The sequence below is a fragment of the Corynebacterium sp. UBA4397 genome (genome assembly GCF_002390965.1).
GTDB classification, from domain to species: Bacteria; Actinomycetota; Actinomycetes; order Mycobacteriales; family Mycobacteriaceae; genus Corynebacterium; species Corynebacterium flavescens.
In genome coordinates, this window is the sequence record NZ_DGRD01000032.1 from 1 (window position 1) to 57,671 (window position 57,671).

Here is a 57,671-nt window from a genome sequence, read left to right on the forward strand (position 1 = left end):
GGGCCGGTGGACTTATACCGCTTTGAGCGCTTCGCATCGGTTAAGCAGCGCACGATGCTGGCAGCAGAGCACCCCACCTGCGCGTGGCCGGGCTGTACCACCCCGGCGGAAAGAGGACAGTTCCACCATCTCACCCCGTGGAAGCACGGCGGGGAGACTAACGTTGCCAACCTGGTGACCTTGTGTAACTACCACAATGGCATCAATGACGACGATCCGAATGCGCCGCCGCGCCGCGGGCGCCTTACCCGCCAAGGCGGGACAATAGTCTGGCAGCCCCCGCATACTAGCCGTTAGGACAACCGTCCCAACGGCTACTTTCCGCACCCTATCGCAGGTAGGGCACGGCGTCGGCTTCGATTACGGGGGACTCGCTTCTGATCTGCCACTCCCACCCTGCGCTCTACAAACGGAAGATTCCCCAAAGTGCCTACTTATGCGCAGGCTGCAGTTCATTCCACCGCAAATCCAACCTGGGATCGAATAAAGTTGGAGAAAGTTTTAAACAAATGGGCAAAGTGGGAATCACTTCCCTGTATTAGAAGCATGATTTGGAATGCGGAAACCCTCGACCGGATACTTCGAGAGTTTCGAAGGCTTGGTAGTGACAGCACCGCCATCGAATGAAAACGTGCAGGAAATGGTGCTCATGGTGACGTTTTCGAATCTATTGCTGCTTTCGCGAACATGCCTGAGGGAGGCATCCTTATCCTCGGCGTCGAGGAAAGAGCTGATTTCCAGGTTTTAGGAGTCCCGGATCCTGCGAAGTTGGAAAGTGGGATTGCCGATAAGGTGAGGCAGTCGATTAAACCACTGTCTTAGTAGTAGAGATCGTGCCCTTGGCTCCCGAGCAAAAGCCCGCGCGATTCAAGAACAAGGCATATCTCCGGCAGGCCGATGACTCCCCATGAATGACAATGGCCTCCGGATGATTGACATTGCAGCACTCCACGCCAGTGAGCAACTTTCTGCATAATGTTCGACATAGAACCGCCCGTGTAGCGAAGATTGGAGAAGATGCCCGTCTTCTTCAGATAACCAATGTGACTGATGATGAAGGACAGCTTCGGATGGGAGGGCTTTACGCTATGGGGCTTCTGCCCGAGGCAACATTCCCATCCCTTGCGGCCACTGCTGCCGTGCGTGTGTCCAGAGACGGATCAGGCGTTCGCACTCGAAATCTCAAAGACTTCGGAGGACCTATTCCACTTCTCCTCGATGAGACGATGGAATGGGTGCGCGATAATCTTGCTGAGGAGCGTGCATATACGGCTGACGGCCATACGGAATCAAGGCCAGAGCTCCCGATGTCGGCGGTGCGCGAGCTTCTGGCAAATGCCTTTGTGCACCGTGACCTGGGGCCGAATACCGTCGGTACCGGAAAACGGGTGGAAATTCGAGTCCTGCGAGATCGTCTGATCATTAAAAGCCCAGGCGGCCTAGAAGGGCTGTCTACCGCGCAACTTGAGTCCACGGATCTAACGAAATCCGCAGTAAATCAGCGCGTATACGAGATCGCGAAGTGTCTTGAAACCCCTGATGGGCGTCCGAAGGCGAGGGTGGCGGTATTCCTGAGGTCTATCACGCTATGCGGGGGGCGGGGAAGCCAGACCCACGCTTTTTTGACAATGGCGTGGAGTTTAGCGTGAGTCTATTCCGAAACAATCGTTACGATGACGAAGAGAGTGCTTTCCGCGTTCCTTCACTGGCTCATTGTCGTGGATGAAGAAAGAGCTCTTGGTAGGTCTCCTCCGGGGAGAAACATGGACGGTTTCCCAGGCAGAGAATGAGTTCGCGCCTGTTGCTCCCAGAGATGTGCGAAGCGAAGTGGAAGATCTGCTGCAGGCAGGAGTCATCAGGAGCATTGATGGGCAACTGAAGCTGGGGCCCGAGGCGGAAGAAAACCCCGAAACCACAAGCAATAGTGTTGCTGCCTCTCTCACAAAGATTTCTACGCTCGGTCCCAATACTGAGGCCGTTTACCGGTCTAAATCTGCAGCTAAGAGTACCGTGGTAGGCCTGATTGAAAGTACACAGCTCTCCGAGAACAAAGTTCGTTACGCCCTGAAGCAGCTCCTCGAGGCCCACGTGATTGCCATAAGGGGAGGGCGTGGGCACCGAAGCACAAGGTACGAACTATTGAATAGGGATTAGCCCTTGAGAGCTAAGGAACCACTCGCAGGGGACTTGTGAAGAAGTTGACCACCCCGGAGACGATGGAGAGGATGATGGCGCCGAAGATGGCGGCCCACCAGCTCTCGATGTGCAGGTAGCCAATGCCGAGGTCGAGGGTGCGCAGCGCCCACGAGACTATAAAGAGCACCGCGCCGTTGATGACCAGGGCAAAGAGGCCCAGGGTGAGGCAGGTCAGTGGCGCGCCGAAGAAGCGCAGGACCGGGGTGACCACCGCGTTGATGAGGATGAACACAACGGCGATGGCGATGAAGTTGCCCGTGGTATCCGGCGTGATGGAAATGCCGGGGACCAGCGTGACCACGGCCCAGAAGGCCACCGCGATGGCGATGACGTTGAGGATGAAGTTCAGCAGCGAGCTAATTATTCTTCACCACCAAAGGTTTCTTGCCAGGCTGTGAGGAGGGCGTCGGTCTCCGGGGCGGTGGTGCAAGAGATGCGCACGCCCTCGTCGAAGGCGCGCACGAGGACGCCGTGCTCGGCGAGTGCTTCCGCGATCTGCTGTGGGGTGCCCAGGTGCGCGATGTTGGCGGCGGGCAGCCAGATGAGGTTGGCCTCCGAATGAGGGACGCCGTAGCGCGAGAAGGTCTCGACCATGCGTTCGCGCTGGGCGACGGCATCTTCAGTGCGCGTGCGTAGTTCCTCATCGGCCTGCAAAGAGGCTAGGGCGCCGGCCTGAGCCACGGCGCTGACGGAGAATGGAACCGCTACCTTGTTGAGCGCCGTGATGATCTCCGCGTCGCCAAAGGCGTAGCCCACGCGCACGCCGGCGAGGCCATAGGCTTTGGAGAAGGTGCGCATGCCAATGACGTTGGGGTGATCCTTGATGACCTCCGTTGCCACCGGGGTATCGGTGGCGCGGTTGTACTCGAAGTAGGCCTCGTCCAAGGCGATGATGATGCGGGAAGGCACCGCGGCGAGGAACTCCCGGAACTCCTGCGAGGTCACGGTGGAACCGGTCGGGTTATTCGGGTTGCACACAAAGATAAGCCGAGTCTTGTCCGTCACTGCCTCAGCCATGGCGGCAAGATCTAGGCCGTGCTCCGAGTTCAGGGGAACGGCGACCGGGGTGGCGCCGACGACCTGCGTGAAGATGGGGTAGGCCTCGAAGGAGCGCCAGGGGAAAATAACCTCGTCACCGGGGACCGAGGTGATCTGCACCAGCTGCTGACAAATGGCGGAAGAACCCGTGCCGACGGCGACCTGCTCGAGCTCTACGCCAAGGCGCTCCGCGAGGGCGGTGCGCAGGGCGATCGCTCCCATATCCGGGTAGCGGTTGGCGCCGGCCGCGGCCTGCGCCATGGCCTGGCTGGCCACTTGAAAAGGCGGCTGGGTGGCCTCGTTGGAGGAGAGCTTTACAGCCGTGTCGTTGCGTGCACCCGGCACGTAATTGGGAAGTGAAGAAAGGTCGGAGCGAATCATGCCTAGTACCTTAGTCGTTTCGTGGCCCACGCGGGCCGTAGTCAAAGTCTGCGGTCATGGGCCCGAAAGTGTGCAATCCGCGTGGCGCATCTGCGGCCGGAAGATGTAGCTCGAGGAAGGCCCCATGCGGGGAGGCAGCGATGGATTCGAGGGCCTGCGCCAGCTCGCCCTCGGTGGTAGCCGAGTAGGACTCCATCGTGGTATCGGCCTTAAAGACCTGCGGCAGCTGGTTATAGGACCAGTCCTGGATGTCGTTGTACTCCTCTTCCATGCCGAGGATATAGCGCTCGATGGTGTAGCCCTTGTTGTTGATGAGCACGATGATGGGGTTGAGCTCCTGGCGCAGGATGGTGGATAGCTCCTGGGCGGTGAGCTGGAAGGAGCCGTCACCGATGAAGAGAATGTGGCGGCGATCCGCAGCGGCTAGTTGCGAGCCCAAAAGCGCGGGCAGGGTAAAACCGATAGAACCCCAGATGGGGGAGTTGATATAGCGCACGCCTTGAGGCAGGCGCTGCGGGCCCAGCCCGATATTGGAGGTGCCTGCCTCGGCGATGACCACATCCTCCTCGCGCAGGAAATCGACCATCTGCGGCCAGAGGCGCTCGTGGCACAACGCGGCTTCAGGGTGCGGCTTAAAGGACTCGACGGCAGCGGGGCTCGCGGGCGCCTGGGAGGCAGACGAGGAGGAGGCGGGGGGAATGCGCTCGAGGAGGACGTCGATAAGCTCGGCGGTGGTGATGCCAACGAAGATTTCGCCGGCGACGTTGGCGTGCTGATCGCCGAAGTTGATGATGGTGGCGCGGCTGAGGTTGTGGGTGAAAGAGCCCGAGTTCACCTCGATGAAGCGCGGGTTGGTGGTGATGAGAAAGTCGGAGCGCTCGATGCGCTCCTGCAGACCGGGGGTCGAGGCGGCGCCGTTATAGGTGCCGAGGAAGTGCTCGCCGCGCTCGGATAGGATGGCCTTGCCCGAGGAGAGCTGCGCGTAGGGGATGTGCGCCTTGGCAATGAGGGCCTCGAATTGGGCGGTGAATCCGTGGCGGTCGGTGTCTTGATCGATGAGGATGATGGGGTCCGTGGCCTGGGCAAAGCGCTCGAGGATGCGCGCGGCGGCGGCCTCGAGCCTCTCCGGATCGGAGGCGGGCAGCGCGGTGGAAAACGGGGCATCGGGGACCTCGATGCTCAGGTGGGTGATGTCGGAGGGAATCTGGATGTGGACGGGGCGCTTTTCGCGCAGGCAGGTGTGCAGCGCGCGGTCGAACTCCTCCACAGCATTCATAGGGGACAGGCGCGTGGCCACCTCGGTGAAGGGGGCGACGGCTTCGAGCATGTTGGTGTAGTCACCGTCGGCAAGCGAATGGTGCAAGTTCCAGCCAAATTCGGTGGCGTACTGCGGCGGGGCGCCGGCCAAGGAGACCACGGGGACATGCTCGGCGCGGGCGCCGGCGATGCCATTGAGCGCGGAGAGCTCGCCCACGCCATAGGTGGTCAACAGTGCGCCGGCGCCGCGTTGGCGGGCGTAGCCATCGGCGGCGTAGGCGGCGTTGAGCTCGTTGCAGGCGCCGATGAAGCGGATGCCTTCACTCTGGCTGATCTGCTCGAGGAAGCTCAGGTTGAAGTCTCCGGGAACCCCGATGATTTCGGTGATGCCGATAGCTTTGAGGCGGTTGAGGATGAATTCTCCGATGGTGGTGTGCATGGCGCGGAAGACTGCCTTTCTGGAAAGGATTACTGAGGTCACGGGACGTACCAGCATTATCGCGGCGGGCTGGGCCTCTTGTCACTAGACAGCAGCACTAAGTATCTTTGACATATGTCAAAGGCTGCGGTGGGAAATTTGCACGATATACAGCATTACGTGGATGAGATCGCGCGGCGGCTGCAGCGATCCGTCGAGGTCACCACGCCCTCCATCGCAGTCATTGCCGCCAGTGCCCAGCTCGGCCCCATCGACGGACACCGCGCCGCCTCCATTCTCAACCGCACGCCACCGCCGGAGCCGATACCGTGGATGCTGAGCTTTGGCATTCAGGAGGCCACGGCGCCGGTGCGCCTGCCCGCCCACCCCGGCTACGACATGCTCCCGCGCGTGGTCATTCCCCTGCGCCGGGGCCTGCGATTGGTGGGACACCTGTGGATCATCAACGAGCCCGCGCTTGGCGAAGCCGCGCTCACCACGATAAACCCCCTCCTCGACGCCCTCATCGAGCAGGTGGACAGGCGTGATGCGCCCCTGGCCGCGCGGGCAGAACAAGCCCGGGAGATGGCCCGGGACCTCATGGCCGGGCATGACGATGCGCTGGCGCGTGCCCACGAGCTAGATCTCCTGCCGGTCGACGGCGAGCTGCGGGTACACCGCCTCCACATCGCCGGGGACCTGGGCCGGTTGGCCCTTGAGCTCGCCCGCCCGCTGCACCGCCGTCCCTTTCTGGCTCTCGATGTCCACGATTCCCTCGTACTCATCGAGTCCCCACGTAACGCCGCCGACAGTGCGGCCCTACTCGAGGAGGTAGCCAGCGCCGCATTGACCGCAGGTGCCGTCATTGCGGCGCGTGGTTCCGCAGCCGTCGGCGCGGCGAGTGCGGTGGGCGCGGGGGTGCGCCGCGCCCGGCATATGGCCGACATCGCCAAGCTAACGGGAATAGACGCCCTGGACTGGTCCGAGGCAGGGGCCTGGCGTCTGCTCCTCGGGTGGGATCTTTCCCCGGCTACGGTGCGCACCTTAAGCCCGGAGGCCGGAGAATTGCTGCGTGCGGGAAGTGATTCCTATTGGCGCAGCGTGCTTGCTTATCTGGATCACGCCCGCAACGTCACTGCGACCGCGGCCGAACTCTACATCCATCGTGCGACGCTGCATTACCGGCTGGAAAGGGTCCGCGAATTGATAGGTCCTGCCGCGCTAGAGGAGGGCTGGCGCGCCGCCGCCTTGCACGTTGCCCTGCGTCTGCAGGCAGCGCTCGAAGAAGGGAAATGACGCCGCGCCTAGAAAGCCTGCCCCAGGTTTTGTCTGTCAGGCAGACTCAGGTAGAGTTTCTTAAGGTTCATCCGTGGACCGCTGGAGACGTGCCAGAGTGGCCGAATGGGGCTCCCTGCTAAGGAGTTGACCTACTTGCGTAGGTCCGGAGGTTCAAATCCTCTCGTCTCCGCCACATTTTCCAATGATCCCAGTTTGCGTGCCTACCGTGCGCAGCTGGGATTTTTGCTGCCGCGGGGGAGGCTTGGGCGGCGACCCGTGTTGAGAATTCGCCGTAGGATGAGGTGGCTTGCAGGTGGGAAGAAAGAGATAGGGGTCGCCAGATGCGGAATAAATCGACACGGTTGTCAGATGTTGAGGCCCTAGAGAAGATCCTGCGCAGCGATGATGCGCTGGATCCGGAGATTGCCTCCCACTTGCAGGAGCTGGCGGCGCGCCTGCCCTTGCGGGAGCTCATTTCCTTAGTAGAGCGCTGCAATTCCGTGCGCGCGGCGCTTATCTTGCGCCTCCTGCCAAGGCACAGGTCCATCGCGGTTTTTGATGCGCTGGACTTTGGCCAGCAGGCGGATCTCATTGATGAGCTGGGAAATTCCGAGGTGTTCGAGTTCTTCGACTCCCTGGAACCGGAGGATCGCGTCGCGCTTCTCGACGAGCTGCCGGCCGAGATCGCAGACCGCCTCCTGAAGTCCTTGAAGAAGCCGGCCCGTGACATCACCGGCGTTGTTTTGGGCTACGAGAAGGGCTCGGTGGGCCGCCGCATGTCGCCCGAGGTGCCGGACATCTATCCCGAGATGACCGCGCGGGAAGCCCTCCGGCAGCTACGCGCCACCGCACGGGATCTGGAGACTATATATACCTTGCCCGTCGTGCGCACGGACAGGCGCTTGGTGGGAGTCTTGAGCTTCCGCGAGCTCTTTCAGGCCCCGGATGATAAGCCTCTTGGCGAGTTGATGAAGGAGGCCGTTTATACCTATGCCAGCGCGGATGCGGAGGAAACTGCGCGCTGGTTCCTCCCGCTGGATATCTTGGCCATCCCGGTGGTCGATGACTCGCGTCGCCTAGTTGGCCTTTTGACCTGGGACGACGCCACCGACATCGTGGAGGAGGCGGATTCCGAGGACACCGCGCGCTCCGGTGGTACTGAGGCCCTTAATCAGCCTTATATGTCGACTCCGCTGTTCAAGCTCGTGCGCCTGCGCATCGTGTGGCTCTTGGTCCTGGCCGTTTCCGCCCTGCTGACTGTGCAGGTGCTCTCCGTATTCGAGGACACGCTCGCCGCCGCCGTGGTGCTCTCCCTCTTCATTCCGCTGCTCACGGGAACCGGCGGCAACACCGGCAATCAGGCGGCAACGACGGTCACGCGCGCCCTGGCCTTGGGGGACGTGCGTACCAAGGATCTCTGGGCGGTGCTCTGGCGTGAGTTGCGGGTAGGCATGCTCTTGGGTGGGGCCCTAGGTGCACTCGGATTGCTGCTCGCCTCGCTGGTATTTGACCTGCATCTGGGCATCGTCATTGGCGCGACGCTGTTCTTGGTGTGCTCGATGTCCGCCACCGTGGGCGGAATCATGCCCCTTGTGGCCAAGAAGGTAGGCGCCGACCCTGCAGTCTTTTCCAATCCCTTCATCTCCACGTTCTGCGATGCGACGGGGCTCATCATCTACTTCTTCATTGCCAAGGCTGTGTTGGGGATCTAACTTCTTGGCTCTGGACCGGGGATTCGTGGACGGTGTGCTAGATTTTAGGGGCCCACAGCGGGGGTGAAAACCGGAAACAAGCTGAGAGCTGCATGTGTACCAATTAGGGTCTGGGGTACCAGCGGTTGGTGGTTTATGCAACCCCGGCCGTCAAACGAGGTGTACATCACCTCCCCACGTTGACCAAGGAGACAATTGTATGACCATACCTCAGACCCACAGATCCACGGCCCACGCGGAAGGCGAGGATGATTGCGGCCCCCGGCCTCGGGCCTGGCGCCGCCAGCTCATCGGGCTATTTACCGGACTAATTCTCGCGCTTATCGTTTTCTTCATCTTCCCCAGCAACTCGGTGGAGACGGTCCTCCAGTCCACCGGGGCCGACGAGGACACCACTTATACCCACGAAGCGCTGCGCACCGTGGCGGCCGTAACCATTCTCATGGGCGTGTGGTGGATGACGGAGGCTATACCTTTGGCGGCCACGGCGCTGATTCCCCTGGCAGTGTTCCCTCTCTTCGGCGTCGCCGGCATTAAAGATGTGGGCTCGCCCTATGCCTCCGCCACCATCTTCTTGTTCATGGGCGGATTCCTGATCGCACTCGCGCTCCAGCGTTGGAATATCCACCGCCGCATGGCCTTGGCCGTGGTCAAGATCGTGGGAACCTCTCCCAAACGCCTAGTACTAGGCTTCATGCTGGCCACCGGCTTCTTGTCCATGTGGGTGTCCAACACCGCCACCGCCGTGGTCATGTTGCCCATCGGCGTCTCCGTCTTGCACCTGACCGCAGAGACCGTCGGCGGTATGCGCAAGCAGGCGCGTTTTGCAAGCGCAATGATACTGGGAATTGCCTACGCCGCCTCCATCGGATCCCTCGGCACCCTCATCGGTACCCCGCCCAATGCGCTGCTGGCCGGGTACATGAAGTCGGCGCACGACATCACCATCGGCTTTGGAAAATGGATGCTTGTGGGCATGCCTCTGGCCATCGTTTTCCTATTTTTGGCGTGGGGGGTGTTGATTACTATTTTCAAACCGGAGATAAAGGAGATTCCCGGCGGCAAGGAGCTTATCGACGGCGAGATTAAACAGCTAGGTCCGTGGACTCCTCCGCAGATCATCACTGGGCTCATCTTCCTCATCGCCGCGCTGTCCTGGGTATTCGTCCCCTTCATTGTGGGCGAGGACTCCTACTACGACGACGCCATCATCGGCATCATCGCGGGCCTGCTGCTGTTTATCCTGCCCGCTGAACCCAAGACCGGCGTGCGTTTGCTCGATTGGAAGACTGCGAATGAAATGCCCTGGGACGTGCTCCTCCTCTTCGGCGGTGGCCTTTCCCTTTCTGCCATGTTCAGTGCCTCTGGCCTCTCCCTCTGGATCGGTGAGATGGCCAAGGGCCTGGGTGGATTGCCCGTCTTCCTGCTCATCGCAGCCATTGCCTTGTTGGTCCTTCTCCTTACTGAGATCACCTCCAATACCGCCACCGCGGCCACCTTCTTGCCGATTATGGGCGGCGTCGCAGTCGGAATCGGGCTGACCGCCAACGGCGAGGCAAACGTCCTATTGCTCACCATTCCGGTCGCCCTAGCCGCAACCTGTGCTTTCATGCTGCCGGTGGCAACCCCGCCTAATGCCATCGCCTTCGGATCCGGTTACGTCAAGATTGGCGAGATGATCAAGGGCGGCATTTGGCTCAACATCATAGGCTGCGTTCTCATCACGCTGACCACATATTTTATTGCCATACCAGTATTCGGGCTCGTGGGTTAAGCCCCCACATTCCAGCTACCCTCAGGAAAGGCACAGTTTGCACCGCTTAGGGTAGCTTTTGCTTGTTAGCAAACCGTGCGCCTTTTCACCATAATTGGGGTAATCAAAACTTCATTCTCTCTAAAAAGGAGGGTTGCCATGTCGCACCCCAATGAGCCGCACGAAGGAACCGAAGGCTCGCGTTTGAACTCCCTGCGGGCGGCGGTCCTCGGCGCCAACGACGGCATCGTCAGTGTGTCCGCACTCATCCTCGGCGTCATCGGCTCCGGGGCGGGGTCTGCCGCCATCTTCACGGCCGGTTTAGCCTCCACCATCGCCGGTGCGGTTTCCATGTCCCTGGGTGAGTACGTCTCGGTTTCCGCTCAGCGCGACACCGAGCGCGCGCAGGTGGAACAAGAGCGCCGCGAACTGGCCGAGGACCCGGAGGGCGAGCACCTAGAGCTCGCCGGAATCCTCGAGGGCTATGGCGTGACTAAGGAAACAGCGCATACCGCCGCAACGGAAATAAGTGGCGGCAATACTCTCTCTGCGCATCTGCGCCTAGAACTTGGCCTCGACGGGGACGATCTCACCAGCCCCTGGCAGGCTGCCGGCTGGTCAGCGCTGTCCTTCCTTTCCGGTGCGTTGCTGCCCTTGCTCTCCGTTTTCGTTGCACCCCGCGGCAACGAGGCGCTGTTGGTAACGGCGGTTACTCTCGTGGCTTTGTCGATAACGGGCTTTATCTCCGCGAAGCTCTCCCGCACCTCACCAGTGGTCTCCGTGGCCCGCCTCGTTATCGGTGGCGCGCTCGGCCTCGCTGTCACCTACGGAATCGGTTCTCTCTTTGGCATTTCAACCGGCTAAATGCCCGCTTACATGGCGATTTGTGGCTATTGCTGCTCGACGCTATAGTTAAATCTCGTTGCACAGTACAGCTGCTCAACAAAATGCGCCCGTAGCTCAACGGATAGAGCATCTGACTACGGATCAGAAGGTTGGGAGTTCGAATCTCTTCGGGCGCACAGTTTATCCCCGTTCTTGTTATTTCAAGGATGGGGATTTTGCTATGTGCGGGCACTCCAGTTTCGGTGGTTTTGGTGGTCTTGGCGTGTTCACTGCCCGCAGTGGCCAAAAACTTCAGAAACTAGCCACTATTTACCGTGAAAACGCCGTGGCGCGCTCAAGCCTGGTGTGGCATCTATTTCGGGGGAGGGAAGTGTCCCTGGATCTGCCACTCTTGTCACACCAGTATTCACCCGTCACAGATTCCTTCTCTCGGCGGCCCAGAGGCCATATGTCCTGCTACGGTCAATTCGCAGCGCATGCGTCCGTGCACCCTCCCTGCGGTGGTGAGGGGTTACTCATCTCTTCTCTGGATAGGAAATCTATGTCTTTGACCGTCAACGCTATTGTCGCGACCGGCATCGCTGCGTCCCAGGCGTTCTCCTCTACTAGCTCCGCCGTCGATCTTTCCTCGGAGGTTGCAGGGCTATCGTCGGCTTCCGATCTTGTGGCGGCACACAACGCGGCTTTTGCGGGAGCGCCCATCGTTGTCCTCGGGGCACGTCTCAACCCTGATTGCGTACCGCCTGCAGTGCTTAACAAGCGGCTGGATCGTGCGGCAGCGTTCGTGCGCCTGCATCCTGCCAATCGCGTCGTCGTGACCGGCGGCAAGACGCAGGGCGGTTGCCCCACCGAGTCGCAGTCCATGGAGGCCATGCTGCGCGCACGTCTCGTGTTCAACCCCATCATTCGTGATGAGTGGTCGGGCAACACCGTCCAAAACGCCCAGGCCGTTGCTGGTTTGATCCCCGACAAGCAGGTCGTGTTGGTTACGAGCCAGGACCACTTGCCGCGCGCCATGGGCAACTTCGCCAGCGTGGGCATAGAAACCAAGGGCGTCGCCGCTTTCTAGTAAATCTAGTGAGCTCAACTTATCTTGAAAGCGGTTGGGTGGACAACACCCTAGAAGGATTCCGGTGAGAATTTCAGTATTTACCATTGTTGCTGGCCTCATTTGCTCATTTGCTCTCACAGCATGCAGTAGCGGAGACTCTGAAGATTCTGTATCTTCGCCGTCGAGCACTACTGCCACTTCCAGTTCGCAGGCGGAGACGTCTACGACGAAGAGTGAGACCACTAGCTCTGAAGTAGCGTCTGACTCTGTGATCCCTAGTCACGCAGCTATAGAGCCTGCGCCGATCACCGAGGCGGCTGTGGAACAGCCTTATGTGTTGTATTGCCTCGAGGGCACTCCAGGCCCAGCCACGTGGTCTGACAATCAAATTAGATTCTCGCAAGAGTGTTTCGATAGTTTGACCGTGGGCCAAGGTGACTACCGGTGTCCGTACACGGATCATTATGTACACGACCCATCTGAATGTGAGAGCAACCGCTCGAGGCCAAGTGTGCAGGATTCTCCTGCGCCCCTAGGCGGAGATCCTTCTACCTGGTTTTATGACGGTCCGAGGAATGAAAATGGCGACCCTGTTGACCATCCGCAGTTGAACTGGACGAGCTAGTTTTCAGCGCTAATAGTGCATTCTTCGGCCAGAACATTGCTGTCCAGCTAAAGACAGTAACCCCGAAACCTGTTGAGTTGGACTAATTGGCGTAGAAGCATTCAAGCAATGGGGGACTGCGACAAAAGGGTTCTCGATCCAGTAACGACAGAGGTAGTGGGAGTGCTAAAGAGCACTTAGGCGGCCCAATTATGGCTAAAAGGCACATTTGGGAGCACACTGTATGCCATGAAGATCTCAGTGTCTCCGCAGGCGGCTGCGAAGGGCGGATCGCCGCTACTGGCGCTCGGTGCTTTGGGCGTGGTGTTCGGTGATATCGGCACGAGCCCGCTCTACGCTCTCCACACTGCTTTCAGCATGGAACACAATGCTGTTGAGGTCGATACCCGTAATGTCTATGGCGTCATTTCAATGGTGCTGTGGACCATCACGGTTATCGTGACCGTCAAGTATGTCTTGCTGGTGACGCGGGCTGACAATGACGGCCAGGGCGGAATCCTGGCGCTGGTGGCGCTGTTGCGCAGGCACCTCAAGGGCAGGCATCGCCTCGGCATGCTGGTCACGATGTGCGGAATGATAGGAGCGGCGCTGTTTATCGGGGATGCCGTCATCACGCCGGCGATTTCGGTTCTCAGCGCCGTGGAAGGCATGGCTGTGGTATCGCCGGATCTGCACCATTATGTGGTGCCAGTAGCCATCGTGGTGTTGAGCGCGCTTTTTCTCATTCAGCCTTTTGGTACCGGAAAGGTAGGCCGGGCTTTCGGGCCGATTATGCTGGCGTGGTTTATCACCATGGCGGTGTTGGGCGTGCCGCAGATTGTTGCGCACCCGGCAATCCTGGCGAGCCTGTCCCCGCACTGGGCGTTGAGCCTGCTGCTGCGCGAGCCGTTAGAGGCCTTCATTCTCATGGGAGCCATTGTCTTGACTGTCACGGGTGCTGAGGCGCTCTACGCGGACTTGGGTCATTTCGGGGCCACGGCGATTCGCTCGGCATGGTTCTGGGTGGCTATGCCCTCCCTCATGGTGGTGTACCTAGGGCAGGGGGCGCTGGTGATTTCGCACCCAGCGGCGGTGTCCAATCCGCTCTTTCACCTAGCTCCCCCGAGTCTGCAGATTCCGCTGGTCGTCTTCGCTACTGTCGCCACCATCATCGCCTCCCAAGCGGTTATCTCCGGGGCATTCGCCGTGATTCGCCAGGCAGTCCGGCTCAACCTCTTGCCGCGAATGACGGTGCGCCACACCTCGACGAGTGAGGAGGGGCAGATTTATCTGCCGCTGGTTAATGCGCTCATTTACTGTGGCGTAGTTGCGTTGATCTTGATCTTCCGCTCCTCCGAGCGTCTCGCCGAGGCCTATGGCCTCGCGGTGACGGGCACGCTGGTGCTCGAGTCTTTGCTGTTTTTGCTCTTTGCCCACTTGGCATGGGGCTGGCGGTGGCGGGCTGTTGGCTGTTATGTCCTAGCTATAGGCAGCCTGGAGTTGTTGCTGCTGGCGGCGAATAGCACCAAGATCTTTGTGGGCGGCTGGCTGCCCATTGGCATGGCTGGCCTTATCTTCTTGCTCATGGTTATCTGGCGTCGTGGCAGCAGGCGGCTGCTCAAGCGGCGCGGTGAACTAGAGGGAATGCTTCCGGAATTCATTGCTGCGCTGCCGGAGCGCAATATTCGCCGGATTGCGGGAACAGCGGTCTATACCCACCCCAATCCTGAGACCACGCCGCTGGCGCTCGTGCGCTGCGTCGAGGACTTCCATGTTCTCCACGAGCACGTGCTCATCGTGCGGCTGGTAGCCATGAACGTCCCGCACGTGCCACCCGTGGAGAGGATCTCCGTGGATAATCTCAGCTCCATCCGGGAGGGGATAGTGCACGTGACGGTGCGGGCGGGATTCGCTGACGATCAAGACATCCCGGCTAACCTGCGCTACGGGCTAAGCCAGCACCCGGAATTGGATGTGGACTTAGATTCGGCGTTGTACTTCCTCTCGGTGCTGACCCTGCGCCCAGCCGAGGTGCGGCACTGGAACCAGTGGCACCAGCGCCTGTTCTTGTCCATGGACCGGAACCAGGCCAAGCGCACCGAGGCTTTTCACCTGCCGCCGCGCCAGACCGTGGTGCTCGGCTCCGAGTTGCACCTCTAGCACCGCGCTGAATGCACCCAGCCAAGAAATCAGAAGATCTCTATGCGCCCACCCAAAGACTCCGACTGGCGCAGCTGGCCCACCCAGTGGGGCGCGCCGGGGTGGAGGCGCAGCACGGGGCGCGAGGAAATCTTGATGGGGGAGACAGATTCCTTGCGGGCGCCCGAGCGGGCGTCGATGCGGGTGCGGGCTCTATACCCGGCGTCGGCAAGCTCCTCGATGGAGGGCTGCGGCGCGGCGAGGGAATCGCGGGCATCCTGCAGTAGGTGCAGGGCCTCGTCGAGGGCATCCACCAGGGCGGGGGCGTTGGTCTCACACATCTGGCGCACCAGCGCCGGGGTGGTGCCGGCGACGCGGGTGCCGTCCTTGAAGGAGCCAGCGGCCAGGGATTGGGCGAGGATGCCGCCGTTATCGCCCACGATGGCCAGGACCTCAGCTAGGACATGAGGCAGGTGGGAAACGCGGGCGACGGCGGCATCGTGATTGGCCACGCGCACGGGGACCGCCTCCGCGTGGACCATTTGGGTCATGCGGACGACGTCGGCGAAAAGGTCCTCCCAGAACTTAGGCACGCGTTCGCCACGGGCGTCGCACTCATCGGCGTAATCATAGGTAATGGCCCAGGCAGCGCCGGAGAATAGACCCTTTTGGGAATGCTCCCACCCTGACAGCGCGGTGCCGGCCATGGGATGGCCGCCCACGTAGCGGTCATTCATGTTGCGCTGCTGCACCTGCTCGCGCACGGCACTCTTGACGGAGACGACATCGGTGATGCCGCAGGTGGGGGCGTGCTCCGCAATGGCGTCGAGGATAGAACCCACGGCATTCATGGGCACGGCGATGACGATGAGGGCACCATCGGCCTCGGCGCGGGCTAAAACCTCCGGCAGGTTGTCGGTGACATCGAAGCCCTGTTTGAGGGCGATTCGCGTCCGCGAGGTGGAATGATTATAGCCATATACAGGGTGTTTGCGGGCGACGAGATCGCGCAGCACGGAGCCGCCGATCAAGCCGAGGCCGATTATGCAAATGGGGCGTTGTACATCTGAAGGACTCACGGTGACAATTCTCGCACAACCCGACTATTCTCACGAGGTATGAGCGATGAGAATTTGTCCTTTGCGGTGACCGTAGCCCGCAATGAGGGGCAGTGGCTGGTGCGCAGCTTCAATGATGACTTCAGCGACATCCATACCTCCATCAACGCGGTGCGCTCCCTGCGTTCGGCGGAGGCGGCCTTTGCCCTTCTGTGCGTCGAGGATGATTACTTTGTCGTCGTGCGCCCCGTGCCAGGCGGGGTGCGCATGGTGGTCTCTGATGCCACCTATGCCGTCGAGGATGACTTCGCCGCCGATTTCTTGGAGCTGCGTGACATCGACGTCCCCGACATCGATCCGGATGACTTGGAGGATGCGGAAGCCTATGGCGATGGGGATTTCGATATCTTTGCCGATCTGGGGCTCAGCGAGGATCAGTTGGGCTTCATCATCGATAACGAAGAAGATTGGCCCTCTGACATGCTGCTTCGCATCGCCGGTGACTTAGGCTTTGGGGATGAACTCGAGGAGATCATTGCAGAGATCACTGCCTAGGGAGCAGGGCCTCGTGCGCGCTGAGGAGAGGATGCGCCGGGCACTGGAGGTCGCGCGCCGCACCCCGGCGGGGGACATTCCGGTGGGCGCAGTGCTTTTCGACGGCGCCGGTACCGAACTAGCCTGGGGCGTCAACCGCCGCGAGCAGCGCCAAGACCCGACGGCGCACGCGGAGGTGGAGGCTATCCGGGCGGGTGTGGCCAAGCACGGCGATGGTTGGCGGCTGAGCGGCTGTGAACTCGTGGTCACCTTGGAGCCCTGCGCGATGTGCGCTGGCGCGATTCAAGCCTCGCGCATCGAGTCAGTAGTTTTCGGCGCCTATGAGGAGAAAACCGGGGCCTGTGGCTCGCGCGTGGAGGTGCTGCGCGCGCCGGGGGCGCTGCATGTTCCGCAGGTGCGCGGCGGGGTGCTGGAGGAAGAGTGTGCGCGGCTATTGCAGGACTTTTTCGCGGGGCTGCGTTAGCCCCTTTTCTTCACTCTTTCCTAGACCATTTTCTGGATGGTGATTGAGAATGGTCCCTGCCAGCGTTGCATAAGACGCGTATCATGGGTGCTCACGCAACCTAAAGGAGGAAAATAATGGGTGATTTTGAGAATAAGAAAGATGAGCTCGCCGGCAAGGCCAAAGAAGCAGTAGGTGATGCTACCAATAACGAGGAGCTGGAGAATGAGGGCAAGGCCGACCAGGTCACCTCAGACGCCAAGCAAAAGCTCTCCGATGCCGTAGATGGCATCAAAGACAAGGCCAATGAGGTTATTGGCAGCTTCAAGGATAAGGAAAAGTAGGAGCTCCATTCCGCAGTAGTGCGGCGTTAATGTCGCACTACTGCGGTGGCTTGCGGGGCGGCCTGCGCGCCGGGGCAGATGATTTTGTCCAGCGCGCGTGCTCACGTAACCTTGAGCGCGGTGGCGTGTCCGAGCGGCCGAAGGTGTTCGCCTCGAAAGCGAATGTTGGGTAACCCCCAACCGCGGGTTCAAATCCCGCCGCCACCGCCACAAAAAATCGGCGGCTGTCCTGCGCAAAAGGGCAGTCGCCGATTTTCTTGTCTTGCCAGCCTGGGCTACTACACTGGTGCAGGTTCATGTTCTTCACGCAGAGGGTTATTCGTGGCTAAACTTCTTTATCGCCTGGGCCGTTGGTCCTTCCTTAATAAATGGAAGGTCATCATCGCGTGGATTATCCTGCTGGCCGCAGCAGGAATCACCGCCGTATCGCTGGCGAAACCAATGACGAGCGAGTTCTCCATCAAGGGCACGCCCGCCATTGATGCGACCGCTCGGACCATGGAGCTCTTCCCGGAGGGCGGCAACCCCGCCAACTCCGCCTCGGTCAACCTGGTTTTCCAGGCCCCGGAGGGTCAGAAACTCTCGGATCCGCACAACCGCGCGGCTATTGATGCGGTGATCGGTTCGCTCGAGGAGAATCTGGCCATGGGGGATACCCTGCGCTTTGGTAACCCGCTGGATGTCTCGCCCGCGTTGGAACAACAAATCATTGATCAGTTCACCGGCATGGGCCTGCCGGAGCAATCCGCACGCCTTGATGCCGAGAACCTCGCCATGGTCAATGATGACGAGACCATTGCTTATACCACCTTTAACTTCGACGCCGATAGCCCTTATACGGTGCAGCAGGCCGATAAGGACAAGGTCACCGCCGCCATGGATCTGGGGCGCTCCATGGGGATTAACGTCGAGGCCGGCGGCGCTGGCTTCGGCGACGAGATCGCCATCAACTCCACCTCTGAGGTCATCGGCCTGGGCGTGGCCTTCCTGGTCCTCATCTTTACCTTCGGCTCCTTGGTGGCCTCCGGGATGCCGCTTATCTCCGCCGTGGTCGGCGTGGGACTCGGTTCCCTGGGCGTGCTGGCCGCGACGCACTGGGTTGAGCTCAACAACATCACCCCGGTCCTGGCTGTGATGATCGGCCTGGCCGTCGGCATCGACTACGCGCTCTTTATCCTCTCCCGTTTCCGCTCCGAGCGCTCGCGCATGTCCGGCGCAGAGGCCGCGGGCATGGCGGTGGGTACCGCGGGATCTTCGGTGGTATTCGCCGGAGCCACGGTCTTTATCGCGCTTTTCGCGCTGCTCATTGCCGATATCGGCTTCCTCACCGCCATGGGTCTCTCCGCCGCGGGCACAGTGGCGGTGTCGGTGCTTGTCGCCCTCACTCTCATCCCGGCCCTCCTGGGTCTTTTCGGCGACAAGGCCTTCAAAGGCGCTATCCCCGGGGTGGCGGGCAACCCCACTCGCAAGGGCAAGCGCCGCCGCGGCAAGACCATGGGCAGCCGCTGGGTGCGCGTGGTCCAGAAGGTGCCGGGCCTGGTCATGGCCTTCGTCGTTCTGACCCTGGGTGCTATGACCGTGCCGGTGCTCAACATGGAGCTCTCCCTTCCCGCGGATACCACCTCCAACCCGGATACCACCCAGCGCAAGGCCGCAGATCTCCTCTCCGAGGGCTTTGGACCTGGCGTCAACGGCCGCTTCCTCGTGGTGGTGGATGCGCACCAGGTAAACACCGAATCCCAGGCGCTCGAGCCTTTGATGGCGGCGCAGTCTGAGGGCAGCCTCGAGGACCAGGCGGCCTTCGCCTCCTTCATGTACTCCGCGGATAGGCTCAAGGACATCGGCGGAGTCAAGCATGCTCAGATCGTGGGGCTTTCTTCCGATGGCCGCGCGGCCCAGATCATGGTCTCGCCCGATACCGCGCCCACGGATAATGCCACCATCGCCACCGCGCATGCGCTGCGCACTGCCACCGCGGAGCTCGAGGATGTTACCGGCGCAGACATCGGCATGACGGGACTTACCGCAGTCCAGGTGGACATCACCGAGCGCCTCGAATCTGCGATGGTGCCGTACCTGGCCATCGTGGTGGGCCTGGCCATTGTCTTGCTGTTGATAGTCTTCCGTTCGCTGCTGGTCCCGCTCGTCGCTGGCCTGGGCTTCTTGCTCTCCGTCGGCGCCGCCTTCGGGCTGACGGTTCTGGTGTGGCAGGAGGGCCTGTGGGGCCTGGTGCCGGCCCCGGGTCCGCTGATTTCCTTCATGCCGATCTTCCTCATCGGCGTCACCTTCGGCCTGGCCATGGACTATCAGGTATTCCTGGTCACGCGCATGCGCGAGCATATATCGCGCCACCCGCAGGGCACCGGCGGGAAGTACAGTCCGGTCGACGAGGCCACCATCATGGGCTTTAGCCAAGGCGCGCGCGTGGTCACCGCCGCGGCGATCATCATGATCTCCGTCTTCGTGGCCTTCATAAACCAGCCGCTGCCGTTTATCCAAATCTTCGGCTTTGCCCTGGCCGCAGGCGTGCTTTTCGACGCCTTCTTCGTCCGCATGTCCCTCGTGCCCGCCACCATGTTCCTCATGGGCAGGGCCACCTGGTGGATGCCGAAGTGGCTAGATAAGCTCCTGCCCGCGCTCGATATTGAGGGCACCGCGCTGGAGAAGGAATGGGAGCAATCCCATGCGCCGCGCACCGAGCAGTTTGCCCCCGTGCCGGATCGGGCAACGCACGCGCGGGATTAGGGCTGCTCTAGACTGTCCCTCATGCATAAACCGCCCGAGATTGATCTGAAACGCAACCTCTCCTTCGAGATCAAGACGCGCCTGGATGACACCAGCCCCGGCAAGCACGGACGCACCGGGGTCATCCACACCCCGCATGGGGACATCAAGACCCCTGCTTTTATCCCCGTGGCCACCAAGGCCACCGTCAAGACACTGACGCCCGAGCAGATTCGGCAGACCGGCGCGCAGGCCATCTTGTCTAATGCCTATCACCTCTACCTGCAGCCTGGCTATGACATCGTTGATGAGGCCGGCGGGCTGGCTGAGTTTGAGAACTGGCACGGGCCCACCTATACCGATTCGGGTGGTTTTCAGGTGATGTCTCTCGGCGTGGGTTTCAAAAAAGTACTGGCCATGGAGGTGGCCAACCTCACCGAGGGTGACGTGCGCGCTGCGAAGAAGGAACGCATGGCACAGGTCGATGAGGAGGGCGTGGATTTCAAGTCCATCATCGATGGCTCGAAGCACCGCTTCACTCCGGAGAAGTCCATGCAGATTCAGCACGGGCTCGGCGCGGACATCATGTTCGCCTTCGACGAACTGACCACGCTGGTAGACACCCGTATCTACCAGGAGCAATCCGTGGCGCGTACCCACCGGTGGGCCAAGCGTTGCCTCGATGAGCACGAGCGTCTGACCAATGAGCGCACTCATCGGCCGAAGCAGTCGCTATGGGGCGTCGTACAGGGCGCCCAGTACGAGGACCTGCGCCGCAAGGCGGCCCGCGGGCTAGTACAGCTATCGCGGGCGGCCGAGGAGGCTGGGCGCCGCCCCTTCGGTGGTTTCGGCATCGGCGGGGCGCTGGAGAAGGAAAACCTGGGCACCATCGTCGGCTGGGTGTGCGATGAGCTGCCCGAGGACAAGCCGCGACACCTGCTAGGAATCTCCGAGCCGGATGATCTCTTCACCGCCATCGAGGCCGGCGCCGATACCTTTGACTGCGTGGCGCCAACCAGGCTGGGGCGCCGTGGAGGCGTTTATACCCTTGACGGGCGCCTTAACCTGAAGAACGCCCAGTTCAAGCGGGACTTCTCCGGCATCGATGAGGAGTTCGGCGGATATGTTTCGGAGAATTACTCGCGGGCCTATATCCGCCATCTGCTCAAGGCCAACGAGTTCCTGGCTGGAACCCTGTGCACCATGCATAACCTTGAGTTTATGATTCGCCTCGTCGATAACATCCGCGCCTCCATAGAGGGCGGATACTACGCGGCCTACCGCGATGAGTTCACGGGGCGCTACTACGCGGACTCGAGCGGGATGTAGTTCTCGCGGGACTTGACCCACTTGATAACGCGGGTGGTCACGGGCAGAAGAACTACCTCAAGCAGGGTCTTCCACACGAAGCCGACGATGACATAGTTGAGGAAGCCTCCCACGGAGTCTACCCCGATGACGGGGGCGGCGATGAGGCAGAACAAGAAGGTATCTCCCAGCTCGCCGACCACGGTGGAGGCCACCAGTCGGCCGATGAGGCCCTTTTCGCCGCTCTTCTTCTTCATCCGGGTGAGTACCCAGGAGTTGAGGAGCTGGCCTACGAGGTAGCCCGCCAGGGAGGCAAGCAAGATCTGCGGAACGAGCCCCAGCGTCGCTGCGAAGGCGTCCTGGCCCTCATAGAAGTCTGCTGCCGGGAGCCAGATGGCGATATAGAAGCAGAGCACGGCGAGAATGGCCAGGCCAAAGCCCATGTAGATGGCGCGGCGGGTGGATTTGAAGCCATAGCACTCGGAGAGAACATCTCCCACGACGTAGGCCAGGGGGAAAAGGAAGAAGGCTCCGTCCGTGATGAGGGGGCCGAGCTGCACTCCCTTGGTGGCGTTGATATTAGAGATGATGAAGGTGACGACGAACACCGTGACCAGCCACGGATACAGTGCAGACTGTACCGGGATGAATCGGATGCTCTCGCCACCATTAGCGGTGGTTGCGGTTGCCGATTGAGTTGTCATAGGTAGCAATAGTGACATGCCGAATTCTTCCGCGCCTAACTCGCTTCACCCCGCCTAACCCACTTAAGGCCATGTGCACCCTGCCAGAGCGGTGTCCGGAGGGGGCGCTATTGTGGGCAGAAGTGGCGCATTCTTTTGGTCTTTATGGCATTGTTTTCCCTAAGAGAATTCTGCCCGCCGTGTCTCTACACCAGTTTCCATCTATCACCCTCCCCGGCGCTGCCTGAAGGACCTCTCTGCAAGAGGAGTTTCTTCGCGCAGCGTCACCGTTTTGAAAAGGTCATAATCATGACGTTTGGCTCACCCGGCCCCCGCCCGCGTTTTGGCGGCGGAAACCCAGCCCCGCAAGGCGGGTCCTTCGGGCAACCCGGTCCTGCGGGTTCATTCCCTGCTCCCGCCCAACCCGGCGGGACTGCTGGCCCTACAGGCTCCGCAGGTTCGGCAGCCCCCAGTGGGGGCACACGGCCTTCCTTCGGGGGCGGTTTCGGGGCGGGCGCCCCAGAGCCCATGCCAGGAACGCAGCCCACACCTGCCGCCACCGCCCCCACCAAGGGGCCTTGGGCATGGCTTATCGGTGCCGGAGTCGCGGCGATCCTAGGCTTGATACTGGTTATCCTCGCCCCGCTTGTGGCTAGTGCCACCTCCACCCTTTTCTTCACGCTGGGGTTGTGCGGCTGGGCTTTGGCGGGAATCGTCTCCTTTGTTCTACTCGGCATCTACACGCTGAAGAACACGCAGCGCCAGGCGGAGACCTTCTATATCGAGGACACCACCCAGACCCTGCTTTACCGCATCATCATGGGTGCTAGCTTCATTGTGGTCATCGGCGCTGCTGTAGAAATCGCGCTCTTCGTAGGCAAGGCGGTGGGGATCTAATGCGGGTTTTCACGCGCCTTCTGGCCGTCGCCTCTACTGTTGCCCTCGCCGGCATGGCTTCTAGCCTGGGGGCACTAGCGCAGGAAGATCCGGGTATTCCTCCGGAGCAGGCGCCTGCGCCGGAGCCTGCCGAAAACACTGCCGCGCCCCAGTCGAGCCTGTCCGAGCTTTCGCAGAAGAACCTCAGCGAGTTCGGCTCCTGTATCGCCAGCTCCAAGTCCGCGGATCTGCTCTTCGTCCTCGATCAGTCGGCCTCGCTCGTGGGATACCAGGGCTCTACTCCCACTGACGCCGAGAGCTTCCGTGTGGACGCCACCCGGGACATCGCCACGCAACTGGCGCATTTGGGCGCTGATAGCGGCGCTTCGATCAACGTCAAGCTGGCTGGATTTGGCTCCGAGTATTACAGCGATAGCGCTGACTACGGTGAATGGGTCGATGTCTCAGGCAACCCGGATGCGTTGAAAGAGCAGATAGAGAAGTTCCGTAGCTCCGAGCGCGTCGCCGATCTTGAGACCGACTACGGCACCGCCTACGCTGGCGCTCTGCGTGAAATGGCGCAGCGCCCCTCCAATGATTGCCGCGCGGTTGTATTCTTCACAGACGGAAACTTCTATTCCGATGAGGCTCAGGGAGATATTGAGGGAGCTAAGAATGCCCTCTGCGCCGATAACTCGGCGGTAGCGGCCCTGCGTAGCTCGCATATTCGCCTCTTCAACGTCGGCCTCGTGCCCCCGGAGGACGCTGACTCCCAGGTTGATCTCCTCACGAGGCTCTCCGAGAACCAGACGTGTACCGGTCACGAGCCGAACGGCGCCTTCTTCAACGCCGGGCAGGATCCGGCGGCTCTCTTCGCCGCCTTCCGCAACCTCATTCCCACCTCTGGCGGAATGAGCAAGAACGCTGCCTTCGCCGAGAGCTTTGACTTTGTCCTCGATGACTCGATTACGCCGGTGCGTTTGTCCGCCATCCCCAAGACCTCGGTGCGTGAAGGGGAGCTTGTCCCCACTCTGACCGGCCCGGATGGGCAGACGGTCGATCTCACCCCGGAGACCACGCGAATCGCCGGTGCGGAAACCAATGTGAGCGTCAATGACAAGCTTCCCGGCATGGTGGACGTGTCTATGTCCAAGGCGGCTGATGGCGCACGCTGGGCAGGCGAGTGGACCTTTGGTTACCGCGTTGTCGAAGGATCGGAGGGTGAGTACTCCGCATCGATGGTCATGATTCCCGGTCTGAGCGTCAACCTAACTCGCGCAGACGGTGGCGAGGCCAAGGGCGGCATTAACAGTGACGAGGTAATCAAGGCCCAGTTGGTTGATGGGGCAGGAAACCCCCGTTCCCTCGAGGGGGAGGGGCTCTTAAGCGCTGCTTTCCTTCCCTCGCAGGGAGATCCCATTCCTCTGGTAGAAAACCAGCCCATCGTCGACGGCGAGCAGGTCGACATTCCTCTCGAGGCCATCGACACTGCCGTTAACGGGCGGCTGGCTACGCGCGTGGACATCACCACCAAGGGCGCAGATGACGCGCCGGGCACCCGCCTCAACCCCATCGAGGCGGAGACCTCCCTGACCGTTACTCCGAGTGATATGCCTTCGGTTGGCTCGGTCCAGGTGGTCACCATGGATGACAAGGAAGTCACCATCGATGTCCCCGCTAGCGGCCCGGGCAAGATCTGGGTGGCGGATCAAAGCATCGGCGCGCAGGAGGGGACCCTTCCGGACGGCGTCGACAAGCTGGCCGTGTCCTCTACCCACAATTCTGCCGACACCGCCCTGGAATTGGGCGAGGGTGAACAGGGCACCATCCCTGTGACGCTGCGCATGGACACCCTTGCGGATGGCCCGCTCAATGCGGCCGCCGTGATTGATTTGCAGTCCGCCGACGGGCAGCGCCAGGCGCAGCTGCCGCTGGAACTGCAAGGCTCGGTGACCACCCCGGTCAACAAGACCGTCTTCGGCGTGGCAATGGTTCTGGCCATCGTCCTGGCGCTGCTCATACCGCTGGCGATCTTGTACCTGATGAAGTTCGTCTCCGGGCGCATTCCGCGCCGGCCCAAGCTTTTTGTCAAGACCATTCCCGTGCGCCGTGAGGGCACGCGTCTCATCCGCACCGACAAGGGCGGGGACTTCGTCCTCGACCCCCAGGAGTTCTTCGAAAGCGTGCCAGTGACACCGGCAGGGCGTTCGGTTAACCTCGGCACCTATCCGGTGCGGGTTCGCAGCGGCCTCAACCCCTTTACGCCGGCTCAAGCGGTGGTGGACAAGGCCGGCACCATCTCCGGCAAGGGGCGTGCCCGCAATGGGCACGCGGTGCTACCGCTGGCAGTCCACAATGGCTGGTTCCTTGCTGGCAATCCCGCAGACCCCGACAGCGGTGAGATCGTTGTCGCCGTGGATAACCTCGCGCAGTCTCCGCGTGTGGCGGCGATGTCCGAGGAGATCCGTGCCAACGCTCCCGCGCTTTTCGACAGCGTGGAACTCCCTGCCGTGGACACCCCTCCAGGCGGTCCTGGTGCGCCCAGTGCGCAGGGTGGCTCCACCTGGACGGAGACGACATCGCCAAGCGCAAGCAATACGCCTAGCGGCTTCCCCCAGCCCAACGGTCAACCCCAGTGGGGACAAGGTCCCGCGCAGCCGCCAGCTTCCCCGCCCTTCAACCCCGGGCCTAGTCCCGAGGGCGGTCCCCAGGGCGGGGGATTCGGGCCGAGCAGTGGCTGGCCCGGTGGCTCCGGCGGCCCAACTTTTGGCAAGAATTAATCCGCAGATTCACCCACAAGCGCATACGCACACTTCTTTGTGAAAGGTAATTGCTAATGAAAAAGTTCCTCGTCGTTGGTTGCGGAGGCTCCGGCGCCAAGACTTTGGCGTACATGATGGACCAGCTCAAAGCAGAGCTGCGCGCTATTGACCCCACCATCAAGTCTTTGCCCAAAGCCTGGCAATTCGTCAGCCTAGACGTGCCCCTTGAGGCCGAGTCCGGGCCGGATGGTCTGCCCAACGTGGTGCAGAACGGCGGGGACTATGTGGGCATCGGCTCCCACTTGAGCTTTAGTCAGTTTGATACAGGCGTCTCTGATGAGCTGGGCAAGCGTGGGATGCTGGGGGAAATCGCCACCTGGGCACCGAGGGATCCGAAGTCCAACACCACCATCATCTCTGATGGTGCGGGGCAGTACCGTGCCATCGGGCGTTTGCTCACGCTGCCTGCACTCAAGAAGATTCGGGCCAGCCTGGAGCGAGCAGTGGGGCGCATGTATGAGCCCGAGGCCGTGCAGGAACTCGATGAACTTATCTACAAGGCAACCGGCAAGCGTGGCGATACGGCCGATGGCGCACCTGTAGTTCTCATCGTGTCATCAATGGCAGGTGGCGCCGGCGCATCGATGTTCCTCGATGTCTGCCGTGTGCTTTCCACCGTCCACAACATTGATGCCAGCGGCAACCTCGTATTCATGTACACCCCGGAGATCTTCGGGGCAATCAAGTCTGAGGCCATGGCTGGTGCCTGGCCTAACTCTCTTGCCCTTTTCGGTGAGGTCTTCGCCGCCCAAACGGGTGCTGCGCACCAGCATGATCGCGCCATCTTCAAGGCCTTCGGCATTGATAACACCCCGGATACCGAGACCTTCGCCCGGCTTTTCCCCATCGGTTCGAAGATGGGGGACAAGCAAGCCTCCTTCGGAACGGGACGGCCGGAGGATGTGTATCGCGGTTTCGGCCGTGCCTTGGCCGGATTGATGTCCTCGAAGCGCGCTACCGAATCCTTCATCGCCTACGCCCGTGGCAACACACCAGCCGCTGACGGCGGGCGCAAGTACTTTGGCTGGACCGGCGGGGAGACCCCGGTGCCCTGGGCACGTCTGCCCTGGGGATCACTGGGTTATGCCCAGGTGTCGATGGGCCGCGGGCGCTTTGCCGAGTATTCCGCGCAGCGTCTCGCACGCAAGTCCTTCGACCGGCTGCTTTCTGGTCACCTCGACCCAATCAAAACCACCACGGGTGAGGAACAGCTGGCTGCCAAGCGCGAAGAGCGCCTGCCGCGTATCTACCAAGAAATCTCCCTCGACGGGAACTGGGCCCTGCGCCCTGCCGATCTAGGCTCCGTACAGAACTGGCTGGGGCTCACCTTCGGCAACTTCGCCCAGAATGCAGCTGCGCAGGCCGAGGGAGAGTTTCGACGCTACTTCCCGCAGGGCCAGGACAGAAGGGTAGAGGAGTGGCGCGACGAGCTGTTGATGCGCCTTAATGATCCACTCACCGGGCGTAATCTATCCGCCATCCTCGACCGCGCTGCTTATAGTGCTGTCTATGAGTTCGCGGACTACTTCTCTGATGCGGTGCTCAGCGCCATTGAGGGAGACCTGGCCGCAGTCGGTATTCCTTTTGTGGAGATGGTGCTCGATCACCTCAAGAACCTCCTGCAGACACAGCTCGTCCCCATGACAAAGGCGGTGGCGCAACAAAATCAGGGCCAGAACCCGGCCGCCCTGCCCGCAGGATCTGAGGTCGACATCAGCCCGCTTAACGGCAAGGGCACGATGTCTAACCCGCAGGCCACCGTCGATTCCCTGTCGGCGAAGTACCGCAACCAGTTCTACAACTACTTCCTACACTCGGTGGCTGGGTACCTCGCGCCGGTCCTGGAGGATTACGTCAACGACAACCTCTTCTACCTCGACCGTGAAATCAACGATGCCTACCAAGACTTGGAAAGCGCCTCGCGCTCGACCTCACGCGCCAACAGCCTGGCAGACGTAGCCACCGTCGCGGTGAACTCCTGGCCCTCCGACACCGATGAGAAGGTGGATTCCCGCTTCGAAGGCGCGAAGAACGAGATCATGCTGACGGATGTCGAGGCCTTCGCCGCAGACTACGAGACGCAGCTGCTCGCCACCGTGCAGGGACAAGAGCGCACCAACTACATCAGTAACTTCGCTGAGGCCGCTGCGGATGCGGCACGCTGCATCATTCGTGGCGAGTGGGAATCCCAGGATGCCATTCAGGCACCGGGAGATACCCTGGCTCCGCCGAAGCGCGAGCGCAGCCAGCAAGGCAACCGTGCCGGCTGGGTGTCTAAGAACCTGACTACTCCGCCGACGGGTGGGGACTCCCGCGATTCCCAGCACGCGCGCTATTCCGCTTTGATTCGCCCCCGTGACCTCATCGAACGCGCGCGCCAGTGGGTGGGGCGTAAGGACTATCCCTTCGACAAGTTCATCTCGGTCGATCTCAACGAGTACCTGACCAAGACCGCTGACATCAACGACGTCGAGTATGAGCGCCGCAAGAACGTCTTCGTCTCCGCTTTCGATCGCGCCCTGCAGTATGGGCGCCCGCTGGCCGCAGTCGACGCGAACATGGTTCGCCAGATCCACGGGACTGACGTCAAGTACACCTATAACTTCTCTGAGATTCCTCTAGAAGGCCTCGACAGCGTCATCGACCTCGTCATGGAAACCGTCTCCGGACCGCAATATGACGAGCCCACTCGCGCCGGGGTAAAGAACGCGCTGACATCTTCTAAGAAGATCCGCCACATCGAGGTATTCGGCTCTTACCCCAACTACTCGCCGATCGTCTTTAGCTCGCTCTTCCCGCATATCGCGCAGGACTACGCCAAACGCAACGGCCGGCTCGATAGCTACTGGAAGGAACGGCGCACGCGTCCCCTGGCGGCGGCCCTGCCCATTACTCCGACGGAACGCGAGGCCATGGTGGCTGGCTGGATCATCGGAAGAATCACCGGGCGTATCCACATTGCGGACTTCGGCACCGACACGGCTCGGGCCTATGTTTATGATGACCGCGCCAAGGAATGGGTCAGCTTCCCGCATCCGCTGCTGATTCCGCCGGCCAAGATGATCAAGAACTCGGACTGGATGAGCTCCGTCATCGAGTCGGTTCTTATCGCCTACGCCAACGTGCAGAGCATCGAGAATGGTAAGATTGCGAACTCTTTGCGGCCTTATCACCTGCTGCGTGGACTCTATGATGACGGCGAAGAATCCGCTAACTCCGGCGGAGTCACCGCGCACCCAGCGATTGCTCGCCTCACCGAATTCCTGGCCACCGGCTATCGTCCCGGAAGGGACGTCGCTGGTACCTCCATCGATGACCGCTACGCTGCCTTTGTCCAGGAGCTCGACAAGTTCTTGTCCGGGGCCGCGCACTTCGTTCCGGGATACGGCAGCGCTCTGCCAGGCCAGGCGCAAGCCAACAAGCCTTTCGCGGAGATTCGTTCCCGCGAGATTGCGAGCCAGACGCCTTATTACCGCGATCTTGCTGCAGATGTAGTCGGCCTGGTTCCGCGCATGCGTTCCTTCCTGGATCAGGCCAAGGTGGCTGCGCCGAACTGGGGCAGCGCGCCGGAGGCTTTCACGCCGACTTCCGCCGGTGCTGCCAGTGGACAAGACGCCGCACCAGAGTTCGACCTTTCTAGTTTGGATGACACCTTCTGATGAGCAACGTAGTATTCCTCGCCCACGGCATTGTGGCCGGTCAGATTCGTTCCCGCCTCTTCGATCTTCGCTCCGTCGGCCTGCTCGAGGACTTCTTGTGGATAGACTATGCCCATGATCCCGCAGACGAGGTGGTTCGCACCTTCTCCGCGGATTCAAGCCCGCGCATAGTCGGCCTCGATGCCGCGCTGCGTCCCTTGGATAATGGCGCCATCTTGGTGCTCATTGATCCGCTCGATCCGGGCTCTCCCGTTGATGCCGAGGCTCTCAATAATTGGGTGAACAGCATCGACAACAGCCTCGTCCAAGGCGGTACCAACCAGCGCTTGCGTATCATGCTGCCTAGCCTGCCCCTGCGTGATGTACCGGCAGGCCAGCTCAACGGCTGGTCTAACTTCGCGCTCTCGCCAGAAGATAGCGATACGCCCGGTTCTCCCCTGCGCGCCATTAACCGCGAGGAAGGGGACTTCGGTCTCGCTGAGTATGCCGCGCCCTCCTTGGCATCCGTGATGGGGTTGTGGCGCGACATGGATGAGGCCCCCATTGCGCAGGATGGACGGGTGATCGAGACTGGGGATCTCTCCACGTTCCGGTTGGTCCGTGCTTATCACCGCACCATCGATGCAACGAACGTGGAGGAAGAGGTCAAGCAGAGCGTTTTTGATCTCAATGCTGCGCTGCCGCGCCCCCAGCTCAATAACAATTCCTACGCGGTGCATCACTCCAATCCAGACGCGCTGACCACGTTCTATGCCGATGGCTTCTTGAACAACCATGCGGCGGAGCTGGTGTCCCGGAAGGCTCCATTGGAGACTCTTGCTACCCAGAAAGTTAAGGGCTGGGAAGCATTGCGCCAGAACCTCGCGCTGTATTGGGCAACCGTCATTGGCAAGCCGCAGGATTGGGTTAACGCCCAAAAGGGCGCTGCCAGCTCGCGGGCGGCAGGGCTCATACAGCGAATGCTTTATGGCGAGAACTCTTCCATTGAAGTCACCGTGGGTGAGCATTCTGGACGCTCACGCGGGGTAGCCTCCATTGCGCAGCTGCGCCAGCAAAACCGGGAGAACCGCGAGCGTGCGCAGCAGGCGGGTCTATCTACTGGAGACGATCCGCAACTCGCGCAGACCTGGCACGCTTACCAGGAGTACTCGTTGGCGTTGGTGGATGGAATCTCCGGGCTGGATAATTTCGCGCTCGAGCGTGACAGCCAGAACAACGTATTCATTGTGCAAAGAGGCTGGCAGGCCATCGCCGATACCGGGTTCACTTTCAATGGTGAACACCCGCTCTTGCTCAAGACTGCGGGTCAGAGCGATCCGCGGGCCTTCGATGTGCTGCCTTTCGATCCGCGCGGCGCAGGGCAATACGAGCAGGAGCTCGACTTTGTCTACCAACAAACGCGCCGTCGTGAAATCGCGCAGAAGCAAAACGAGTTCAGCAATTGGCGCCGGAACTTCTCCACCACCTTCGGCTGGAAGGTGGGCGAGCGCCTCAATCGCAAGCTCAATGATGCTTTGGAAGAAAACGGCCACTTGGCCCAAACCGCGCGGGATATCGAGGCTCAGCGCAACCAACTAGCAGAGCGTGACTTCAACGCTGAGAACCGCAGGCTTACCACAGCGCTGCGGTGGATGTGGGCCATCCTCTTCGTGGTCTTGGTCCTCGTTAGCTACTTCTGTGCGGCGCATTATCGCCCCGGAATCCGCATCTGGGAGTCGATGCCAACCTACGATTGGCGCTGGTTGATTCTCGGCTACGTCATCGCCGTGGGTGGTTTCTTCCTCACCAGTTGGTTCACCTTCACCAAGGCTCAGCGCGAACTCTACGATTATGTTCGCAACCGTGAGCTGCTTGAGCGCAATGAGAAGATCGCCCTCGACAATCTTGCGCTGTCCTTCGGTGATGTTGACCGAGTCACCAAGGCTTATGAGCAGTTCTTAAGCTGGTCAAGCCTGCTGGGGCGTGCCATCGCGGCTCCCTTTGGTTCCCAGATGGTCCGCGCTGAGCAGTTGCGTATCCCGGAATCTGGCTTGCCACGCAATACCAGCATAGGCCGCGCGGTAGTCTCGCCTCCGGACGTGGGCGCGATGGCACGAGAGATTCGCGTCGCGGTTTTCCCGCGGCGGTGGGCTCACGACGCCCTCGAGAACCTCTTTGTCGATGTCTCCAGCGCGGTCAATCGCAGCAAGCCAGGTTTTCCCGTGGGCCAACTCAATGATCTTTATGCTCTGCCTGGACGTGGATCCCAGTCGCAGCTCGATCAACTGGTGAAGTGCCTTGACCGCCCGGACGTGCTGGCGCGCGATTTGAAGCCCCAGCGCTGGCGCGCAGCCTTGGCCGTTCCCAGCATCAATCAGAAAGTGCGCTCGTTGTTGCACACCGTCCAGTTCCGGGAAGGCTCAGATTTACGGACTCTGCCCACCGAGGAATTCCTCGCGCGTATGAGCCAGGATGCGAAGGCGCGTCAGGCCTTTTCCAATGCCTCGCTCACCGCAGCCGGTGTCAATGCTGGCGGTACTTCTATCGATGGATCCCACACCCGCATCGTGGAGGTAGATAACCAAGCGGCGACGAACAGCCAGCTCTCGCGTTCGCTGACGGTGGTTCAATACGGCAATACGGTCTCTTTGGCTTATCTGCAGCCCGATGAGGGACGTGCTCAAGACACGGGCTCGGCAGCGGCGGCGGAGTTCTCCGCGCCAGCCGGTGCCACCGTTCCCACCGCCCCCTCAGCTGCTGAGGACTCCCTGTCTTTCTTGGATTCCCTCGACGATATTGATCACATGGAATCCTTTGACCAGGTGCCACCGGCTCCTGTCTCTGAGCCAAGCGGCAACCCCTTCCTTGATGGTGCGCCGGCAGTAAACCCCAGCGATACTAGTGGATCTTCTGACCCTGCTGGGTTTTCTCGGCCTGCGGACCCTGCTGACCCAGAGGACCTTTCGGACCTCGACGAGACCTTTTAGAAGAGAGGTTCAGCCAGAAAGATGAGTATGCATAGCGAAACAAAGATCAGCGATATCCCATTCTCCGAGTTGGCTTTGGTGCACGCATTGCCCCAAGCGGATGCGGAGCATATCGCCGAGGTCTTGTCACCGCAGTTCTCTCGCTTCGCCGGCGATATTGCCCGGGCCTTGGGCGGGGAGTCAGTCGAGCACCCGCAGCTGCGAGCCGCGGCGCTCAACGAGCGCCTCGTACAGATGGAGCATAAGCGTGAGGCCGCACGGGCAGCAGCAGAGGCTGCCGAGGCCGCTGCGGGTGCAGCGGCGCAAACAGCAGAAGTTGCACAATCAGCACAGCCTGCGCATAGGGTGCCGGAGCAGCCGGCTAAGCACTCCGCGAAGGAGGACAAGCCGCGAGCTTCCGTTAGTTCTTTAAGTCTCCGTGAGCAGCTGCTGGCTCAACGCCGGCAGCGTGATGCTGCAACTCAGGTCGATGAGAACGACTACGTCGGCCTAGAGGCAGAAGACTTCTCAGCGCCTTATCGATTTGGCCATGATCCGGCCCAAGTGGTGCCAGAGTTGAAGTACGCCGTCGAAAAGCCGGTGGCCAGCTTAGGTACGGAATCGGGAACGGAACCTGATGCAGAAAGCCCAAGTGAGCTCTTTGTGGATGCAGTTTCGGATGGAATAGCGGAATTCAAGCGACATCCCGTGCGTATCTGGTGGCAGCCGCTGCGCGCGGCCGCGGATGAGACCGTGCTTTATCGCGTGGTGGCAGCTGATAGGGAAATGGTGGTTACTCCAGACGCGGGTGAAACACTCGTGGTGACGAAAGGCACCGCTTATCGCGACCTGGAGCCGGGCAACGGCGGACTTCGTCACTACGCAATATGGGCGTACCGGGGCATCGAAATAATCGATGTGGTTGACAGCCAACCCGAGCTCATCGCAGAAACCGTCGTGGTTTATCCGCCCAATAATTTCAAGGTGGCGCCGACCCAAGGCGCTATCCAGGCCACGTGGGATCTGCTCGAAGGACATACCGGCGCGCTCGTGTATGCCTGCCGGGACACCGAGGTGCGCAACCGGCTTAGCCCTAACTTCCAGGTGGAACCCGATCCAGGCGGACGCAAGGTGACGATTCCCACCGAAGAGAGCGGGCAGACCATGGTGGTATCCGTGCGCGGGCAGGTGGAGTTCCGTGGTGAAATCATCCTCGGCAGCGCGGAGCTCGTGGCGGAAGAATCCATCAAGGTGGCAAGCGAGCTCGACTACATGACCTTGAAGAGCTGCCAGCGCGAGATCGAAGAAGGCAATGATTACATCGCAGTGCAGTGGACCGCCCCGAAGACTGGGGAGGTAAAGATTTATGTCACGCAGCACTCCCTTGACCCAGATTTCGCCAATAGGCCGGTGCCGCGCAACTTCATTGATTCTGCTTTTAGCAGCGGCATCATTGCCTCACAGGGCCAAGATCGCCCCGGTGACGAGCGCTTCGACCGCACGCCCTGGCCCACCGACTGGCACCAGGTGTATGTCACCCCGGTGAACTTCAATGACACCGAAGGCTGGGTGGGCCAATCCATGGTCCTGCAGCGCGTCTCTCCCATTAAGGAGGGGACGTGGCGGCTCATCGAGCGCGTGGATAGCCAGCTCATCACCTTCGATTGGCCCCTTGGCGCGGAGATGGTGGAGTGCATCCGAGATGAGTCAGAGACCGTTTTGCTGCGTGAGGAATACGAGCGCCAGGGCGGCATCCGCCTCAAGCTGCGCAATTATGGGGAGACCGTGCGGCTGCGGCCGCGCGCTATCTTTGCCGGCGAGTACACGGATGCGCCGATAACGAGCGTGGTGTACGCGGGCCTGCAGGTGTTCAACTACGTGCTGCGATATGACTGGGCTAGTTCTTCCGTCGGCGTGTGGATTAAAAGCCACGAGGGAGAATCCCGCATGCCTCCTAGCTTCCAGCTGGTATTCAATCCGCAGCGGTTGCCCCTACACGCGGATGACGGTCAGACCGTGGAGTTCTCCGAGGACATGGCGATCAAGACCATCTACTCACCGCGGAGCATTGCCGCAGAGTATGGGCCGGATCCCAGCCTGGTAGCAAGTCTGGGCAGCTACATGGATCGCGGTGGATTCCTCCGTCTCTTTGTCATCGAGGACTTCGTGGCTTCCACGGCGGCCGGAGGCGACCTGACGGATAAGTTGTGGGGCGATCAAACTGAGTATTCTTCCGGTTTTTCTACAGGTTTTTCTTCCGGATTACCCGGGGAGCCCGAGCCCGTTGCCACGCAGAGCGAGGCGGTCATCGTGGAAGAAAACATCGCAGGAGGGCTATATGTCTTGCCCGCCCAGCAGCGCGGTGGATACGACCTAGGGGGACAGCCACAGTGAGCGGTTCATTCAACTTTGCCTCCTTCAGTGGGCGCGGTGCCCGCGGCGGTCGCGGTGGCTGGGGCGTAGGCACCGTCGTTGGCGATCTGGGACGTGACCAGGTCCGCGACCTCGTTACTTATGTTCCGACCTCCCTAGGCGGTGGCCAATCCATTCCCAAGTTCCCTTCACCGGAGATGCGGGCTCGTTTCTTGCGGCGTACCGCGGTTTTTTCCCTCAGCGCTGACGCCTCCTCCTGGATCACTATGGTCTCCGTGCACGCAGGCACGGATGCCACGGGGCGCGGGGGAAACGTTTATACCCTCACCAATGTCATGAGCACGGCGATTCCTCCCGCACCGGAGCTCGTGCTTTATTCGCCGGATATTCCGGCCCCCTTTTCCATCCATGAGGTCGATACCGCGCCGGTTCCGCGCGAGATTGTCCAGCCGGGTCCCCTGCAAGATGGCCAGATAGTCGAGGAATTCCTCGACGGTGAGTTCCGCAACCCTGAGCGCTTGCCGCTGCCCTTTCGGGAAGTTGTGCCAAATCCGGACGGTGAGTTTAACCGGGCGCTCGTGGAGGCGATGGCCGCGGTGCTTAACGTGCCCGGGGCTACGGTGGTGCTCTCGGCGCCTGAGGATCAGGCGGCCTTGTGGATCGCTGCGGTGTCCCCGGCAGTGCCGGAGGGTTTTGGATTTTCCACCTCTGAGAAGGCCTCAACCTTAGAAGAGTTCCCCAAATCTACCTCGACCATGCTGGTCACCTCGCTTAAGGAGAAGGCCCGCTTAGCCGATATGCGGATGTCAGGCCGCGTGGTTCTCTTCGCCACAGACGAGCCAATCCCTGATATCACGGGCTTTCTTCCGGCACGGGCGCCGCAGCAGGAACCGGCACTTCAACCGGTGCCGAGCGCCGAGCCTTTCTTGCAGTTCCCCCATGAAGTCCTCGGCGAACCCACAGACCTTGAAGAGGACCCTTTCAACACCGCCGCAGTCGCCGCTCCCACGGTGGGCGCGGTTGGCATGGGCGGCGCCGTCATTCCAGGGGAGACGCTGCCAGGCGCCAATCCCTTTCTTAATGCGGAACCAGCCCCTGAACCAGACCCAATCCCGGGTGCTACTCCGGTGCCGGTGCGAGGTGGCGGGGACGAGGCCAATGCCCACGTTGGGTCATTGACGCCGGTAGAAGCCGCTAACCTCGAGCATTTCAACGCGCGGTGGTGGTTCGATCATCTGCGCGCCCATCCCGCGCGCGCTTTAGAGATCGCCTTGTTGCTGCCCACGCACTTCGGTCCGAACCAGCGCGAGTTGGCGTTAGCGGCCTGTGTGGTGGAATGGAGCATTTCCTTGCCGACTGCCTTCGAGGAATTGGTAGCGCCGGTTCTCGGCGGGCTCGACCCGCACTTCCGAGACAAGGTTCGCCACTTGGTTCATACGCACTTTGAGCAGCACCTGCATCTTGATGAAGCAAAACTCCAACACTTCTACACCCTCGGCGCTACGGCTGAAGTGACAGGCCCCACGCACGCAAGCAATGTCGAAGACGAAAGGTAACCCAAGGCTATGGCTAATTACGCACTCAAAGCCGGCGGCTCGCGGACGGTACCCCAGGCCCCGGTCATCTTTATCGAGGTTTTTGAAACGGGGGCCGGCGGCGCCGCGTTGGAATTGCAGATTGAGGGGGCTGGGGTTGATGCGACGCGCGTCGACAAGCGGCGCCTGAGCGTGCGCGGCATTGTGGGCAGTGCCTCCATTGTTGTGCGCCCGCCTCTTGGCGCGACCTTTGGTACCAGTAGCAGCGTGCAGCTGCGGGTGGATACCGGCGAGCACCAATTAGACTTCCCCCGCGTGCTTGTCGACGCCGCTGAGGACGAGGGCGAACACCTCGCCGACGTGGTTGCCGCGGACGGTAGCTACCGTTTCTTGGCCTATGGCTCGGATGCGGGAACCAAGTATTCCGCTGAGGCCCGCGAGGTTCGCTCCACGGTGCGTCGAGAGGACTTGGAAGGCGTGGCGCTCTCCGAGTTCCGGGTCATCGTGGATAGTTCCGCCTCGATGGCGGTCAATACTTCGCGGGATGCCATTGCGGCCATCGCCCGCTACATTGACGGGCTGCGGGTGGGCTATACCGCGCGTAGCTTTAGCATCACCGATGGGCAGGCAAGCTCCCAGAATACAGAGGTCCCCCAGCTAGAGGAGTTTGTTACCAAGATCATCGCGGCCGGCGCGGACCGTGTGGGATCACGGCGCTGGGATGCGCAGCGCGAGCGCACTCGCGGCGCGGATACCCTCACCGTCTATGTCACGGACGGTCCCACCTCAGACATGTTTGAGTCCTCCGCACCCACCGCTGTTCTTATCACGGGTCCCATTGCCCGCCAAGAACGAGAGCTTGCGCGCAAGAGCGCGGGGCGCGCTCCCGTGGCCTTCGCCGTCATCGATGATGAGGCCATCGCGGAGCTTAAACAGGGCAATGCCGCAGGCCTTGCGCAACTGAGTGAGCAGGTAGCCCAGCTTTTGAAGGAGAAGAACTAGATGAGTACCCTAGCGCGTTGCCCGTGGACCTTCCAGCCTTTGGAAGATGGCGCGACGGTCAGTCCCTATACCCACCGGGAACTGCTCCCCGGCTGGGCCGATTCGGTGACGCATTGCATCGCCATGGCCGGTGCCCGCGCCTCCGGAAAGTCCCTCTATACCGCGGTGATGGTGAAGCAGCTGCAGCTGCTGGCTAACCACCACAAGGTCTCCGTCCTGGCGGCGGATGAGTCGACGGAAGAGCGCTTCCGGGAAAACTATGAGATTCCGCTCTTTGAAGAGATGAAGATCATGGGCGCTACTCCCTCCGCCCAGTCTGACCAGGCATATCAGCGCGATCCGCTCATCTTTGATCTTGGTCAATGGCCCGACGCCGAGGGCCGGCTGCGCACCAACTACCTGGTCTTTCGTGACGTTGCCGGGGAGGACCTGGAAAACCTCCCAGAGGATAGGTCCAGCTTGGACTTCTTCAAATTCGCGGACCTAGTCATCTTCCTTTTCGATCCGCTGCGCGTTCCGCAGGTGCAGACCTACCTCAAAGGCATCGTCGCCACGCAGGGAGAGCTGGGCGCAGCGCCTTTAGACGTGCTGCGCAACCTGCTCATCCTCGTGGGCGAGGACGCGCCGCCTTTGGCCGTGACGGTTTCGAAGTTCGATACCCTCCAGAAATTGGAGCTAGTCAGCGGCACGGAGTGGGCGAAGATCATGGGCAACCACGGTGCCGCGTTCCGTCGCGATACCGGGTGGAACTTTAGCTTCGATGACGCCCAGATCCTCGACCTCGAGGTGGAGTCGCTGCTGCTGTTGATGCAGGCCGATGATTTGGTCAATACCGTGCACCGCATTGGCAAGCGCGAAGAGGGCGCCTTCCAGTACTTCGCGGTCTCCGCACTGGGTGAGTCCCCGCAGGGCGAAGAGCTCTCGCGCAGCGGCATCGCGCCTTTCCGCGTGCTCGACCCCATCCGGTGGTTGCTCAGCTCGCGCGGAGTGATGTGGAGCGACGTCGCATGAGTTTCGGTACACCGCAGTTCGACGGCGCGGAAGACTACCGCTTTGCCCAGGTATCGCAGCACCAGCGGCAAGCACGCCGCGCGGTGGATATGAAGGCACTCTGGGCGCCACTGCCCATCAAGATAGCGGCCGCACTGGAGCTTTTCAGCGCGGCCTACCTTGTGTACTACATCTTTGATCTCGTGGGCGCGGAGCGCGTGCCGGAAAGCCTGTCTCGCATCGACCACCTGGCCGGCGAGTTTGCGGTACTTCTAGGCCTCATCGTGCTCCTCATCTGCGTCTTGACCGTCTATGTGCTGCGCGCGCAGAACTGGGCTCGGATCGGGTTGACGGTCTTGGCAGCTTTATTCGTGGTTTTGATCATTGCGCCGCGGGTATGGCCTATCTCCTTGGCGAGTATCGCCGTCGTGGTTTTGCTTTGGCTGCCCAACAGGAAGTGGTTTGGCTAAAAAGCATCGCCGCCACCAAAAAGTAGAATGACCTGTCTATTATATTCGTACTGAATGGATGATTATCCGTACTAAGTGGTCTGGTTTAAGGTTTCAACCAGACCGAATGTAACTTCTACTGAATCGAGCACAGCACATGGTGAAGGCTGCTGAAACCCAGGTGCGGAGCGAGAAACGCACAGCTTCATCTCTCAAGTCTCGCTTGCTTTCTTCCGAGAACGCGGCCTTAAAGCTCCAGCTTTCCGTTTTCGTCACGCTCATGATTGTGTGGTGGGCTGTCACGGCCTCCGGGCTTATCAAGCCAGTCTTCGTGCCCGGACCGGGTGCCGTGTGGCAGGCCTTTATCGATTCCAACACCTGCCGCCCAGGCCCGGAGGGCACTAACCGGGTGGTGTGTGGCCAGCAAAATTACTTCTTGTGGCAGCACCTCCTGGCCAGCTTGCAGCGGATCGCCATCGGCGTCGGCGCTGGTGCGGTATTCGGAATCGCCCTAGGACTCGTGGCGGGCTCTTCAACGCTGGTGCGAATCGCCGTCGAACCCTACGTCAACTTCCTGCGTGCGCTTCCTCCACTCGGATATATCGGTCTGCTCATAGTCTGGTTCGGTGTAGGAGACGTGTCTAAGGTGTGGCTTTTGTTCATCGCGTCCTTCCCACCTATAGCAATTTCCACCATCTCCGGTGTTTTGGGCGTCCAAGGGGACAAAGTGCTGGCTGCGCGCACGCTCGGCGCCAGCCGCATCCAAGTGCTTCAGACCGTGGTTTTCCCGGCCGTGTTGCCCGAGATCCTCACCGGATTGCGGCTGGCCATCGGGCTGGCCTGGGCCGCGGTTGTTGCCGCTGAGCTTAATAACGGAATTCCAGGAATCGGCGGCTTGGCCTATATCTCAGTCCAGCAGCTCCAGACCCCGCTGACGGTGGTGTGCATCATCGTCATCGGACTAACAGCCGTCCTACTCGACGTGATCGTAAGCAGAGCTACCCGGCTATTCGTGCCTTGGCACGGCAAGAGCTAAGCCCCAAGCGCAACAAGAAAAGGAGTTCCGCATGAACAACAGGATTGAACTGGCCGGGGTGGGAAAGATCTATGAAAGCAGGAGCGGCTCAACCGTAGTGCTCGAGGACGTTAACCTTGACATCCAAACGGGCGAGTTTATCTCCATCATTGGGCCATCCGGTTGCGGGAAAACAACGCTGCTGAAAATAGTGGCAGGCATTCTCCCGTATAGCAGTGGCTCCGTCACTGATGACGGGCGCCGCGTAGAAAGCCCCTCCGCAGCGCGGGGACTGGTATTCCAACAACCCACCCTCTACCCGTGGTTCTCCGTCCGCGGCAACGTGGAATTGGCGGGGCGGTACTCCGGGAAAAGCAAGAAAGAGAGACGTGAAAGGGCGCAGTACTATCTCGACCTCGTCAACCTTTCCGACGCCGCGGACCGAAAGACCTATGAGCTTTCGGGAGGCATGCAACAACGCGCACAGATCGCACGGGTGCTGGCCGGGGAGTCTCCGGTGGTGCTCATGGATGAGCCCTTCGGCGCCCTCGACGCCTTGACCAGAGAAAGGCTCCAAGACGAGCTCCGGCGAATATGGCTCGAGACGAAAAGGACAATTCTCTTCGTAACTCACTCCGTCGAAGAAGCTGTGCTGCTTTCTACCCGGATTCTCGTCATGGGCAAAACCCAGGTCGAATCATCGAAGACGTAGAGCTTCCAGCCAATCTCGAGCGCAATCGAGGAAGTGCTGACTTCGTAGGCCTGCGCGAGCAATTTACCGCGTCGGTTTATCGAGCACAGGAAGAAGAAGCACTACCAGACAGCATTTCCCATGAGCAGTGAAGGAAAAGACAACCATGCCCACGCACATCCCAGAAGCAGTATCCCTCCATTGGTTCTTGCCTACCTACGGTGACTCGACGGGGATCATCGATTCAGAGCATGCATATAGCAGCGTGCCTTCTTCAGCGGCGCCGCAACCATCAACCAGGCACGGCTCTTTGCGTTACCTTTCGCAGATCGCGCAGGCGGCGGAGGGAAACGGGCTCGAATCCATGCTCGTGCCCACCGGTGCGTGGTGTCAGGACCCTTGGGTCGTGGCCTCAGCCCTGATACCGGCGACCACCAAGCTAAAACTCATGGTCGCGGTTCGCCCTGGTGTGGTCTCCGCTACCACGACGGCCCAGATGGCGGCGGCATTTCAGAACCTGTCGCAGAATCGGCTCGCCCTCAATATCGTCACCGGTGCAGAAGACGGTGAGCAACGTGCCTACGGTGATTTCTTAAACAAGCACCAGCGCTATGAGCGTTCGGCCGAATATCTCTCGGTGCTGCGCAGCCTGTGGAAAGATGAGCGCCCTCTCGATTTCGCGGGGGAGGATGTCAACGTCGAGCAAGCGGCCATCGATCAGCGTCCGACTGTGCAGCCTCCCCTATACTTCAGCGGCGCCTCTGATATCGCGCTTGAGGTGGCAACAACCCATGCCGATGTCTACTTGACTTGGGGCGAGACCTCAGAAAGGGTAGCCGGATTAACCGCCAGGGTGTCCGAGTTGGCAAGGACCAAGGGCCGGGAGATCGATCACGCCATTCGCTTTCACCTCATCGCGCGACCAACTTCTGAACAAGCGTGGGCGGTGGCGGGTCAGCTTCTGGAGCAGTGCGACCCAGAGAAAGTAGCAAAGGTTCAGGCCGGACTGCGCGGGGCGCAATCTGAAGGGCAACAGCGTATGAATGAAACCTACGCCCAGCTTGCCCAGTTCGATGCGAATACCGATGTTCGCTCTTTGCAAGTCCAGCCGGGCGTGTGGGCGGGCATCGGATTAATCCGCGGCGGCGCAGGAACCGCTTTGGTCGGCTCTTATGAAGAAGTCGCTGAGCTCATCGATACCTACCGCCTAGCGGGGGAACAGCATTTCGTTCTTTCTGGATACCCGCACCTAGAAGAAACCTTCCACGTGGGGGAGGGCGTGATTCCCGCTTTGCGCCGTCGCGGCGTCACCGTCACCAGCACTCCTTCCTGGTGAATTGCTCACATCTCTCAACTACAAAAAGAAAGGCACGAACCGTGCATCTGAAGACAATAATTAGCCTCAGTGCTGCCATAGCGTCGACCTTTACCCTAGCTGCCTGCGTCGGTGGACCAGCCAGCGATGATAGCGCCAGTAATCAGGGGGGAGAGTGTCCGGTCGAGGTCAACGAAGACTATAACGGTACGGTGCGCATCGGCTATCAAAGCGGCTTGCCGAATATGCACGTCATCATGGCGGAGAACCAAACGGAAGCATGCCTTCCCAATGCGGATGTCTCCTATATTCGTTTCGACACGGGCGCCGACATGCTGCAAGCCTATGCCGCCGGATCCATTGATCTAGCGGGTATCGGCACCCCTCCGGTGAGCAGGAGCCTCTCTGATCCGAGCGTGAGTCCTATCGAAGTCACGTGGGTCATGGGCTCGACAGATCGAAGTGAGGGATTAGTGGTCAAGGATCCGGCCATCAATTCCGTCAAAGACCTAGAGGGCAAGACTATTGCGGTCGCCTTCGCCTCGACTGCCCACTATGCGTTGCTCAAGGCCTTGGAGGATGCGGGCCTGGAACCAGGGCGCAACGTGAACGTCGTCAACATGGGGGCTGACGCCACCCTCGCCGCCTGGGGCGGAGACGAAATCGACGCGACGTGGATTTGGGACCCGGTGTTTTCTGAGGTGCAGTCAAACGGCCACGTCATCATGACCAGCGGAGACGTCGCCGAACTGGGCTATCCAACCTACACCGTTGTGTCTGCCACAGATTCATTTGTCAATGCCAACGGCGACTTCTTCCGTACTTATAATGAGCTCCTTGGTGATGCCGCACAGCGAATCAATGACGATCCGGCAGGAGTCGCCTCAATCATTGCCGGTGAGATGCAGATGGATGTGGAGGATACCCAACGTTATCTCGAATTGAGCAGCACACCGCTTGCAGCGCAACAAGCGGAACTCCTGAAATCCACCATCGGAGAAACCTTGCTAGATAATGCGAAGTTCCTCCAGCAACAAGGCATTGTAGATAAGCTTGCCGAAGAGCAGGTTTATAAGCATGCGTATTCCGCAGAAAATCTCCCTCAATAGGACAATTGGGTTCTGCGATCAGATCACGCACGAGAGGCGTGAGAGGCTGGGAGTTCGTGGAGGCGTGACTTTGCTGAGTGGCTTAAGCCGACGTCGGAGGGACTACGCTCGTCGCTGCGTGAATTCGTCAATCTGAATGCAAGTTCACCACCTCCACGTGCGCTCAGACATTCCTGTCCGCACGGATTTAGTGAGCCCTAGGACTTGCGGGGCTCAACTTCGATTCAATCCGCATCGGAAACCCTACGTATTCGCTGTTCATGGCCTGCTTTCTCCCCGGTGTTAGTACAGATTGCATTGACTGCGCCGAAACCTTCGGCGCAGTCCTGACGGGAGAGGTTCCCGTTTATGCCAAGTCGGTCAACAGATTGTGACTGCGCTGAGCATGTCAGCACCTTGAAACACTGCTTTTAGATACGTAGATTGTGGCCCTTGGGAGTTCCTACCCGAGGATTCTCTACTTAATAAATAAGTCCTGAGCACTCAAAATGATTCAATGCTCTCCACGATAAAGAGCTTTCTTGAACGAAGAAATAGATGGTGCTAAATTAATATTGGTCAACCATTAGAAATGCTTTTCGCTAGAGGCAAGCACCATTCTTGACCTCCAGGGTGGCATTAACCCTATTCTCGAGAAGGATTCAGGACTTATGGCCACTTCGTCCACAAAGGTACAAGATCACGCAAAGGAGCGTGAGAACCATGCCACGGCTACCGTCTCCAGTGCTCGAGATGATGCTCGCGCACAAGGAGTGAAGACTTCTGAGTTTCAACCTTACGTTCCGGCTTCTAGTAGCCCTTTCGTTCCTGAAGACGTAGATCCGGGGCGGCTGGTTTGGGCAGAATCGGTATCCCCAGGTGGATATACCCACAAGGTACTAGCTCGTGGTACTCGGATTAGATTCGAGGACGTTACTGGAGAAGCTTGCGCACACGTCCTACTTTTTAATGCCCTTGAACCTTGGGAGCGCTTCAACGCGGCAGATACGGTAAAAATTCCATGGCAGGCGTACCTGACCGAAGGGCATCCATTACTCTCTGGTGATGGACGAGTCCTCGCCACCATCGCTGCAGATACGTCTGAGCACCATGACAGCCTGTGCGGCTTCATGTCGGATGCGCAAACCCAGGAAAAGTATGGAAATAGCGTTATCTATAGCGTGTTCCCGTCTGGGCAGACCCTCTTTGAACAAGCAGCGGTCAAGCATGGGCTTAACGCACGTGACATTGCCCCCAGTGCCTCTTTCTTCAAGGGTGTTCACGTGGAAGAAGATGGACGCTTGGAGTTCACGGGATCGGCAGGAGCGGGGAAGACGGTCGACTTAATTGTCGAGATGCCGCTGATTATTTTGATAGCTAACTCCCCACACCCGCTGGATCCACGGCCTGATTATGTCAATGGGCCCTTGCGCATTCACGCGTGGCGCTCAGAGGCTACCGAAGTTGACTCTCCCGTAGCCCAGGTCTCCCCAGAACGTCATCGCGCGTATCTCAACACCATCAGCTATATCCAGGAAAGAGGATTGTAAAGAGAATGACTACTGTCAATCACGTACATTCTGATGTTCAACCCGGCGCAGTGTATCGGCCGGGTACCGAGCTTGATTATTCGGAGCCAGCAGTTGCGGGAGAAACCATCAGCGATGAGGTCGTTGAGCCCCGAGGCCCATGGTCCGGTTTTGTCCGGGCGGGCGATGTGCTCACCATAGTCGATGTAGGAGGAAACCAGTCCGCAGACTGTCTCGTGTTTTCTAAAGAGGATACGGATGAAAAGTACAGCGTTCCGCAGACATTGAGCGGTCAAGCGAATGTCTATTTGCGCACAGGTTCGGTCCTCCAGTCCAACCTGGCGAATCCTTTGATGACTGTCGTTCTCAATGAGGTTGATCGGCAAGACACCATCGGTGGAGCTTGCAGTAAAGAATCCAACACCTTGCGCTATGGTCATCACACTCATAACGATCACGCCTGTCGGGAAAATTTTCTCGCCGAGTCTCGAAAGTACGGCTTGGGGCCACGAGATCTAGTCTCCAATATTAACTGGTTCATGAACGTGCCGGTCGAGGACGATGGATCGCTGGGAATCGTTGATGGCATGTCGGGCCCAGGGCGTCGAGTAGCGCTGCGCGCAGAACAGGATGTTCTCGTTATCGTCTCCAACTGCCCGCAGATGAATAACCCTTGTAATGACTTTAACTGCACGCCGTTGCGCATGATTATTACGCGACCTGCCACTTCATAGAGGACTTAAGAAAAATGTTTGATAGCATTCTCATTGCCAATCGTGGCGAAATAGCGCGCAGGATCATAGCTTCTGCAAAGTCGCTCGGGCTTCGAACCATTGCGGTTTATTCAGAGGCTGATTCGGCTGCTCCCCATGTCAGAGAAGCCGATGAAGCCTACCTTTTGGGGCCTGCTTCGGCCTCGGAATCCTACCTCGACGTCGATAAGGTTCTCAATGCTGCGCGCCTTTCTGGGGCAGGAGCTATCCACCCAGGATACGGTTTCCTTTCTGAAAACGCTGATTTCGCACGTCGCGTTGAAGATGCCGGAATGGCATTTATTGGACCCACCCCAGAGCAGCTTGAGAAATTCGGTGTCAAACATACCGCCCGCCACCTTGCGCAAGAAGCTGGGGTGCCGCTGCTTTCAGGCTCTGATCTGCTGAGCTCCTCCGAAGAAGCTGTAGCCGAGGCAGAGCGAATCGGTCTGCCGGTGATGGTCAAGGCCAGTTCCGGTGGTGGCGGGATTGGCATGCAAGCCTGTTTCAGCCTTGAGGAAGTCGCTGATGCATTTGAGAGGGTTGAAAGGGTCGCTGCCCAAAACTTCGGTTCAGGCGGGGTGTTCTTGGAGCGCTTTGTCAATCAAGCTCGGCACGTGGAAGTGCAGCTCTTCGGAAATGGCAAAGGTCAGGTCGCCGCAATCGGTGACCGTGACTGTTCCTTGCAGCGACGCAACCAGAAAGTCATGGAGGAAGCTCCGGCTCCTCATCTCAGTGATGCGGTTCGCAACCAAATTCACGAGGCAGCGAAGAGCTTGGCAGCTTCGGTGAACTACCGTTCGGCCGGCACCGCCGAGTTTATCTACGATCCAGATCGCAAAGAAGCTTACTTCCTAGAGATGAACACGCGTCTGCAGGTGGAGCACCCCGTCACCGAGGAAGTCTATGGGGTCGATCTCGTTGCGATGATGATCGAGTTGGCGCAGGGTCATGACCTGGGTTCTGAGTTGTTTACCAAGACTTGGGAGCCGCAGGGAGTTGCGGTAGAAGCCCGCGTCTATGCTGAAGATCCAGCTTTAGGCTGTACTCCGAGCCCCGGTCTTGTCACTCAGGTGGTTCTTCCCGGAGAAAACGCCCCGGAGATCGAGGGAATCCGAGTCGACGGTTGGATCGAGACTGGACTAGAGGTTTCGCTCTTTTATGATCCAATGCTGGCCAAAGTCATTGCTTATGCACCGACCCGAGATGAGGCCCTAGACTTGCTAGGCAGCGCATTGGCAAGTAGCCGCATAGACGGTGTGGTTACCAACATTGGATTGTTGACCTCGCTGACTCATGACGCCACCTTCCGCGCCGCGGAGCATTCCACCAAGACACTCTCAACAACCTATGATCCTGACCCGCGCATCGAGGTCGTATCTCCTGGAATGCTTACCACCGTGCAGGATTATCCGGGCAGGAAAGGCTATTGGCAGATTGGCGTTCCTCCTTCAGGCCCCATGGATGAGCTCTCTTTCCAGACTGCTAATGAATTGCTAGGAAATGCCCCCGGTGCACCTGGCCTGGAATGCACCGCCTCGGGCCCGACTTTGCGCTTCACTCATTCCACCGAAGTTGCGATTACCGGTGCCCCTGCCTTGTGCACCCTGGATGGGGTGCTGGTACCACAATGGCAGGCAATCACGGTTGAAGCAGGACAGGAGTTGAGTATCGGTCAGGCCAAAGATGTAGGTCTGCGCATATACCTCGCAGTAATTGGGGGTTTTGATGTACCCGAGTATCTTGGTTCTGCCTCAACGTTTACGCTTGGCCGCTTCGGCGGGCATGCAGGTCGGGCGCTGCTTGCGGGGGATGTCCTGCGAAGTGGGTCCAAAACCGGCGGCGAACGGATCGCCGTAGACACTGATAATCTCCCAGCCATCAGCAACAATTGGCTGATCGCTGTCACCGAAGGCCCACATGAGGCGCCAGAGTTTTTCACCGCCGAGGACATCGCCGCCCTTTACTCTGCAGAGTATGAAGTTCACCTCAACTCGGCGCGTACTGGGGTCCGTCTTATCGGCCCAAAGCCGGAATGGGCCCGGAGCGATGGCGGAGAGGCAGGGCTACACCCCTCCAATATTCACGATAATGCCTATGCAGTTGGTTCTTTGGACTTTACCGGTGACACTCCGATTATCCTTGGCCCGGATGGTCCTAGTCTGGGTGGTTTCGTGTGCCCTGCAGTCGTGGCCAGCGGCGATCTGTGGAAGCTCGGCCAGCTGCGGCCTGGAGACACCCTCAAGTTTGTTCCTGTGAAGGAAAAGAACGCTGCCGCAGTGCGCGCTCTGGCTGCCACTCCGGAGGCTATCACCGCAGACGGAGACGGTGATCATGGCATTATCGAGGAGCTAGCGGGTCGAAGTGATACTCCTAGCGTGGTATTCCGCCGTAGCGGAGACACCAATCTCTTGGTGGAGTATGGGGACTTAGTCTTAGACATCGGCCTGCGGATGCGCGTTCAGGTGCTCATGAATAAGATCGAGGAACGCAAGATTGAGGGAGTTGTTGACTTGACTCCCGGAATTCGGTCTTTGCAGATTCACTTAAATCCGGCACAGCTCCTGCCCACGGAGCTGGTGGGAATCCTCAAAGAGATTGAGGCCGGAATACCAGGGACCGATGATCTGGTGGTTCCTTCGCGTACTGTCCGCTTACCGCTTTCTTGGGACGACCCACAAACCCGCTTGGCTATAGAGCGTTACATGAACGGAGTGCGAAACGACGCCCCTTGGTGTCCGTGGAACATCGAGTTCATTCGGCGAGTCAATGGACTAGAATCTGTCGATGAAGTCTTCGACATCGTTTTTAACGCCTCCTACCTTGTATTGGGGCTCGGCGACGTATACCTCGGAGCACCTGTGGCAACTCCGCTCGATCCACGCCATCGCTTGGTTACCACCAAGTACAACCCAGCGCGCACTTGGACGCCGGAGAATGCAGTCGGCATTGGCGGCGCTTACCTGTGTATCTATGGCATGGAGGGCCCAGGTGGTTATCAGTTCGTTGGGCGTACCACCCAGGTATGGAATCGATTCCGCTCGGGCGGGTTATTTGCCGATGCCCCGTGGGCCCTGCGGTTCTTTGACCGAATTGAATGGTATCCGGTCAGTGCTGAAGAGCTCTTGCGACTGCGTGCGGAGACCGAAGCGGGCAGGGGACCGTGCGATGTGGCTGAAGGGACTTTCTCTTTCGCCGAATATCGTGCTTTTCTCGAGGACAATGAAGAGTCAATTGAGAGCTTCCGCCAGGTTCAGCACCAAGCTTTCGAGGAGGAGAAGCAACGCTGGCGTGAGTCTGGCGAGTTCGACTTCACAGCTGAGGAGCCTGTCGTCGCCTCCACCGAAGAGATTGTCATACCTGAGGGCTGCGTCGGAGTAAGCGCGCCGTTACCTTCGACAGTGTGGCAGTTTTCGGTAGAGGCCGGAGAAAAAGTGGCCAAGGGAGACCAGCTGCTATCTCTGGAGGCTATGAAGATGGAGACCGTGGTTACCTCGCCTGTCGATGGTGTGGTGACTGAGGTTTATGTCAGCGCCGGCGAGCTGGTTTCGCAGGGTCAGATTCTCGTTAGTGTTGAAGAGGATCATTAAGAGTAGGAAGAATCAAATCCACGACCTTGAGCCAAGGTCGTGGATTTGGTATCTCACTATACTTTGGTAGTGAAGCTGCTGACGCCGCATACCATTGCGAGGCACTGACTTGAGTGAGCCGTAGACCAGGGTGGAGAGCCAGCAGGATTGTCATGGCCGTTCGTCCATTTCCATCTCGATAAGGGTGGGCCCAAATATAGTGCGCCAAGAATTCGGCGATCTTTTCCCGTTTTGGGGGAATGCTGATGGTGCTCTGACGTAGTGCGTGTTTTGCAGTCGCAAGGTGCTCGTCGATTAGCGTCAAAGGAGCGAAATGGGTGCCGAATTTGCTAATATCTACGGTTCGCAGGCAACCTGCCCAGTCATAAATGTCGCCGAAAATAAAGTTATGAACTCGATCAAATCGAGCAGTGCTTGGGTCTAAATCCACATCGTGTTCGAGGAACTGGCACATCCGGGCTGTACTGACCTGTGCTTCCAATTCTCTAAGGAGGGAAACTGAGCGGATCTCCGGGATATTGGACAGAACTGGGAAATCACGGCGTTGATAAGGCTGATGGTTCAGCATTTGGGCAAACCAAGATCGTGGCTGCAAGTCGAGAGAGCGGTCGAAGGAGACAAAGTCCTTGATGAGAGATCGAACGAAGTGAGAGGTGGGTTGCTGGGGATTCCTTAGGTGTGCAAGTAGTCGATCTGCTTTGTCCCCAGGGCTCCAGCCTTCGATGGCTTGAGAATGCAAGACTTGAATGGCGGCGTTAGGAAGTAAGGATTGCATGATCACTTCTCATGGCTGAATGATGAGGTTGAAAGGAGATAGGCCAATGCTTTTTGGATCGACCGAGTCGTAGCGACCGCCGCTATTAGTTCCTTCTGGGTTTCTGCAGGGAGGTTCTTGACTATGACATTTCCTCTGCGGTCGAGGACTGATTCTTTCATTAAGTTGAAACTAATATCGAGTCTTAGCGTAAAAACCGTGTGAAAAGCTCTTTGCATGGCTTCACATTGGGCTTCGCTAAGGAACCGCGGCTGGATGGAGCGTAGACGGTGCGGGGTACTCAGGGGGTGAGAATCTGCGCCGCTTGAAAGGGCGCCCCACCTGGCGATTTTGATCAAAGGATTGAGCGCCTCCGACTTGAGGTCGAAACTACGGCGGGGAAATATGCCAGAGATCCTTGGGGGGCGGCGGTTAATACTATCCCGCAGCATTTCGGCCACCATAGGGCTGTCAGGTGTGTTTTCAAATGCGGCAGAGCGCAGGCGTTGAGAGGCGGCGTCAGCGAGCAGGCCGGTCATCACCACGCCGAACTCTTCTCGGGGGTTATCGGTCCAGAAAGGGGCTTTCCGTTCCCATTGTTTCTCTGTACTTGGGAGAAAGGAGTTCTGAGCAGTGACACCATGATTGTCTTGGAGGATTCCAGCGGCATATAGCGAAGACAGGCCTGGGGTATCACCAGGGTGAATTCTTAAAACATCCACATCGGATCCGGGCATGCCTTCGCCTCTGCCAAGGGAGCCAGTAGCGACCAAGGTTGGATCGAGAAAGTCGCAAATTCGCCTGGACCAATCTGCGGCAACTGCGGTGGCTGCAGCACCTTGTTCGCGCAAGTCTCGGCAGTGTTTGGCAAGTGCTGAAAGCTCTTTGCTGAGGTCACGCATTGAATTCCTTAGGTATGTAATGCCAGAACTTGAGTAAGTATAGCGAAGGTAATGCATTCTATCTATTGATTGATAGAAATTGTGATAGGGTATTTCACGGTTGCACTTTTGCGCGCCGCCATAATCTATCAGCCACTAGCGGGAAGAGTGAGTCAATGACTGCCACCGTGCCTTCCGGATCAAGTACCCCAACCCCAACAAGTACTTTGAATTCAGCGGATTCCGATGATTTGAGCCAGTTTGGCTATCAACAACAACTGCATAGAAACTTGGGAAGATTTGCTTCTTTTGCTGCAGGCTTTAGTTTTGTGTCGATTCTTACCACTATCTTCCAGCTTTTCGGACTTGGATTTGGATTCGGTGGACCAGCCTTTTTCTGGACCTGGGTGACGGTATTCTTAGGGCAGTATATGGTCGCGCTATGCTTCGCCGAACTCGCTGCAAAGTACCCAGTCTCCGGCGCCATTTATCAATGGTCGCGTCGCATGGGAGGAGAAGTCCTAGGTTGGTTTGGCGGCTGGTTCATGATTCTCGCACAGATCGTCACAGCCTCCGCCGCCGCCATCGCATTGCAAGTTGTTTTACCCAACGTATGGTCGGGCTTTCAGATTATCGGTGACGATCCCACTCTGACATCCCCTTCTGGGGCTGCTAATGCAGTCCTACTGGGTTCGGTGTTGATTGTCATCACCACCATCATTAACTGTATCGGCGTGCGCTGGATGAGCTATGTCACAACTTTCGGAGTTATATGCGAGCTTGTTGGTGTAGTCGCCATTATTGGAGTTCTTTTCGCCCACGCCCAACGCGGTCCGCAGGTTGTATTCGAAACTGCGCAACCTGCGTCAGGAGAAGGTTATATCTGGGCATGGATCACTTCTGGTCTCATGGCCGCCTACGTCATGGTGGGCTTCGGCTCAGCCGGCGAATTAGCTGAGGAAACCCGCAACCCCCGCGCAGTCGCTCCGAAGACCATTAGACAGGCGCTGTCTCTGTCCGCTTTAGGCGGCGGGCTATTAATCGTTGGTGCGCTGATGGCAGCACCCTCATTGACAGATGGGCGGCTGGCCACCGAGGGTCTTCCTTATGTACTTGATACAGTCTTGAGTTCTCCGTGGGGAACGGTACTTCTGATTGACGTTGGAATTGCCATCCTTATTTGTACTTTGGCCATTCAGACTGCCGCCTCTCGGTTGATGTTTTCGATGGCTCGCGATAACCGCCTGCCTTTCTCCACACAGCTTTCTGCAGTGAACGCAACCACCGGAACTCCCATTTGGCCATCGATTGTCGTCGGCGCGAGCTGTATCTTGGTGCTCCTTATCAACGTTGGAAACGATGCCATCTTCTCAACTATCACTAGCGTGTGCATTATCTTGATCTATCTGGCTTATCTATTGGTAACGGGGCCTTTGCTAGTCCAAAGGCTGCGTGGCTGGACGGGTACTAAGGGGATGCATGATGCAGATGGCAAGCCTCTGTTCCATCTTGGGAAATGGGGCATCATCGTCAACATTCTGGCGGTCTTGTACGGGGCAGCAATGGTATTTAACCTTTCATGGCCGCGTGCGGACATATATAACCCATCTGGCGACTTGCCCATCATGCAATGGGCGGGACCCATCGCTATCATCGCGGTAATTGGTTTGGGTCTGTTGGCCTTCCCTTGGAAAAAGCAGCATCCATACCCAGTCAAAATCGGTGCCTAAATAGCACTTGTCAATCAATGAATAGGAATGAAGAAGTGACTTCTTTTGAGACTCTTAGCTCCACCTGGCAGCGCTCCCAGCGTGAAGCATTAAGCAAGGTCGATGCGCTGTACGAGAAGCTCAGTGCCGGTGGACGTGAGAATATTTTTATTCATTTGCTTAGTCAAGATGAAGCTCGGAAAGAAGTTGAAAAGGCCTATAGTTCTCATGCTGCGGGATCTCTAGCTGGAATGCTCATTGCTGTCAAAAACAACATCGATGTTGCTGGATTCGACACAACGGCTGCTTGTCCTGGGTTTAGCTACCGTCCAGCCGAAGACTCGGAGGCAGTAGCTGCACTAAGAGCAGAAGGCGCAGTAATCATCGGCGTCACAAACCTGGATCAGTTCGCCACCGGACTGGTGGGGACGCGCTCTCCCTATGGAGCAGTCAGCGACTCCCGAGTCCTGGAGAGAATTTCTGGTGGATCATCCTCGGGTTCGGCGGTTTCGGTGGCTTTTGATTTAGTTGATGCAGCACTGGGCACCGATACCGCTGGTTCTGGACGAGTTCCAGCCGGGTTGCAGGGAATCGTCGGAATCAAGCCTACTCTCGGAACCATCTCTAGCCTCGGACTCGTTCCTGCTTGCGCTAGCTATGACACCATCACTGTATTCGCTAAGGATCTGCCGCAAGCGCGCGCGGTTGCGGCAGTAGTGGCTAAGACGGGTCGGCGCACGCGTCCAAAGGACCTCAAGCTCTCGGCGCCCTTGCATCCAGTGATCGGCATTCCAAGGGAACTTCCCGCACTTTCTGACACCTGGAAGTTGGAGTTCGAGCGGGCGGTATCGCGACTAGCAGATCTAGGTTTTGAGACTAAGGCAATCGATCTTGCCCCTAGCCTCGAAGCCGCCAAAATGCTCTATGAATCGGCGCTCGTCGCAGAGCGCACAGAATCTGTTGGAACCTTTATCTCAGAACACGCCGACGATCCAGATGCAGTTGGCATCGATCCAGTGGTGGCTTCCATTGTTGAATCCGGTAGCAAGTTCTCCGCAGTAGAAGTTTTGCGGGCCCAAAGGGAGCTGCAGCGCAAAAAAGTGAAGGCTTTGGAACAATGGGAAGGAGTCGATGCTGTTATGGTTCCGACTGCTCCTTTCCACCCAGATATTTCAACAGTGGCTTCTGATCCCATAGCTGTGAACTCCGCCATGGGGACTTACACCAATTTTTGTAACCTCTTCGATCTCTGCGCCATAGCGGTGCCGTCCTCGGAGGCTCCGGATGGAGGGACGCTGGGAAGTAAGCTCCCTGCCCAGTTTGGGGTAACTCTCTTGGCTGCAACTTTTGAGGATGGTGTGATAGATGACATTGCAGGTAGATTCCTTGGGCTAGAAGAGAATCAAGCAACGTGGATGACCACAACGAGCGAGGATGCTCAGCAACTAGTCTCACTTGCGGTATTCGGTGCACACTTGAGGGATCAACCACTCAATGTTGAGATGCGTGCACATGGCGCGGCATTCATCGGAGAAATTGAGACTACTGACAATTACAGTTTGTACGCTCTCAATACAGTTCCCCCGAAACCGGGCCTTGTCGTTGTGCAAGAAGGGGGTGCCGCCATTAAAGGTGAGGAATGGCTCATCTCGAAGGCCGAGTTGGGCGAGTTTCTATCCAATCTTCCTGCGCCGATGACTCTCGGTTTAGTCACTTTGAGCAATGGTAAGACAGTCGTTGGCTTTTCCTGTCAACCATCCGCTTTAGAAGACGCCACCGACATCACTGCTTTGGGCGGTTGGCGGCCATATGTTTATAAGGGCTGATGCTACATAAGCTTTTTCTCTACCTTAGATAGACTGCCTTGCACGCTGATCAAGAAATAGTTGAGTCAGTTAAGCCGCAAGCGGATCGACAAATGGCAAAGCCCGACTCCAGTGCTAAATGTGGGAGTCGGGCTTTTAAGATCTGAGATAAACCGTTGTAGTAGAGCATGAGGGTTTGAAGCCTATTGCACATAGATCATTGTCAAATTGCCTCCGGTTGCAATAAATGCAACAGGTGAGGGAAGTCTAGTTGAGTACCGAGAGATGCAGAGCATTCTTGATAGTGTTACTAATCCTTAGGCGTTAGAACGGGGCCACTGTTGTCCTCAATAGTTTCCGAGAAAGGCATATGCGTGGTGTCGATATTGGGATCGGCATCCTGGCCCTTGACTATCTCGATGGCTTCCTTTTTGGACTCGACGGTGGGGAAGGACCCCATCAGCGGCTTCTGTGAAGATTCCTTCATGAACAGAAGAGCGACACCAGCAAGTACGGAGAAAACCATGATGTAGAGCGCCGGCACAATGTCCAGCCCGGTCTTTTGCAGCAGGAACTGGGTGACCAGTGGGGTGGTGCCGCCGAAGAGCGAGACGGAGACGTTGTAGGAGATTCCCATGCCGGAAAAGCGCGAGGCGGTGGGGAAGAGCGCCGGAAGTGCAGAGGCAGACTGCGCCACATACAGGCCGGTGGGGATGGCCACCATGCACAGTGCGATGAGCACTGCAGCGATGGAGCCGGTGTTCATAATCAAAAATGCAGGGACCATGAGAACAACGGTGGCGCCCACAGCGGTGGCGTAGACGGGCTTGCGGCCGACCTTGTCGCTCCAGCGCCCAACGAGGGGGAGCAACAGGGACATCGCAACGAGGACAGGCACGGTCACGGCTGCCGCGGATGCGGCGTGCAGGCCGATTTGTTCCTCCAGGTAGATCGGCATGTAGCTGGTCAGCGCGTAGCCGGCGGTATTGGTCGCGGCCACGATAGCAATTCCGATGAGCAGCGCACGCCAGTGGTGGCGGATGACGCCGACGAGGCCCAAGCGTGCGTAGGGATCCTCGGTGTCCTTTTCAATGCTCTCTTCGTCCTCGGACTGGTTGTCCTCGAAGGAAGGCGTTTCCGGAATGCGGGTACGCAGATAGACGGCGATGATGCCCAGCGGGATGGCGGTAAGGAAGGGGATGCGCCAGCCGAAGTCGTGCATGGCAGTCTCGCCGGCGAAGTGGGTGCTCAGCCACGTGGTGATGGCGACGACGGAGGCACCGGCGGCGAAGCCGAGGTAGGAACCCATATCAAGGAAGGATCCGAAGAAACCGCGGCGCTTATCTGGGGCGAACTCTGCCACGTAAGTGGTGGCGCCGGCGTACTCGCCGCCGGTGGAAAAGCCCTGGACTAGCTTGAGTACATAAAGTAGGATGAGCGCCCAACCGCCTATTGAGGCGGCTGTGGGCAGCAATCCGATGAGCGCGGTGGAGATGGCCATCATGGCCATCGTGACATAGAGGACTTTCTGGCGTCCGACTTTATCGCCGAGTGGGCCTAAGACCAGGCCGCCGATGGGGCGGACGAGGTAGGAGACCGCGAAACCGAACATCACCGCGAGTAGCTGCCACTCTTCGGGCAGGCCTTGGGTGAAGACGGTGGTCATGGTGACGGTCAGATAACCGTAAATACCGAAGTCGTACCATTCCATGAAGTTTCCCACCACGGTGCCTTTGATAGCCGGGCGGATCTTCTTTGAGGTAACCACGTTGACATCATCAACGCTGAGGCGCTGTTTGCGCTGCTTCTTGGATTCTTTTTTAGATCGTTTAAGATCCACGAGTTTCAACCTCTCGTCTATAAGTGAAACGGGCAGCGGTGAGTGCACCGCACAACCCTCGAGCGAGCTTCCTTCTTCCTGACTGTCTCCTTCTCAAAATTCCGAAAGAATCGAGCCCAGGTTTGTGCCTAGGGAGGTATCCAAAGATGCGCTCGGTTCGTGCAATGACAAAAAAGTCTACTCCCCCCGGAATGCCATTTGCCAAGCTAAGTAAATTAAATACCTGCAAAAATGGCGAAAATGTATAGCTAATCTGCTGGGCAATGGGGGTAGGTCACAAATTGGTTAAGGCCTCCTTGTGACAGCACTGCGGGCCGTGATCACGGATGATCACGGCCCGCTTGTGGTGAGGTTGCGACCCCGATTTTCGGAGACCCTCGGGGGGCTTAAGCCTTGGCGCGCAAGGAGGCGAGCGCCTGGGCGTTGCCGGCGCTGGAGAAGAGCTCATAGGCAATGCCGTAGTTGCGGCGGGAGTTTCCGGTGTCCCCGGCGGTGGCGTAGCGGTCCCCCAGAAGTTCCGCCACTGTGGCTACGGCGCTGAACTCTTCCGGCGCGGAGGCAGCCTGCACAGGGTTGGTGGCCATGAAGTCGAGGAGTACCTGGGTGGACTTGGCCATAGACTGGGAGACGGTGCGCAGTGTCTCTGAGAAGAAGGCTATCCACCGTGCGCGTGCCAGGAGGCTGCCTGAGTTCTTGGCCTTGACATAGTAGGAACCGAGCAGGTCATGGGCGTCCTCGGTGCGCTGCATCTCGAGGTACTCCATCACGCGGGCCAAGAGCAGGTCAACCTCTTTGCCGGGGTTTCCGGCCTCGCCATAAAAGTCCGCTGCGAGGTCAAGGAAGCTCAGACGTGTGGCGGAGGAGACCTGTCCGGCGGCGGCGTCCTGGTAGAAGCGGCCAAGCAGTGCAGCGGGCAGACTACTGTGCATGGAGCTGGGCCGGGCGGCATCGAGGTACTCGTGAGAGGTGCGGGCTACTTCCTCGCGCGCACCGGCATCCGCGGAGGCGTAGAGGAAGCCTACCGCGGAGTCCAAGACCATACGCAGGGATTCCTCGTCGTGCTCGAGTCCCTGCGCGGCCTCGTTGATTGCGCGGAACTCGGCGCCATGGGCTGCGACGTCCCCGGACTTGGCCGCGGCAAGCCGCTCGCGCAGATCTGCTCGCGGATCAGCTTTGGCTGTGAGGCGCTGCTCGAGAGCTGTTGCCATGTCAGAATCGCTGATCTTGGCTATAAAGGCCTCGGCGCCGGCGAGGTCGCCGTCGTTGAGGCTGTCTTCGGCCAAGTAGCTATACCCGATGTTGATGAGCGAGGGCTGGCCAGTGATGGCGCCCAAGGATGCAACGTAGTAGTAGTCCTCGGAGCTGGGGGCGTTGCCGAGCATGCGCCGCAGGGCTTCCCGGGAGAGGAAGAAGTAGGACAGGGCTGCGGAATCTTCGAGGGAGCCGCTAAAGACGTCATCAGAAAAGGCTTTTTCAATCTCGGCGTTGACCTCTGCGAGCAGTTGGGGTGCTCGTTCCAGCGGAGCTTCGCCGTTGTTGACGTAGGTATAGATGGCTTCGGCGTTTGCAACGTCGAGGAGCGGATACTTGGTAGCGGCTGCGTTATCCATGGGTGTCGATACTAATGCACGGGCGAGACAAATTCGCCCCGTAGACTTGTTTTCTATGGCACACTCCGCTCTAGCACCCGGCGCGGGGCGCTACGCCCCCAGCCCCTCGGGGGATTTGCACTTTGGAAACCTGCGCACAGCGCTGCTGGCGTGGCTGTGCGCGCGTTCCACGGGGCGTCATTTTCATGTGCGCGTGGAGGATATCGATACCCAGCGCTCCACCGCGGCTGCGGCCAAGCGGCAGCTCGAGGACCTCGCGAACCTCGGCCTGGACTGGGACGGCGAGGTTGTCCACCAGCATGATCGCTATGCAGCCTATGAGCAGGCATTGGCGCGTTTGCCCGTGTATGAGTGCTATTGCTCGCGCAAGGACATCCAGGAGGCGGCGCGGGCCCCGCATGCTATCCCGGGCCAGTACCCGGGCACCTGCCGCAATCTGGATGAGGTGGCGCGGGCTCGCAAGCGCGCGGAGCTCTCCGCGCAGGGTCGGGTTCCCGCGCTGCGCCTGCGGGCTGAGGTGTCTAGTTTTAGCATTCATGATCTCCTCCGCGGCGAGTACACAGGTGAGGTTGATGACTTCATTCTGCGCCGCGGCGGCAACGCCGATCAGGGCCAGGATTGGGCCTATAACCTGGCTGTGGTGGTCGATGATGC

General features: G+C 59.2%; 43 protein-coding genes and 3 tRNA genes (1 of these 46 running past the window's edge). 37 read left to right on the top strand and 9 right to left on the bottom strand.

Annotation, left to right across the window (positions count from 1 at the left end; translation table 11 throughout):
• The 4 genes from B2696_RS07250 to B2696_RS07255 all read left to right on the top strand — a co-directional run.
• On the top strand, positions 1 to 297 hold a 297-nt coding region (locus tag B2696_RS07250; protein WP_286954751.1), incomplete at its 5' end, for an HNH endonuclease signature motif containing protein.
• Between the two features lie 372 nt (positions 298 to 669).
• Positions 670 to 822: a helix-turn-helix domain-containing protein gene (locus B2696_RS11570; RefSeq protein WP_376778858.1), complete on the top strand. Its 153-nt coding sequence runs from the start codon at positions 670 to 672 to the stop codon at positions 820 to 822.
• 485 nt (positions 823 to 1,307) lie between these two features.
• Positions 1,308 to 1,649: an ATP-binding protein gene (locus tag B2696_RS11575; protein ID WP_414646595.1), complete on the top strand. Its 342-nt coding sequence runs from the start codon at positions 1,308 to 1,310 to the stop codon at positions 1,647 to 1,649.
• Between the two features lie 73 nt (positions 1,650 to 1,722).
• The gene (locus tag B2696_RS07255) at positions 1,723 to 2,154 is read left to right on the top strand and encodes a hypothetical protein (RefSeq protein WP_286954753.1); all 432 of its coding nucleotides are present in this window, start codon (positions 1,723 to 1,725) and stop codon (positions 2,152 to 2,154) included.
• Between the two features lie 10 nt (positions 2,155 to 2,164).
• Here the strand turns inward: B2696_RS07255 and B2696_RS07260 are convergent, their stop codons facing one another.
• The 3 genes from B2696_RS07260 to B2696_RS07270 are packed head-to-tail and all read right to left on the bottom strand — an operon-like array spanning position 2,165 to position 5,311.
• The gene (locus tag B2696_RS07260) at positions 2,165 to 2,560 is read right to left on the bottom strand and encodes a phage holin family protein (RefSeq protein ID WP_373862546.1); all 396 of its coding nucleotides are present in this window, start codon (positions 2,558 to 2,560) and stop codon (positions 2,165 to 2,167) included.
• Positions 2,557 to 3,615 carry a histidinol-phosphate transaminase gene (gene hisC, locus B2696_RS07265; RefSeq protein WP_286954755.1) on the bottom strand — a complete coding sequence of 353 codons (1,059 nt, stop codon included), beginning with the start codon at positions 3,613 to 3,615 and terminating at the stop codon, positions 2,557 to 2,559. The genes B2696_RS07260 and hisC overlap by 4 nt, the downstream gene beginning before the upstream one ends.
• A gap of 10 nt (positions 3,616 to 3,625) precedes the next feature.
• Complete coding sequence (locus tag B2696_RS07270) at positions 3,626 to 5,311, bottom strand: alpha-keto acid decarboxylase family protein (RefSeq protein WP_286954757.1); 1,686 nt, start codon at positions 5,309 to 5,311, stop codon at positions 3,626 to 3,628.
• A gap of 159 nt (positions 5,312 to 5,470) precedes the next feature.
• Between B2696_RS07270 and B2696_RS07275 the strand changes: the two genes are divergently transcribed.
• The 8 genes from B2696_RS07275 (at position 5,471) to B2696_RS07310 (ending at position 14,694) form a co-directional block, all read left to right on the top strand.
• Positions 5,471 to 6,586, top strand: a complete 1,116-nt coding sequence (locus tag B2696_RS07275) for a helix-turn-helix domain-containing protein (protein ID WP_286954759.1) — start codon at positions 5,471 to 5,473, stop codon at positions 6,584 to 6,586.
• A gap of 83 nt (positions 6,587 to 6,669) precedes the next feature.
• Positions 6,670 to 6,761: transfer RNA gene (locus B2696_RS07280), tRNA-Ser, on the top strand.
• A gap of 148 nt (positions 6,762 to 6,909) precedes the next feature.
• The gene (gene mgtE, locus B2696_RS07285; protein WP_286954761.1) at positions 6,910 to 8,280 is read left to right on the top strand and encodes a magnesium transporter; all 1,371 of its coding nucleotides are present in this window, start codon (positions 6,910 to 6,912) and stop codon (positions 8,278 to 8,280) included.
• Positions 8,281 to 8,479: 199 nt separating this feature from the next.
• Positions 8,480 to 10,054, top strand: coding sequence for an SLC13 family permease (locus tag B2696_RS07290; protein ID WP_286954763.1), 1,575 nt, complete (start codon positions 8,480 to 8,482; stop codon positions 10,052 to 10,054).
• Positions 10,055 to 10,192: 138 nt separating this feature from the next.
• Positions 10,193 to 10,897: a VIT1/CCC1 transporter family protein gene (locus tag B2696_RS07295; RefSeq protein ID WP_286954765.1), complete on the top strand. Its 705-nt coding sequence runs from the start codon at positions 10,193 to 10,195 to the stop codon at positions 10,895 to 10,897.
• Between the two features lie 85 nt (positions 10,898 to 10,982).
• Positions 10,983 to 11,055 (top strand) — tRNA-Arg (locus B2696_RS07300).
• A 365-nt stretch (positions 11,056 to 11,420) separates the two neighbouring features.
• Positions 11,421 to 11,948, top strand: a complete 528-nt coding sequence (locus tag B2696_RS07305; protein ID WP_286954767.1) for a YdcF family protein — start codon at positions 11,421 to 11,423, stop codon at positions 11,946 to 11,948.
• Between the two features lie 835 nt (positions 11,949 to 12,783).
• The gene (locus B2696_RS07310; protein WP_286954769.1) at positions 12,784 to 14,694 is read left to right on the top strand and encodes a potassium transporter Kup; all 1,911 of its coding nucleotides are present in this window, start codon (positions 12,784 to 12,786) and stop codon (positions 14,692 to 14,694) included.
• A 29-nt stretch (positions 14,695 to 14,723) separates the two neighbouring features.
• On the opposite strand, the gene B2696_RS07315 is transcribed toward B2696_RS07310, so the two are convergent.
• The gene (locus B2696_RS07315) at positions 14,724 to 15,752 is read right to left on the bottom strand and encodes a prephenate dehydrogenase (protein ID WP_075728921.1); all 1,029 of its coding nucleotides are present in this window, start codon (positions 15,750 to 15,752) and stop codon (positions 14,724 to 14,726) included.
• A gap of 39 nt (positions 15,753 to 15,791) precedes the next feature.
• Between B2696_RS07315 and B2696_RS07320 the strand changes: the two genes are divergently transcribed.
• The 6 genes from B2696_RS07320 to tgt all read left to right on the top strand — a co-directional run bounded on the left by B2696_RS07320 (position 15,792) and on the right by tgt (position 21,125).
• Positions 15,792 to 16,286, top strand: coding sequence for a tRNA adenosine deaminase-associated protein (locus tag B2696_RS07320; RefSeq protein WP_075728922.1), 495 nt, complete (start codon positions 15,792 to 15,794; stop codon positions 16,284 to 16,286).
• 31 nt (positions 16,287 to 16,317) lie between these two features.
• Positions 16,318 to 16,749 carry a nucleoside deaminase gene (locus B2696_RS07325; protein ID WP_286954876.1) on the top strand — a complete coding sequence of 144 codons (432 nt, stop codon included), beginning with the start codon at positions 16,318 to 16,320 and terminating at the stop codon, positions 16,747 to 16,749.
• A 116-nt stretch (positions 16,750 to 16,865) separates the two neighbouring features.
• Positions 16,866 to 17,072, top strand: a complete 207-nt coding sequence (locus B2696_RS07330) for a CsbD family protein (RefSeq protein ID WP_075728924.1) — start codon at positions 16,866 to 16,868, stop codon at positions 17,070 to 17,072.
• Between the two features lie 119 nt (positions 17,073 to 17,191).
• Positions 17,192 to 17,282: transfer RNA gene (locus B2696_RS07335), tRNA-Ser, on the top strand.
• A gap of 111 nt (positions 17,283 to 17,393) precedes the next feature.
• Positions 17,394 to 19,817, top strand: a complete 2,424-nt coding sequence (locus B2696_RS07340) for an MMPL family transporter (RefSeq protein WP_286954772.1) — start codon at positions 17,394 to 17,396, stop codon at positions 19,815 to 19,817.
• A 21-nt stretch (positions 19,818 to 19,838) separates the two neighbouring features.
• Positions 19,839 to 21,125 carry a tRNA guanosine(34) transglycosylase Tgt gene (tgt, locus tag B2696_RS07345; RefSeq protein WP_286954774.1) on the top strand — a complete coding sequence of 429 codons (1,287 nt, stop codon included), beginning with the start codon at positions 19,839 to 19,841 and terminating at the stop codon, positions 21,123 to 21,125.
• Here tgt and B2696_RS07350 read toward each other — a convergent pair.
• Positions 21,101 to 21,808 carry a queuosine precursor transporter gene (locus B2696_RS07350; protein ID WP_141256035.1) on the bottom strand — a complete coding sequence of 236 codons (708 nt, stop codon included), beginning with the start codon at positions 21,806 to 21,808 and terminating at the stop codon, positions 21,101 to 21,103. The genes tgt and B2696_RS07350 overlap by 25 nt on opposite strands.
• A 288-nt stretch (positions 21,809 to 22,096) precedes the next feature.
• Between B2696_RS07350 and B2696_RS07355 the strand changes: the two genes are divergently transcribed.
• From B2696_RS07355 to uca, 16 genes are all read left to right on the top strand, one after another.
• The gene (locus B2696_RS07355; RefSeq protein ID WP_232315950.1) at positions 22,097 to 22,684 is read left to right on the top strand and encodes a hypothetical protein; all 588 of its coding nucleotides are present in this window, start codon (positions 22,097 to 22,099) and stop codon (positions 22,682 to 22,684) included.
• Positions 22,684 to 25,443 (top strand): vWA domain-containing protein, encoded by a 2,760-nt coding sequence (locus B2696_RS07360; protein ID WP_286954776.1) that lies wholly within the window; start codon positions 22,684 to 22,686, stop codon positions 25,441 to 25,443. The genes B2696_RS07355 and B2696_RS07360 overlap by 1 nt, the downstream gene beginning before the upstream one ends.
• A gap of 56 nt (positions 25,444 to 25,499) precedes the next feature.
• Positions 25,500 to 29,144 carry a tubulin-like doman-containing protein gene (locus B2696_RS07365; protein ID WP_286954777.1) on the top strand — a complete coding sequence of 1,215 codons (3,645 nt, stop codon included), beginning with the start codon at positions 25,500 to 25,502 and terminating at the stop codon, positions 29,142 to 29,144.
• Entirely contained in the window at positions 29,144 to 32,110 is a 2,967-nt protein-coding gene (locus B2696_RS07370) for a hypothetical protein (RefSeq protein WP_286954779.1), read from the top strand. Before B2696_RS07365 ends, B2696_RS07370 begins: the two co-directional genes overlap by 1 nt.
• A gap of 27 nt (positions 32,111 to 32,137) precedes the next feature.
• Complete coding sequence (locus tag B2696_RS07375) at positions 32,138 to 34,483, top strand: hypothetical protein (protein ID WP_286954781.1); 2,346 nt, start codon at positions 32,138 to 32,140, stop codon at positions 34,481 to 34,483.
• Positions 34,480 to 36,018: a hypothetical protein gene (locus B2696_RS07380; protein ID WP_075728933.1), complete on the top strand. Its 1,539-nt coding sequence runs from the start codon at positions 34,480 to 34,482 to the stop codon at positions 36,016 to 36,018. The genes B2696_RS07375 and B2696_RS07380 overlap by 4 nt, the downstream gene beginning before the upstream one ends.
• A 9-nt stretch (positions 36,019 to 36,027) precedes the next feature.
• Complete coding sequence (locus B2696_RS07385; RefSeq protein ID WP_276623706.1) at positions 36,028 to 36,999, top strand: hypothetical protein; 972 nt, start codon at positions 36,028 to 36,030, stop codon at positions 36,997 to 36,999.
• Positions 37,000 to 38,010: a hypothetical protein gene (locus tag B2696_RS07390; protein ID WP_075728935.1), complete on the top strand. Its 1,011-nt coding sequence runs from the start codon at positions 37,000 to 37,002 to the stop codon at positions 38,008 to 38,010.
• Positions 38,007 to 38,459, top strand: coding sequence for a hypothetical protein (locus B2696_RS07395; protein ID WP_286954783.1), 453 nt, complete (start codon positions 38,007 to 38,009; stop codon positions 38,457 to 38,459). The genes B2696_RS07390 and B2696_RS07395 overlap by 4 nt, the downstream gene beginning before the upstream one ends.
• Before the next feature lie 202 nt (positions 38,460 to 38,661).
• Entirely contained in the window at positions 38,662 to 39,474 is an 813-nt protein-coding gene (locus B2696_RS07400) for an ABC transporter permease (RefSeq protein WP_286954785.1), read from the top strand.
• 31 nt (positions 39,475 to 39,505) lie between these two features.
• Positions 39,506 to 40,165: an ABC transporter ATP-binding protein gene (locus tag B2696_RS07405; RefSeq protein WP_286954787.1), complete on the top strand. Its 660-nt coding sequence runs from the start codon at positions 39,506 to 39,508 to the stop codon at positions 40,163 to 40,165.
• Between the two features lie 145 nt (positions 40,166 to 40,310).
• Positions 40,311 to 41,480 carry an LLM class flavin-dependent oxidoreductase gene (locus B2696_RS07410; RefSeq protein ID WP_286954789.1) on the top strand — a complete coding sequence of 390 codons (1,170 nt, stop codon included), beginning with the start codon at positions 40,311 to 40,313 and terminating at the stop codon, positions 41,478 to 41,480.
• A gap of 41 nt (positions 41,481 to 41,521) precedes the next feature.
• Positions 41,522 to 42,568: an ABC transporter substrate-binding protein gene (locus B2696_RS07415; RefSeq protein WP_286954791.1), complete on the top strand. Its 1,047-nt coding sequence runs from the start codon at positions 41,522 to 41,524 to the stop codon at positions 42,566 to 42,568.
• 650 nt (positions 42,569 to 43,218) lie between these two features.
• Positions 43,219 to 44,097: an urea amidolyase associated protein UAAP1 gene (locus B2696_RS07420; RefSeq protein ID WP_286954793.1), complete on the top strand. Its 879-nt coding sequence runs from the start codon at positions 43,219 to 43,221 to the stop codon at positions 44,095 to 44,097.
• 5 nt (positions 44,098 to 44,102) lie between these two features.
• Positions 44,103 to 44,810: an urea amidolyase associated protein UAAP2 gene (locus B2696_RS07425; protein WP_286954795.1), complete on the top strand. Its 708-nt coding sequence runs from the start codon at positions 44,103 to 44,105 to the stop codon at positions 44,808 to 44,810.
• A gap of 14 nt (positions 44,811 to 44,824) precedes the next feature.
• Positions 44,825 to 48,418, top strand: coding sequence for an urea carboxylase (gene uca / locus B2696_RS07430; RefSeq protein WP_286954797.1), 3,594 nt, complete (start codon positions 44,825 to 44,827; stop codon positions 48,416 to 48,418).
• Here the strand turns inward: uca and B2696_RS07435 are convergent.
• Both B2696_RS07435 and B2696_RS07440 read right to left on the bottom strand, forming a co-directional pair.
• On the bottom strand, positions 48,396 to 49,193 hold the full coding sequence (locus B2696_RS07435) for a Fic/DOC family protein (RefSeq protein WP_286954799.1): 798 nt from the start codon (positions 49,191 to 49,193) through the stop codon (positions 48,396 to 48,398). The two genes, uca and B2696_RS07435, sit on opposite strands and share 23 nt — an antisense overlap.
• Positions 49,194 to 49,195: 2 nt before the next feature.
• Positions 49,196 to 50,074 (bottom strand): putative nucleotidyltransferase substrate binding domain-containing protein, encoded by an 879-nt coding sequence (locus B2696_RS07440; RefSeq protein ID WP_286954801.1) that lies wholly within the window; start codon positions 50,072 to 50,074, stop codon positions 49,196 to 49,198.
• Between the two features lie 155 nt (positions 50,075 to 50,229).
• On the opposite strand from B2696_RS07440, the gene B2696_RS07445 reads away from it, so the two are divergent.
• Positions 50,230 to 51,783 (top strand): amino acid permease, encoded by a 1,554-nt coding sequence (locus tag B2696_RS07445; protein WP_286954803.1) that lies wholly within the window; start codon positions 50,230 to 50,232, stop codon positions 51,781 to 51,783.
• A 35-nt stretch (positions 51,784 to 51,818) separates the two neighbouring features.
• On the top strand, positions 51,819 to 53,588 hold the full coding sequence (gene atzF, locus B2696_RS07450; protein ID WP_286954805.1) for an allophanate hydrolase: 1,770 nt from the start codon (positions 51,819 to 51,821) through the stop codon (positions 53,586 to 53,588).
• 289 nt (positions 53,589 to 53,877) lie between these two features.
• Here the strand turns inward: atzF and B2696_RS07455 are convergent, their stop codons facing one another.
• Together B2696_RS07455 and B2696_RS07460 are read right to left on the bottom strand one after the other, a co-directional pair.
• A complete protein-coding gene (locus tag B2696_RS07455) occupies positions 53,878 to 55,278 on the bottom strand; it encodes an MFS transporter (RefSeq protein ID WP_376778855.1) in 1,401 nt (466 codons plus the stop codon).
• 515 nt (positions 55,279 to 55,793) lie between these two features.
• A complete protein-coding gene (locus B2696_RS07460) occupies positions 55,794 to 57,017 on the bottom strand; it encodes a hypothetical protein (protein WP_276622182.1) in 1,224 nt (407 codons plus the stop codon).
• A 55-nt stretch (positions 57,018 to 57,072) separates the two neighbouring features.
• Here B2696_RS07460 and gluQRS point away from each other — a divergent pair, with 55 nt between their 5' ends.
• On the top strand, positions 57,073 to 57,671 hold the 5' portion of the coding sequence (gluQRS, locus tag B2696_RS07465; protein ID WP_286954809.1) for a tRNA glutamyl-Q(34) synthetase GluQRS. It continues 322 nt past the right edge of the window; the window shows 599 of its 921 coding nt (coding positions 1-599); the start codon lies at positions 57,073 to 57,075; the stop codon falls past the right edge of the window.

Excerpts from the sequence above, each read along its gene's own strand:
- B2696_RS07305 (WP_286954767.1), top strand. The coding sequence starts at position 11,421 with ATGTCTTTGACCGTCAACGCTATTGTCGCGACCGGCATCGCTGCGTCC.
- B2696_RS07255 (WP_286954753.1), top strand. The coding sequence starts at position 1,723 with ATGAAGAAAGAGCTCTTGGTAGGTCTCCTCCGGGGAGAAACATGGACG.
- B2696_RS07325 (WP_286954876.1), top strand. The coding sequence starts at position 16,318 with ATGCGCCGGGCACTGGAGGTCGCGCGCCGCACCCCGGCGGGGGACATT.
- B2696_RS11575 (WP_414646595.1), top strand. The coding sequence starts at position 1,308 with ATGTCGGCGGTGCGCGAGCTTCTGGCAAATGCCTTTGTGCACCGTGAC.
- B2696_RS07420 (WP_286954793.1), top strand. The coding sequence starts at position 43,219 with ATGGCCACTTCGTCCACAAAGGTACAAGATCACGCAAAGGAGCGTGAG.
- B2696_RS07445 (WP_286954803.1), top strand. The coding sequence starts at position 50,230 with ATGACTGCCACCGTGCCTTCCGGATCAAGTACCCCAACCCCAACAAGT.
- B2696_RS07385 (WP_276623706.1), top strand. The coding sequence starts at position 36,028 with ATGGCTAATTACGCACTCAAAGCCGGCGGCTCGCGGACGGTACCCCAG.
- B2696_RS07375 (WP_286954781.1), top strand. The coding sequence starts at position 32,138 with ATGCATAGCGAAACAAAGATCAGCGATATCCCATTCTCCGAGTTGGCT.
- B2696_RS07410 (WP_286954789.1), top strand. The coding sequence starts at position 40,311 with ATGCCCACGCACATCCCAGAAGCAGTATCCCTCCATTGGTTCTTGCCT.
- B2696_RS07440 (WP_286954801.1), bottom strand. The coding sequence starts at position 50,074 with ATGCGTGACCTCAGCAAAGAGCTTTCAGCACTTGCCAAACACTGCCGA.
- B2696_RS07435 (WP_286954799.1), bottom strand. The coding sequence starts at position 49,193 with ATGCAATCCTTACTTCCTAACGCCGCCATTCAAGTCTTGCATTCTCAA.
- B2696_RS07425 (WP_286954795.1), top strand. The coding sequence starts at position 44,103 with ATGACTACTGTCAATCACGTACATTCTGATGTTCAACCCGGCGCAGTG.
- B2696_RS07390 (WP_075728935.1), top strand. The coding sequence starts at position 37,000 with ATGAGTACCCTAGCGCGTTGCCCGTGGACCTTCCAGCCTTTGGAAGAT.
- B2696_RS07295 (WP_286954765.1), top strand. The coding sequence starts at position 10,193 with ATGTCGCACCCCAATGAGCCGCACGAAGGAACCGAAGGCTCGCGTTTG.
- mgtE (WP_286954761.1), top strand. The coding sequence starts at position 6,910 with ATGCGGAATAAATCGACACGGTTGTCAGATGTTGAGGCCCTAGAGAAG.
- B2696_RS07365 (WP_286954777.1), top strand. The coding sequence starts at position 25,500 with ATGAAAAAGTTCCTCGTCGTTGGTTGCGGAGGCTCCGGCGCCAAGACT.
- B2696_RS07460 (WP_276622182.1), bottom strand. The coding sequence starts at position 57,017 with ATGGATAACGCAGCCGCTACCAAGTATCCGCTCCTCGACGTTGCAAAC.
- B2696_RS07270 (WP_286954757.1), bottom strand. The coding sequence starts at position 5,311 with ATGCACACCACCATCGGAGAATTCATCCTCAACCGCCTCAAAGCTATC.
- tgt (WP_286954774.1), top strand. The coding sequence starts at position 19,839 with ATGCATAAACCGCCCGAGATTGATCTGAAACGCAACCTCTCCTTCGAG.
- B2696_RS07405 (WP_286954787.1), top strand. The coding sequence starts at position 39,506 with ATGAACAACAGGATTGAACTGGCCGGGGTGGGAAAGATCTATGAAAGC.
- B2696_RS07360 (WP_286954776.1), top strand. The coding sequence starts at position 22,684 with ATGCGGGTTTTCACGCGCCTTCTGGCCGTCGCCTCTACTGTTGCCCTC.
- B2696_RS07330 (WP_075728924.1), top strand. The coding sequence starts at position 16,866 with ATGGGTGATTTTGAGAATAAGAAAGATGAGCTCGCCGGCAAGGCCAAA.
- B2696_RS07320 (WP_075728922.1), top strand. The coding sequence starts at position 15,792 with ATGAGCGATGAGAATTTGTCCTTTGCGGTGACCGTAGCCCGCAATGAG.
- B2696_RS07395 (WP_286954783.1), top strand. The coding sequence starts at position 38,007 with ATGAGTTTCGGTACACCGCAGTTCGACGGCGCGGAAGACTACCGCTTT.
- B2696_RS07290 (WP_286954763.1), top strand. The coding sequence starts at position 8,480 with ATGACCATACCTCAGACCCACAGATCCACGGCCCACGCGGAAGGCGAG.
- B2696_RS07350 (WP_141256035.1), bottom strand. The coding sequence starts at position 21,808 with ATGACAACTCAATCGGCAACCGCAACCACCGCTAATGGTGGCGAGAGC.
- hisC (WP_286954755.1), bottom strand. The coding sequence starts at position 3,615 with ATGATTCGCTCCGACCTTTCTTCACTTCCCAATTACGTGCCGGGTGCA.
- B2696_RS07310 (WP_286954769.1), top strand. The coding sequence starts at position 12,784 with ATGAAGATCTCAGTGTCTCCGCAGGCGGCTGCGAAGGGCGGATCGCCG.
- B2696_RS07370 (WP_286954779.1), top strand. The coding sequence starts at position 29,144 with ATGAGCAACGTAGTATTCCTCGCCCACGGCATTGTGGCCGGTCAGATT.
- uca (WP_286954797.1), top strand. The coding sequence starts at position 44,825 with ATGTTTGATAGCATTCTCATTGCCAATCGTGGCGAAATAGCGCGCAGG.
- B2696_RS07355 (WP_232315950.1), top strand. The coding sequence starts at position 22,097 with ATGACGTTTGGCTCACCCGGCCCCCGCCCGCGTTTTGGCGGCGGAAAC.
- B2696_RS07455 (WP_376778855.1), bottom strand. The coding sequence starts at position 55,278 with ATGGAATGGTACGACTTCGGTATTTACGGTTATCTGACCGTCACCATG.